General features: G+C 65.6%; 53 protein-coding genes (2 of these 53 cut by a window edge). 38 read left to right on the top strand and 15 right to left on the bottom strand.

The window, feature by feature from the left end; genetic code table 11:
• The 3 genes from HL671_RS27585 to HL671_RS27575 all read left to right on the top strand — a co-directional run.
• Positions 1-908, top strand: partial view of a hypothetical protein gene (locus tag HL671_RS27585; RefSeq protein WP_172240556.1) — the 3' portion only. It extends 1,234 nt beyond the left edge of the window; 908 of the gene's 2,142 nt are visible here — the last part of the coding sequence; its start codon lies beyond the left edge, outside the window; its stop codon occupies positions 906-908.
• 334 nt (positions 909-1,242) lie between these two features.
• A complete protein-coding gene (gene gyrB / locus HL671_RS27580; RefSeq protein WP_011942537.1) occupies positions 1,243-3,681 on the top strand; it encodes a DNA topoisomerase (ATP-hydrolyzing) subunit B in 2,439 nt (812 codons plus the stop codon).
• 40 nt (positions 3,682-3,721) lie between these two features.
• A complete protein-coding gene (locus HL671_RS27575) occupies positions 3,722-4,459 on the top strand; it encodes a lysozyme inhibitor LprI family protein (protein ID WP_172240553.1) in 738 nt (245 codons plus the stop codon).
• A gap of 17 nt (positions 4,460-4,476) precedes the next feature.
• Here the strand turns inward: HL671_RS27575 and HL671_RS27570 are convergent, their stop codons facing one another.
• A complete protein-coding gene (locus HL671_RS27570) occupies positions 4,477-4,809 on the bottom strand; it encodes a peptidoglycan recognition protein family protein (protein WP_172240550.1) in 333 nt (110 codons plus the stop codon).
• A 195-nt stretch (positions 4,810-5,004) separates the two neighbouring features.
• On the opposite strand from HL671_RS27570, the gene murA reads away from it, so the two are divergent.
• Positions 5,005-6,300, top strand: a complete 1,296-nt coding sequence (gene murA / locus HL671_RS27565; protein WP_011942540.1) for a UDP-N-acetylglucosamine 1-carboxyvinyltransferase — start codon at positions 5,005-5,007, stop codon at positions 6,298-6,300.
• A 140-nt stretch (positions 6,301-6,440) separates the two neighbouring features.
• The gene (locus HL671_RS27560; protein WP_011942541.1) at positions 6,441-6,920 is read left to right on the top strand and encodes a DUF2867 domain-containing protein; all 480 of its coding nucleotides are present in this window, start codon (positions 6,441-6,443) and stop codon (positions 6,918-6,920) included.
• 156 nt (positions 6,921-7,076) lie between these two features.
• On the opposite strand, the gene HL671_RS27555 is transcribed toward HL671_RS27560, so the two are convergent.
• Positions 7,077-7,514, bottom strand: coding sequence for a GNAT family N-acetyltransferase (locus HL671_RS27555; protein WP_011942542.1), 438 nt, complete (start codon positions 7,512-7,514; stop codon positions 7,077-7,079).
• 858 nt (positions 7,515-8,372) lie between these two features.
• Between HL671_RS27555 and HL671_RS27550 the strand changes: the two genes are divergently transcribed.
• Positions 8,373-9,755, top strand: coding sequence for an MATE family efflux transporter (locus tag HL671_RS27550; RefSeq protein WP_172240547.1), 1,383 nt, complete (start codon positions 8,373-8,375; stop codon positions 9,753-9,755).
• Positions 9,756-9,760: 5 nt separating this feature from the next.
• Here HL671_RS27550 and HL671_RS27545 read toward each other — a convergent pair whose 3' ends face one another.
• Positions 9,761-10,903 (bottom strand): FUSC family protein, encoded by a 1,143-nt coding sequence (locus tag HL671_RS27545; protein ID WP_172240544.1) that lies wholly within the window; start codon positions 10,901-10,903, stop codon positions 9,761-9,763.
• 120 nt (positions 10,904-11,023) lie between these two features.
• On the opposite strand from HL671_RS27545, the gene HL671_RS27540 reads away from it, so the two are divergent.
• The gene (locus tag HL671_RS27540) at positions 11,024-12,394 is read left to right on the top strand and encodes an MmgE/PrpD family protein (RefSeq protein ID WP_011942545.1); all 1,371 of its coding nucleotides are present in this window, start codon (positions 11,024-11,026) and stop codon (positions 12,392-12,394) included.
• 8 nt (positions 12,395-12,402) lie between these two features.
• On the opposite strand, the gene HL671_RS27535 is transcribed toward HL671_RS27540, so the two are convergent.
• Positions 12,403-13,809: a serine hydrolase domain-containing protein gene (locus HL671_RS27535; RefSeq protein WP_172240541.1), complete on the bottom strand. Its 1,407-nt coding sequence runs from the start codon at positions 13,807-13,809 to the stop codon at positions 12,403-12,405.
• 141 nt (positions 13,810-13,950) lie between these two features.
• Complete coding sequence (locus tag HL671_RS27530; protein ID WP_172240538.1) at positions 13,951-15,027, bottom strand: AraC family transcriptional regulator; 1,077 nt, start codon at positions 15,025-15,027, stop codon at positions 13,951-13,953.
• 140 nt (positions 15,028-15,167) lie between these two features.
• Between HL671_RS27530 and HL671_RS27525 the strand changes: the two genes are divergently transcribed.
• Together HL671_RS27525 and HL671_RS27520 are read left to right on the top strand one after the other, a co-directional pair.
• Positions 15,168-16,085, top strand: coding sequence for a pirin family protein (locus HL671_RS27525; RefSeq protein ID WP_172240535.1), 918 nt, complete (start codon positions 15,168-15,170; stop codon positions 16,083-16,085).
• A gap of 42 nt (positions 16,086-16,127) precedes the next feature.
• Entirely contained in the window at positions 16,128-17,042 is a 915-nt protein-coding gene (locus HL671_RS27520) for a phosphoribosylaminoimidazolesuccinocarboxamide synthase (RefSeq protein WP_011942549.1), read from the top strand.
• A gap of 356 nt (positions 17,043-17,398) precedes the next feature.
• On the opposite strand, the gene HL671_RS27515 is transcribed toward HL671_RS27520, so the two are convergent.
• Complete coding sequence (locus HL671_RS27515) at positions 17,399-17,791, bottom strand: nuclear transport factor 2 family protein (RefSeq protein WP_041750233.1); 393 nt, start codon at positions 17,789-17,791, stop codon at positions 17,399-17,401.
• A gap of 207 nt (positions 17,792-17,998) precedes the next feature.
• Between HL671_RS27515 and HL671_RS39325 the strand changes: the two genes are divergently transcribed.
• Positions 17,999-18,478, top strand: a complete 480-nt coding sequence (locus tag HL671_RS39325) for an Lrp/AsnC family transcriptional regulator (RefSeq protein ID WP_172240532.1) — start codon at positions 17,999-18,001, stop codon at positions 18,476-18,478.
• Positions 18,479-18,697: 219 nt separating this feature from the next.
• Here HL671_RS39325 and HL671_RS27505 read toward each other — a convergent pair whose 3' ends face one another.
• From HL671_RS27505 to HL671_RS27490, 4 genes are all read right to left on the bottom strand, one after another.
• Positions 18,698-19,375 carry a nitroreductase gene (locus HL671_RS27505; protein WP_011942552.1) on the bottom strand — a complete coding sequence of 226 codons (678 nt, stop codon included), beginning with the start codon at positions 19,373-19,375 and terminating at the stop codon, positions 18,698-18,700.
• 121 nt (positions 19,376-19,496) lie between these two features.
• The gene (locus tag HL671_RS27500; protein WP_172240574.1) at positions 19,497-20,162 is read right to left on the bottom strand and encodes an HAD hydrolase-like protein; all 666 of its coding nucleotides are present in this window, start codon (positions 20,160-20,162) and stop codon (positions 19,497-19,499) included.
• 62 nt (positions 20,163-20,224) lie between these two features.
• Positions 20,225-20,908, bottom strand: coding sequence for a nucleoside/nucleotide kinase family protein (locus HL671_RS27495; RefSeq protein ID WP_246579637.1), 684 nt, complete (start codon positions 20,906-20,908; stop codon positions 20,225-20,227).
• A gap of 132 nt (positions 20,909-21,040) precedes the next feature.
• Entirely contained in the window at positions 21,041-21,904 is an 864-nt protein-coding gene (locus HL671_RS27490) for an ornithine carbamoyltransferase (RefSeq protein WP_172240526.1), read from the bottom strand.
• A gap of 135 nt (positions 21,905-22,039) precedes the next feature.
• Between HL671_RS27490 and HL671_RS27485 the strand changes: the two genes are divergently transcribed.
• A complete protein-coding gene (locus HL671_RS27485; RefSeq protein WP_172240523.1) occupies positions 22,040-23,128 on the top strand; it encodes a mandelate racemase/muconate lactonizing enzyme family protein in 1,089 nt (362 codons plus the stop codon).
• Between the two features lie 18 nt (positions 23,129-23,146).
• On the opposite strand, the gene HL671_RS27480 is transcribed toward HL671_RS27485, so the two are convergent.
• Positions 23,147-23,776, bottom strand: a complete 630-nt coding sequence (locus HL671_RS27480) for a glutathione S-transferase family protein (RefSeq protein ID WP_172240521.1) — start codon at positions 23,774-23,776, stop codon at positions 23,147-23,149.
• Positions 23,777-24,044: 268 nt separating this feature from the next.
• On the opposite strand from HL671_RS27480, the gene HL671_RS27475 reads away from it, so the two are divergent.
• Positions 24,045-26,249: an SLC26A/SulP transporter family protein gene (locus HL671_RS27475; RefSeq protein WP_172240518.1), complete on the top strand. Its 2,205-nt coding sequence runs from the start codon at positions 24,045-24,047 to the stop codon at positions 26,247-26,249.
• A 207-nt stretch (positions 26,250-26,456) separates the two neighbouring features.
• Positions 26,457-27,086: a hypothetical protein gene (locus HL671_RS27470; RefSeq protein WP_041750235.1), complete on the top strand. Its 630-nt coding sequence runs from the start codon at positions 26,457-26,459 to the stop codon at positions 27,084-27,086.
• A gap of 2 nt (positions 27,087-27,088) precedes the next feature.
• Here HL671_RS27470 and HL671_RS27465 read toward each other — a convergent pair whose 3' ends face one another.
• Entirely contained in the window at positions 27,089-28,585 is a 1,497-nt protein-coding gene (locus HL671_RS27465) for an NAD-dependent succinate-semialdehyde dehydrogenase (RefSeq protein WP_011942560.1), read from the bottom strand.
• A gap of 168 nt (positions 28,586-28,753) precedes the next feature.
• Entirely contained in the window at positions 28,754-29,074 is a 321-nt protein-coding gene (locus tag HL671_RS27460) for a hypothetical protein (RefSeq protein ID WP_011942561.1), read from the bottom strand.
• A gap of 347 nt (positions 29,075-29,421) precedes the next feature.
• Here HL671_RS27460 and HL671_RS27455 point away from each other — a divergent pair, with 347 nt between their 5' ends.
• The gene (locus HL671_RS27455; RefSeq protein ID WP_172240515.1) at positions 29,422-30,615 is read left to right on the top strand and encodes a serine hydrolase domain-containing protein; all 1,194 of its coding nucleotides are present in this window, start codon (positions 29,422-29,424) and stop codon (positions 30,613-30,615) included.
• A 153-nt stretch (positions 30,616-30,768) separates the two neighbouring features.
• Here HL671_RS27455 and HL671_RS27450 read toward each other — a convergent pair whose 3' ends face one another.
• Positions 30,769-31,770 carry an adenosine kinase gene (locus tag HL671_RS27450; RefSeq protein WP_011942563.1) on the bottom strand — a complete coding sequence of 334 codons (1,002 nt, stop codon included), beginning with the start codon at positions 31,768-31,770 and terminating at the stop codon, positions 30,769-30,771.
• Positions 31,771-31,840: 70 nt separating this feature from the next.
• On the opposite strand from HL671_RS27450, the gene murJ reads away from it, so the two are divergent.
• From murJ to HL671_RS27430, 4 genes are all read left to right on the top strand, one after another.
• On the top strand, positions 31,841-33,397 hold the full coding sequence (gene murJ, locus HL671_RS27445; RefSeq protein ID WP_172240512.1) for a murein biosynthesis integral membrane protein MurJ: 1,557 nt from the start codon (positions 31,841-31,843) through the stop codon (positions 33,395-33,397).
• A 49-nt stretch (positions 33,398-33,446) separates the two neighbouring features.
• On the top strand, positions 33,447-34,499 hold the full coding sequence (gene trpS, locus HL671_RS27440; RefSeq protein ID WP_011942565.1) for a tryptophan--tRNA ligase: 1,053 nt from the start codon (positions 33,447-33,449) through the stop codon (positions 34,497-34,499).
• Between the two features lie 132 nt (positions 34,500-34,631).
• Entirely contained in the window at positions 34,632-35,126 is a 495-nt protein-coding gene (locus HL671_RS27435; protein ID WP_011942566.1) for a universal stress protein, read from the top strand.
• 108 nt (positions 35,127-35,234) lie between these two features.
• Positions 35,235-35,804: a NifU family protein gene (locus HL671_RS27430; protein ID WP_011942567.1), complete on the top strand. Its 570-nt coding sequence runs from the start codon at positions 35,235-35,237 to the stop codon at positions 35,802-35,804.
• A 66-nt stretch (positions 35,805-35,870) separates the two neighbouring features.
• On the opposite strand, the gene HL671_RS27425 is transcribed toward HL671_RS27430, so the two are convergent.
• Positions 35,871-36,299, bottom strand: coding sequence for a hypothetical protein (locus HL671_RS27425; RefSeq protein WP_041750236.1), 429 nt, complete (start codon positions 36,297-36,299; stop codon positions 35,871-35,873).
• Positions 36,300-36,441: 142 nt separating this feature from the next.
• Here HL671_RS27425 and tsaB point away from each other — a divergent pair, with 142 nt between their 5' ends.
• The 20 genes from tsaB to pnp all read left to right on the top strand — a co-directional run.
• Positions 36,442-37,143, top strand: coding sequence for a tRNA (adenosine(37)-N6)-threonylcarbamoyltransferase complex dimerization subunit type 1 TsaB (tsaB, locus tag HL671_RS27420; RefSeq protein ID WP_011942569.1), 702 nt, complete (start codon positions 36,442-36,444; stop codon positions 37,141-37,143).
• Positions 37,140-37,622, top strand: a complete 483-nt coding sequence (rimI, locus tag HL671_RS27415; RefSeq protein ID WP_011942570.1) for a ribosomal protein S18-alanine N-acetyltransferase — start codon at positions 37,140-37,142, stop codon at positions 37,620-37,622. Before tsaB ends, rimI begins: the two co-directional genes overlap by 4 nt.
• Before the next feature lie 43 nt (positions 37,623-37,665).
• Positions 37,666-38,118, top strand: a complete 453-nt coding sequence (locus tag HL671_RS27410) for a Fur family transcriptional regulator (protein ID WP_011942571.1) — start codon at positions 37,666-37,668, stop codon at positions 38,116-38,118.
• Positions 38,119-38,127: 9 nt separating this feature from the next.
• A complete protein-coding gene (locus HL671_RS27405; protein ID WP_172240509.1) occupies positions 38,128-38,826 on the top strand; it encodes an HAD family hydrolase in 699 nt (232 codons plus the stop codon).
• Positions 38,827-38,881: 55 nt separating this feature from the next.
• Positions 38,882-40,282, top strand: coding sequence for a tRNA (N6-isopentenyl adenosine(37)-C2)-methylthiotransferase MiaB (miaB, locus tag HL671_RS27400; RefSeq protein ID WP_172240506.1), 1,401 nt, complete (start codon positions 38,882-38,884; stop codon positions 40,280-40,282).
• A gap of 64 nt (positions 40,283-40,346) precedes the next feature.
• Complete coding sequence (locus HL671_RS27395) at positions 40,347-41,324, top strand: PhoH family protein (protein ID WP_049795278.1); 978 nt, start codon at positions 40,347-40,349, stop codon at positions 41,322-41,324.
• A 65-nt stretch (positions 41,325-41,389) separates the two neighbouring features.
• The gene (ybeY, locus tag HL671_RS27390) at positions 41,390-41,899 is read left to right on the top strand and encodes an rRNA maturation RNase YbeY (RefSeq protein ID WP_011942575.1); all 510 of its coding nucleotides are present in this window, start codon (positions 41,390-41,392) and stop codon (positions 41,897-41,899) included.
• Positions 41,900-41,901: 2 nt separating this feature from the next.
• Entirely contained in the window at positions 41,902-43,062 is a 1,161-nt protein-coding gene (locus tag HL671_RS27385; protein WP_011942576.1) for a hemolysin family protein, read from the top strand.
• Positions 43,059-44,669: an apolipoprotein N-acyltransferase gene (gene lnt / locus HL671_RS27380; protein ID WP_172240503.1), complete on the top strand. Its 1,611-nt coding sequence runs from the start codon at positions 43,059-43,061 to the stop codon at positions 44,667-44,669. The genes HL671_RS27385 and lnt overlap by 4 nt, the downstream gene beginning before the upstream one ends.
• A gap of 233 nt (positions 44,670-44,902) precedes the next feature.
• Positions 44,903-45,319, top strand: a complete 417-nt coding sequence (locus HL671_RS27375; RefSeq protein ID WP_011942578.1) for a helix-turn-helix domain-containing protein — start codon at positions 44,903-44,905, stop codon at positions 45,317-45,319.
• A gap of 505 nt (positions 45,320-45,824) precedes the next feature.
• The gene (locus HL671_RS27370) at positions 45,825-46,955 is read left to right on the top strand and encodes a M20 family metallopeptidase (protein ID WP_172240500.1); all 1,131 of its coding nucleotides are present in this window, start codon (positions 45,825-45,827) and stop codon (positions 46,953-46,955) included.
• A complete protein-coding gene (locus tag HL671_RS27365; protein ID WP_011942580.1) occupies positions 46,952-47,686 on the top strand; it encodes a tRNA (guanine(46)-N(7))-methyltransferase TrmB in 735 nt (244 codons plus the stop codon). The genes HL671_RS27370 and HL671_RS27365 overlap by 4 nt, the downstream gene beginning before the upstream one ends.
• 607 nt (positions 47,687-48,293) lie before the next feature.
• A complete protein-coding gene (rimP, locus tag HL671_RS27360; RefSeq protein ID WP_172240497.1) occupies positions 48,294-49,055 on the top strand; it encodes a ribosome maturation factor RimP in 762 nt (253 codons plus the stop codon).
• A gap of 14 nt (positions 49,056-49,069) precedes the next feature.
• On the top strand, positions 49,070-50,683 hold the full coding sequence (nusA, locus tag HL671_RS27355) for a transcription termination factor NusA (RefSeq protein ID WP_172240494.1): 1,614 nt from the start codon (positions 49,070-49,072) through the stop codon (positions 50,681-50,683).
• 69 nt (positions 50,684-50,752) lie between these two features.
• Positions 50,753-51,466 carry an RNA-binding protein gene (locus HL671_RS27350; protein WP_172240491.1) on the top strand — a complete coding sequence of 238 codons (714 nt, stop codon included), beginning with the start codon at positions 50,753-50,755 and terminating at the stop codon, positions 51,464-51,466.
• A gap of 76 nt (positions 51,467-51,542) precedes the next feature.
• Positions 51,543-54,308 carry a translation initiation factor IF-2 gene (gene infB, locus HL671_RS27345; RefSeq protein ID WP_011942584.1) on the top strand — a complete coding sequence of 922 codons (2,766 nt, stop codon included), beginning with the start codon at positions 51,543-51,545 and terminating at the stop codon, positions 54,306-54,308.
• A 162-nt stretch (positions 54,309-54,470) separates the two neighbouring features.
• On the top strand, positions 54,471-54,887 hold the full coding sequence (gene rbfA / locus HL671_RS27340) for a 30S ribosome-binding factor RbfA (RefSeq protein WP_172240488.1): 417 nt from the start codon (positions 54,471-54,473) through the stop codon (positions 54,885-54,887).
• A complete protein-coding gene (gene truB / locus HL671_RS27335; protein WP_011942586.1) occupies positions 54,887-55,987 on the top strand; it encodes a tRNA pseudouridine(55) synthase TruB in 1,101 nt (366 codons plus the stop codon). The genes rbfA and truB overlap by 1 nt, the downstream gene beginning before the upstream one ends.
• A gap of 2 nt (positions 55,988-55,989) precedes the next feature.
• Positions 55,990-56,259 (top strand): 30S ribosomal protein S15, encoded by a 270-nt coding sequence (gene rpsO, locus HL671_RS27330; protein WP_009025947.1) that lies wholly within the window; start codon positions 55,990-55,992, stop codon positions 56,257-56,259.
• A 362-nt stretch (positions 56,260-56,621) separates the two neighbouring features.
• A protein-coding gene (gene pnp, locus HL671_RS27325) for a polyribonucleotide nucleotidyltransferase (RefSeq protein ID WP_172240485.1) crosses the window boundary here: on the top strand, positions 56,622-57,493 show its start. It continues 1,291 nt past the right edge of the window; 872 of the gene's 2,163 nt are visible here — the first part of the coding sequence; its start codon is at positions 56,622-56,624; its stop codon lies beyond the right edge, outside the window.

Genomic DNA, 57,493 nt, shown 5'->3' with positions numbered 1-57,493 from the left:
CAGTGGAGTTCGACGGTAGCCAGGGACGGCTGGAGTTCAAGTCGACCTCATCGGTGCGGGCGCTCACCGGCTTCTACCGCGCGACCCTGAAGCCTGCCGGCTGGAAGGAGGCGCCGACCGTGATCGACAATCCGACCATGGCGCGGCTGGAGTTCTCCACGAAAGGCAAGGCGGTCGCGTTCACGATCATGCAGATGGGCCCCAAGGTGAACGTGACGGCCGACGGTCCTGGTCTCGTCGCGGCCGCCGGGCCGACGGCCGCCGCGCAGCCCGCCCCGGCTGCCGCGCCGCTCGAGGCTGATCCCAGCTCGGCCCTGCCGGTCCCGAAGGAGCGCAGCGCGACCTCGATGGGCCGCTCCAAGGCGCCGGGCATCGACACGCCGGTGCGGCTCGAGCTCGAGGCGAGCGTGCCGGCAGAGCTGAAAGCCGTCGTAGCGTTCTACCGTAGCGAGTTGGCCAAGCTCGGCTGGCAGGAGACGCCGCAGAGCGCGCAGATCAGCGTCGACAGCGCCCGGCTCGCCTTCGCCTCGCCGCAGGGGCCGGCCGTGCTGACACTGGGCCGCGCGAGAGGCGAGACCTCGGTCAACCTGGTGCAGAAGAACGCGGAGGCCGCTGCCAAGGCCGAGATCCTGCCCAAGCCGGGACAGGCCAAGCTGATGCTCGGCAATGTCGGTGACGCCGACGCCGTGCTGACGATCAACAAGCAGACGGTGAAGATCGCGGCCGGCATCGGCAGCCCGAAGACGCCCAAGGGCCCGCTGCTCGATCTGCCGCCGGGAAAATACCGCTACGAGATCAAGATCGCAGGCCGCGCGCCCGTCAGCGATACGATCGCGCTCGGCGCCGGCGATACCTGGGGCCTGATGGTCGGCCCGACCGGCCGGGCCCTCCCGCTGCCGCTGTACTGACGGTCCGCTGGCACCACGGCCCACGGCCGAACGGCGACCACCGAGACCGATCCCCTCGCAGGCCGCCCAATGGGCGGCCTGCGGTCTTTGAGAGGCCTTCGGCGAGGCCTCGCCAGGTGCTTTCAAGCAGCCGCAAAAATCGCGCCCGAATCGGCCTTTCGCGCGGCCCCAACGAGGCCTTCGGGCGACTTGAAAAAACGTTAAAAAAACCTATTTCTTCAATATCTTAGGATACGCCTTTTTGCGCTAGGCGCGTCCCCTCTTTCATGGCACAAAGAATGCTCTCAGCACCCTCGCGCGACACCGCTCCTCGGGATCCTTTCAAAGGCCTCACATGACCGAACCCGCCCGGCAAACCATCGCCGACAACGAGCCTGCAACCGCGAACGACTATGGCGCTGAATCGATCCGGGTGTTGAAGGGCCTGGATGCCGTGCGCAAGCGCCCGGGCATGTATATCGGCGACACCGATGACGGCTCCGGCCTGCACCACATGGTCTACGAGGTCGTCGACAATGCGATCGACGAAGCACTCGCCGGCTATGCGAGCCGCGTCGAGGTGGTGCTCAACGCCGACAATTCCGTCACGGTGCGCGATGACGGCCGCGGCATTCCGGTCGACATCCACAAGGGTGAAGGCGTGTCGGCAGCCGAGGTCATCATGACCCAGCTGCATGCCGGCGGTAAGTTCGACCAGAACTCATACAAGGTTTCCGGCGGTCTGCACGGCGTTGGCGTCTCCGTCGTCAACGCGCTGTCGAGCAAGCTGCAGCTGCGGATCTGGCGCGAGGACAAGGAGCACCTGATCGAGTTCGCCCATGGCGATGCCGTAGCGCCGCTCAAGGTGGTCGGCGAAGCACAGGGCCGGCGCGGCACCGAGGTGACGTTCCTCGCCTCGACCGAAACCTTCAAGATGGTCGAATACGACTACGCGACGCTCGAGCATCGCCTGCGCGAGCTCGCCTTCCTCAACTCCGGCGTCCACATCGTGCTCTCCGACATGCGCCACGCGGTCGAGAAGCGCGAGGAGATGTTCTATTCCGGCGGCGTCGAGGAGTTCGTCAGATATCTCGACCGCAACAAGAAGGCGATCGTGCCGTCCCCGATCATGGTCCGCTCGGAGGTCAACGGCATCACCGTCGAGGCGGCGCTGTGGTGGAACGACAGCTATCATGAGAACGTACTGTGCTTCACCAACAACATCCCGCAGCGTGACGGCGGCACCCATCTCGCCGGCTTCCGCGGCGCGCTGACGCGCCAGGTCAACGGCTACGCGGATGCCCACGCCAAGAAGGAAAAGATCGCGCTGACCGGCGACGACTGCCGCGAAGGCCTCACCGCGGTGCTCTCCGTGAAGGTGCCCGACCCAAAATTCTCGTCGCAGACCAAGGACAAGTTGGTGTCCTCGGAAGTGCGCCCGGTGGTCGAGAACGTCATCAACGAAGCGCTGTCGGCGTGGTTCGAGGAGCATCCGTCCGAGGCCAAGACGGTGGTCGGCAAGGTGATCCAGGCCGCCGCCGCGCGCGAGGCGGCGCGCAAGGCGCGTGAGCTGACGCGCAAGAATCCGCTCAACAACATCGCCTCCCTGCCCGGCAAGCTCGCCGACTGTCAGGAAAAGGATCCGGCCAAGTCCGAGCTGTTCATCGTCGAGGGTGACTCGGCCGGCGGAAGCGCCAAGCAGGGCCGCAACCGCGAGTTCCAGGCCGTGCTGCCGCTGCGCGGCAAGATCCTCAATGTCGAACGCGTGCGTCCGGACAAGATGTTGTCCAGCGAGCAGATCGGCACCTTGATCACGGCGCTCGGCACTGGCATCAGCGACGACTTCTCGATCGACAAGCTGCGCTATCACAAGATCATCGTGATGACCGACGCCGACGTCGACGGCGCCCACATCCGCACCTTGCTGCTGACGTTCTTCTACCGACAGATGCGCCAGATCATCGATCGCGGCCATCTCTACATCGCGCAGCCGCCGCTCTACAAAGTGACGCGCGGCAAGTCCGAGCAGTATCTGAAGGACGAGCGCGCGCTGGAGGATTATCTGATCGGCACCGGCCTCGACGACTGCGTGTTCAAGAGCGCCGAGGGCGAGGAACGCAAGGGCCGCGACCTCCTGGCGCTCGTCGAAGAGGCGCGCATCGTCCGCAACATCCTGCGCAACCTGCACAGCCGCTACGACCGCACGGTCGTCGAGCAGGCCGCGATCGCTGGCGTGCTGCGCGCGGACATCACCCGTGACATCGCCACTGCCGATGCCGCGGCGGAGTACATCGCCAAGCGGCTCGACGTGCTCGCCGACGAGGTCGAACGCGGCTGGATCGGTCACTTCGTCGAAGGCCAGGGTTTCACCTTCGAGCGCACCGTGCGCGGCGTCAAGGACGTCGCCGTGATCGACGATGCCCTGCTTGCCTCTGCCGATGCGCGCAAGCTCGACGACTACGCGGCGCGCCTGCAGGAGGCCTATGCCAAGCCCGGCTTCCTGCGCCGCGGCGACGCACCGACCGTGATCCACGGCCCGATCGACCTGTTCGAGGCCGTCACCGATGCCGGCCGCAAGGGCATCGCCATGCAGCGCTACAAAGGGCTGGGCGAGATGAATCCGCAGCAGCTCTGGGAAACCACGCTCGATACCGAGGCGCGCACGCTGCTGCAGGTGAAGGTCAAGGAGGTCGACGAGGCCGACGACATCTTCACCAAGCTGATGGGCGACGTCGTCGAGCCGCGCCGCGAGTTCATCCAGGACAATTCGCTGTCGGCGAATGTAGACGTGTAGCGTTGCCAGCCGTATCGGAGGCTCCCCGGGAATTACCGAGATGGCTATCAGCTTGAAGAAACTCTCGCCGGCGCTCTTCCCTTTGCTTCTTGGCCATGCGCCTGCGAGCGCGACCAGTCCAAGTTTCGATTGCTCGCGCGCAAAATCGTCTGACGAAAAGCTGATCTGCGAAGATGACCATCTCGCCGAACTCGATCAGGCAGTCGCGATCGCGTTCAAGCAAGCGCTTACAGCAAAGAAGGCCGATACTGCAGACGTAAAGACCAGCGCAAAGGAACGTCTCGACGACAGGCGCGCGTGTGGCGCGGAGCAAATTTGCATCCTTGATGCGCAGGTCAAAGCAATCTCGTTGTTCGGAGAAATGGGATCGAATGTACCCGTCCCACCATGGATCGGCGAATATCGTCTGAACTATGCGAAAGTGCATCCCGCGGTGATGGACGAAAAGCTGCCGCAGATGCGCGGCCATTGCACGCGAACACAAATAGCCTCCATCACCGGACGCTTTGGTGAGACGCTAAAATTTCCTCTCTCCAAAGACGACGAGGTAAGCGGAACGGCAGTCAAATACACAAACGATATCTACCAAATTTCCTACGGCTATGAGGAAGACGTCGCGCGCTCGCACATAGGCGACCAGGTGCTGCTCTGCCTTTCGTCGATTCCCAGAAATTGCCCGCCTGGCGATAATCGCGGACGAGAATATTCTGCGACCAACCTGACATCCCGGACTTCCTGGATCATGCCGGACTCACAACATATGTGTGGGGGTCCGTAACGTCTGTAGCTTGTCGCTCACGGCAGGATCACCGCATAATCCGCGACGCGCGCGAGCAGCCGCTCGTTGGCGTGAGACTTGAGTCGGATGTCGGTCGGAAGACCATGCTGGCGGCAAAGATCCTCGACGAGTTCGACGGCAGCGACCTCCTGCTCGGGCGGGATATCGACAATGACATCAAAATCGCTGTCGAATGACAGGCGCTGCTGCGCGACCGATCCAAGGACGCTGAAGTGGCCGCCGCATCGCTGCGCGAATGCCTTCAGCTCAACCATGAGGGGATCAGCTGCCCGCTGCCGCCGTGCGGTCTCCCGTTCCTTCCGCTCCGATACCGTGACAACTTCGATCATGACAGCTCCCACCGTGAATATCAGCGTTCCTGCGGCCCAGGACAATGCCTCACCGGACGAGAGTTGAACCTCTGCCCCCCTCAGCCGGAGCAGTGGCCTGCCTGTGCCTTTCGTGCTATTTCCGTCGCCGATCCAGGTTCCCCTGGGGCCGGTCGTCCTCCTGCAAAGCCCCCTCTCCAAACGGACCTTTCGCGCATGGCGCCCATTCAATACATCGTCGAGGGGGGTCACCGGCTCAAGGGCGCGATCGAGCCGTCGGGCAACAAGAACGCGGCGCTGCCGATCATCGCCGCGGCACTCTTGACCGAGCATCCGGTGACGCTCGACAACGTGCCGCGCATCCGCGACACCGAGACGCTGGTCGAGCTGGTGCGCTCGGTCGGCGCGTCCGCCGAATGGCGCGGCCGCAACCGCCTCGCGATCCACGCCAAGGAGATCCGCGCCGCCGATCTCGATCCAGACCTGTGCGCCCGCATCCGGGCCTCGATCCTGCTCGCCGGTCCCCTGCTCGCCCGCTGCGGCGAAGTGGCGCTGCCGCCGCCCGGCGGCGACGTGATCGGCCGCCGCCGCCTCGACACGCATTTCCTGGCCTTCGAGCAGCTCGGCGCCACCGTCACCGCGACCGACAAGATCGAGCTGCGCGCCTCCGGCCTGAAAGGCGCCGATGTCTTCCTCGACGAGCCCAGCGTCACCGCGACCGAGAACGCGCTGGTCGCGGCCGTCGCCGCGCACGGCACGACTTATTTGCGCAACGCGGCCTCCGAGCCGCATGTCCAGGACCTCGCGCATTTCCTGGTCGCGCTCGGCGCCAATATCGAGGGCATCGGCACCAACACCATGGTGATCCATGGCGCCAGCACGCTCGGCCAGGCGTCCTACGCGATCCAGCCCGATCACATCGAGGTCGGTTCGCTGATCGGGCTCGCCGCGGTGACGCGCTCGCCGTTGCGCATCGTGCGCGCCGGCACCGAGCATCTGCGCTCGATCCGGATGGGCTTCGAGCGGCTCGGCATCGTCTGCGAGGTCGCCGGCGACGACCTCATCGTGCCCTCAGACCAGACCATGAAGATCAAGGACGATTTCGGCGGCCATGTGCCGAAGCTGGAGGACCAGCCCTGGCCGGCCTTCCCGGCCGACCTGATGTCGATCGCGATCGTTACCGCCACGCAATGCGAGGGCGTGATCCTGATGTTCGAGAAGATGTTCGAGTCGCGGATGTTCTTCGTCGACAAGCTGATCTCGATGGGCGCGCGTATCGTGCTGTGCGACCCGCACCGCGCCATCGTGTCCGGCCCGAGCCGGCTGCGCGGCGCCCGCGTCGTCTCCCCCGACATCCGCGCCGGCATGGCCATGCTGCTGGCCGCGCTCTGCGCCGAAGGCACGTCCAAGATCGACAACGCCGACCAGATCGAGCGCGGCTACGAGCGCATCGACGAGCGGCTGAACGCGCTTGGCGCCAAGATCACCCGCGTGCCGGAGCGCGGGCGATGAAACGTTCGACGCCTCGTGTCTGCGCGGCATCATCGCGAGCGGAGAAACGAGGGGATCGACGGTAATTCGATCGCCGCAGGCGCGCGATGTACTATCGTGCGGATCGCAGCGACGACCACGGCTTGCGAGGCTCATGGCCCATGACCATCAGCGAAATCACTCCCGATGTCGACCGTGCGCGCTGGCTTGCTGACGCGGACTTCGCCGATGCCTTCCGCATCACCGTCGAAGCCCCGGCGCTCGATGCCCGCATGGCGGCCGAGCGTATGCTCGGTCAGGCACCCGCGTGGATGGCCGCGCTCGTGAAGCTGCGCAATCTGCTGGTCCGCCCGTTCGGTCTGAAGACATCTGGCGCTGACGCGCAAAATCCGCGGCCGATGATCGGCATGTTTCCGGTCGTCGATGAAACGCCGCAACGGATTGTGCTCGGCTTCGACGACATGCATCTGGATTTTCGCGTCGTGATCGATGCCGCCTCTCATGGCAAGACGTCACAGGTGACCGCGACCACCCTGGTGCAGACCCACAACGCGCTCGGCCGCATCTATCTCACCATCATCATGCCGTTTCACCGGCTGGTCGCAAAGACGATGCTCCGGCAAGTCGCAGCGTCCGCCTGATCCCGCAGCCCCCCTCGCAAGGCGCCAGCAAACCAATCGCGAGGTCCGCGGCTGCCACAGCCTGGATTGCATCTCTGCGCACTGAACGCCAACACGAGCTCGACCAACGGGCTCGTGGGTTTCTTGCGCAATTCGGCCGGGACTGACGCCGCGACATCAGGCCGATCGGAGTCGCCGCTGATGCGACCAGCCTTGCCCTGCGACAGCATCGAACCCTATCGCCTCCCAGAAGCGTGCAGCGTCATCGCTGCCCGCGTGGACGGTCACGATCTCGATCTCTCCGGCTGGCGCGCGCAGCAGATCTGCCACGATGGTCCGTGCCACGCGACGGCGCCTGAAGTCCCTGTGCACGTAAAGCCGCCGCATGCGCCAGGCCGGCTGCGTGGACGGCACCGGCTCGTCGGTGATCGCGCCTATGCCGGCGAGCACGCCATCGACATGGGCTGCGATCACGCGGTGGAACATCGACGGTGCCTCGGCGAACTCGGCCGACAGCCGGGTCATGTTGGCATGACCGCCGGCTCTCGCGTCCAGCTCGAGCTGATGAAAATCGATTGGCAACTGATCGTCGACGGGCTCAAGAACGATCGTCATGGTCAGCGAACTTCCCTATCACGCCAAGGTATCCCGCCAACATGTCGCGCCAAGGGATGTGGCAGCGAACCTTCGCGAAAGATCGATCGCATGCCGTCTTTGCGACTCACCTCGCGCTTCTGTTGACGTTTCGTGAGCAAGATCGCTTCAACGTTACGGCGGATCGGCCGAACAAGCGAGACCCAGCTCGCTGAAACACTCAATTCGATAGCCAACCCAATGACCTGCTTCAAGCCATCTGGTTTGCCGAAATTTTCCGCTTGCGTTATTTCCGAAAATCGGAAAGACTGCCGCCATCCCGTCCTCATGAGAGGGACGCTTCGCGATCGTCACGGACCGTAGAGGGCGGGGATGCGATGGATGCGGCGGCTCACAGCGCGCACGAGGGAAGCAACCCGAGACCGGCGCGTGGACGAATGAGCGACCGCATACGGCGAAATCGTATGGTCCTGGCCTCCCGACGCTGAGGTCAAGCCGGCGGGCGATCCGCTGGCGACGGTGGCCAACGAGCACGGCGCACCGGGGAGAGTACGTATAAGCCGTTCCAACCATTGCGCAGGGAAGGCCGGATGTGCGGCCGACCTGTGGTGACTGCCGCCTGCTACTTCTTTTGCAGGCGGGCCATGGGTGTGGTCAAGCACCCAGCCTTCCCTGCGCCCTCTCATCTCCGAGGGCCACTGGCCAGGCAGAGCTCGGGCGCGAAAGGCGCCGCGAGATCGCGCTGTCACGAACGCGAAGATGTTTGAGCCTATGATCGCGAATTGTTGCGCGGAACTGCGCTCACGCGCCGCACGTCTCCGAACCGGAACATACGTCCTTGATGTGCAGGACGTCACGAGGGCTGCTATAGCCGCCCTCATGACCACCGCAATTGGAACCGACCACGCGCCTCCGGCGGCGCCCGCACCGTCTTTCGCGCTCGAACTCTGGGACACGATGCGCCTCGCCGCGCCGATGGCGCTGACGCAACTGTCGCAGATCGCGATGATGTCGACCGACCTCGCCTTCATCGGCCGGCTCGGCGGCGACGCCGTCGCGGCGGCGGCCTTGGCGGGCACGGTCTATTTCGTCGGCTCGACCTTCGGCATGGGACTGATGTCGGCGGTGGCGCCGCTCGCCGCCCAGGCCTACGGCGCGGCCGACGCCGGCCTGGTGCGGCGCGCGTTGCGGGTCGGCCTGTGGGCCGGCCTGTTCATCGCACTGCCGATCATGCTGATCGCGCTGAACGGCGAGGCCATCCTGCTCGCGCTGGGACAGGCCCCGGGCGTGGCCCATCTCGCGCAGAATTATCTCGCCGGGCTCGCCTGGGGCATTGCGCCGATGCTGTGGTTCCTGGCGCTGCGCAGCTTCATGGGCGCGGTCAACCGCCCCGAGCCGGTGCTGTGGATCACGCTGGCCGCGATTCCGCTCAACGCGTTGCTGGTCTATCCGCTGCTCTACGGCCAGTGGGGCTTTCCGCAGCTCGGCCTGACCGGCGTCGGTCTGGCCACATCGACTGTCAATCTGGGAACGTTTCTCGCCGGCCTGTGGTTCGCAACGTGTCGTGCGCCGTTCCGCGACTATCACGTGCTGGCACGGTTGCAGCGGATCGACTGGCGGCTGATGCGCCAGCTCCTCGTCATCGGCGCGCCGATCTCGCTGTCGTTCCTGCTCGAATATGGCCTGTTCTCCGCGGCCGCGATCCTGATGGGACTGATCAGCACGGCCGCGCTGGCCGCGCATCAGATCGCGCTGCAGATCACGGCGATCCTGTTCATGGTGCCGTTCGGCATCAGCATGGCCGCGACCGTCCGCGTCGGCCATGCCACGGGACGCAACGACACGATCGGGGTTCGGCGCGCCGGGCTGATGGCGATGCTGCTCGGCGTTTCGCTTGCCGTGCTGTTCACCGTCGGAATCATCCTGGCGCGGTACGACATCGTGCAGCTGTTCCTCGGCTCCGGCCTCGCCGATGCAGAGGCGACCGCGGCGCTGGCGGCCACCTTGCTGCTGGTCGGCACGACCTTCTTCATCACCGATGCACTGCAGACCATCGCGGTGGGCGCCTTGCGCGGCATCAAGGACACGCGCGTGCCGCTGCTGCTCGCCGTGCTCGGCTACTGGCTGATCGGCTTTCCCGCCTCCTATGTGCTCGGTCTGCGGACCGCGCTGGGCGCGACCGGGATCTGGATCGGGTTATCGCTCGGCACCGCGATCTACGCAGCCCTGCTGGTGCTGCGCTTCCTGCGGCTGTCGCGATGACGCCGTCACGCGCCGGCCGTGTCGGACGTCTGCTCCGGCTGCGGCCGATGCGGCTTGCCCGTCGACGCGCCGGCCCATTCGGCGACGACGCGCTCGAGGTCGATCAAGTTCTGCCGCATCTGGTCCAGCGAGAAGCCGAGCGCGAAGAAGCGCTCGGCCGCGTCGCCCGGCAGGCCGCGCGTCAGGCCGTCGCTGCGCACCGCGGCGACCGCCTCGGCATAGGCCTTGAGAGCGACATGAACCGGCCAGATCGCCGGCGGGCCGGAACCATTGCGGATGGCGCCGGCGCAGCCGCGCAGATAGCTGGCAATGGCGTCGCTGACGCGCGTCACCGGACCCGACAGCCGCGCCTGCAGCTCCGAGGGCAGCGGCACCACGCTGGCGCGACCGATCATCACGACGTCATGGCGCAGCCTGAGGATCGTACGCAGCAGCGGCCCCGTATCGGCGCCCGAGGACAGCCGCGCCGCGCGCTCGCGCTCGGCCTCGGCGCCGGTCGCGTTCAGCTCGGTCAGCGCCGCGCCGATGCCGTCCTGGATCCGGTGCAACGCGTCGTTGTCACGGCCGCGCGACAGGCCGGCAAGCAATTCGGCCAGCGCCGCGGCGATCAGCTCGAGCAGCCGCCCCGCCGCGCTGCGCATCTGCACATGGGCGCGCGACGGAAGCACGATGAACGAGACGGCGAGTCCCGTGAGCGCGCCGACCGCGACCTCGAACACGCGATCGATCGCCGAGCCCAGGGGATCGAGATGGCCCATGGTCGGCACCAGCAGCACAATCACCGCCGTCACCGTCGCCGCGTTGAGGCTGGGATTGATCGCGGCGATGAAGGCGAGCGGCGTCACCGCCAGGATCAGCATGCCGAGCAGTTGCAGCTCGCCCGAATGCGGGATGAAGACCGTGATGGCGCCGCCATAGATCGCCCCGCCGATGGTGCCGAACATGTAGTCGCGCGTCGCCTTCAGCGAACGCCCGACGCTGCCTTGCGTCACGATCAGCGAGGTCAGCACCGCCCACAGCGGCAGCTTGAGCTGAAACGCGGTCGCGATCGCGAAGGCCAGCGTCGCCGCCACCGTGCCGCGCACGGCCAGCGACATCGGCGCCTTGCGGGCGCGGACCCGCCCGAACAGCTCCTTGAACGACGCCATCACTCACTCACCTCGCAAGGACCGGCGCGGTCCGGACATAGCAGCTTCCCACCCGATCCGAGCGGCTTGAAACGCAGAATCAGCTTGCCTACGCTGTTTCCAACGAACCGAGGAAACACGATGGCCCAGGAAACCGCAACGCTCGCCGCCTATGTCGCCGACCTGAAATATGACGATATCCCGCCCGAGGTACTCGACCGCGCCAAGGTGCTGACCCTGGACTTTCTCGGCAGCGCCATCCGTGCCCGGCGCGAGGCGGAATCCACCCCATCCGTGGTGAAGATGCTGGCGGCACTCAAGCTGGATTCGGCCGGCGAGGCGACCGTGTTCGGCGATTCCAGGACGTGGACGCCGGCGGTGGCGGCGCTGCTGAACGGCACGATGGGCCATTCGCTCGATTTCGACGATACCCACGCCGACTCGTCGCTGCATCCCAGCGCCCCGGTGGTGCCGGCCGCCTTCGCCGTCGGCGAAATGGTCGGCGCGTCGGGCCGCGAAGTGCTGACCGCGATCGTCGCCGGCTATGAAGTGTGCTGCCGGCTCGGCAATGCGCTCGATCCAACCTCGCATTATGCCCGCGGGTTTCACCCGACTGCGACGGCAGGCACCTATGGCGCAGCCGCGGCCGCCGGCAAGCTGTTCGGCCTGTCCGAGCAGCAGCTGATCTACGCGTTCGGCGTGTCCGGCAGCCAGGCGGCCGGCTCGCTGCAATTCCTGGTCAACGGCGCCTGGAACAAGCGCTACCAGGTCGGGGCGTCGGCGATGAACGGCGTGATCGCGGCGACCTTGGCCAAGAACGATTTCGTCGGCGCGATCGAATCCGTCGAGGGCAAGCACGGCCTGCTGGTCGGCTACACCGACACGCCGCACCGGGAGAAAGCGGTCGCCGGCCTCGGCACGACCTATGAGACGATGAAGATCGGCGTGAAGCCGTATCCGAGCTGCCGCTATACGCATGCCGCGATCGACGCCATCATCGCACTGCGCCGCGAGCACAATCTGACCCCGGACCAGGTCAAGCGCGTCGAGATCGGTCTGCACCGCAACGGCATCACCTTGACCGGCGATGCCGCGACCAAGCGCCACCCGACCTCGATCGTCGGCGGCCAGTTCTCGATGTTCTTCACCGGCGCGCTGGCGCTCGACCAGGGCCGCTTCGGCTGGGACGACTACACGCGGCTCGGCGATGCTGCGATCAACAACCTCGCGAACAAGTTCGACGTCGTGCAGGACGACAAATTGGAGATCGGCCGCAGCCATCCGTTCGGCGCGCGCGTCACCATCACCACCGAGGATGGCGTGCACGAGCGGCTGCATGACGATCCGTCGGGCGAGCCGACCTCGTTCCCCTCGGCGCAGGCCATGAGCGACAAGTTCATCACCTTGGCGCGGCCGGTGCTGAGCAGCCGGGCGCAGCATTTTGCCGACGCGATCCTGGGGCTGGAGCGGTTCGATCGTGTGGCGCAGGCCACCGCGTTGGGGAGAGCATAGCGCATGCATCATTCCCCATGTGTCGCGGCAATCACGTCGCTCACGAGCCGTGCCACGCCGTCGACCTCCGGCGGCCAGTTCACGGTGCGGCCGAAGCGCGCGATGACCAGGCGTTCGGAGGGGATGACGATGACATACTGGCCGAGCGTGCCCTTGGCGAAGAAGGCATCGCGCGGCCAGCCATGGGAGATGCGGTAATTCGCGCCGAAACTGTCGCCACGATTGGTCCAAAATCCGGCGCCGATGCCGACAAAGGCGTCCGGCGTCGGGGTGCTGACATAATCGACCCAGCCCGCGGGCAGGATGCGGCGGCCGCCGACGACGCCGTCGTCGAGATAGAGTTGGCCGAGCCGCGCCCAATCGCGCGCCGATGCCAGCATCTGGCTCGATCCCTCCGGAGTGCCGGCGGCATCGAACTCGATCGTGACGTTGCGCATACCGAGCGGATCGAACAGCTCGCGATGGGCAAAACGAAGCACATCCGCAGCACTGCCGCCAGCGGCGTCGCGGATGAGATGCGAGAGGATGACGGTGTTGCCATCGTGGTAGTTGAAGACAGCGCCCGGATTGGTTTCGAGCGGCATGGATTCGGCGAACGCCGCGCGATCCGCTTCGACGAACTTCATCCGGTTGACCGGCTCGAGCGCCGACAACAACGAGGCCTGCAGCGAGTTGCCGAGCGCGAGCCCCGCGGTATGCCGCAGCAGGTGATCGATGGTGATGGCGTGGCGCGGATCGATCTCGCTCCGCCACGCGGCGACGGGCGCTGGCGCGTGCAGCGCGAGTCTGCCCTGGCGGACGAGAATGCCGATCAGGGTGGCGGTCATCGACTTGGTCGCGGAGAAACCGAGCAAGGGCGTGTCGAGCGTGAACCCGGGGGCGTAACGTTCGGCGATCACTTTGCCGTCCTTGAGCACGATCACGGCATGCGTGCGCCGGAACGGCGGGGACTCCGGCTCGGAGAAGGCGCGATCGAGTGCGGCGGCGAGCGCAGGTGTCGCCGGCGCCACGGGATGGGGCGGAGCGATCTCCGGGAGCGCGGCCGGCTGCGCAGGAGCGGGCCGCGCCGTCGGCCAGCCTTGCGCCTCGCCATGGTCCAGATGACAGCCGAGCCCCTCGGCAAAGACCGCATGGCTGCGGCCGAGCCCGAGGAGCGTGACGGTAACGTCCTTGGCGACGCGATCCACATGGACGTCCATGGCCCAGTTCAGCAGGCCAGCACCGGGCATCGCGGCTTGGGTTTCGGACAGGATGCGGTCCGGGTCGACGCCGGAGACGAAGGTCTCCGAACACACCACGCTGGCGATGAAACCCGTCGCGACCTGGGGCACGTCGCGGGCACGGGCGGCGGCGACGGCCAAGGCGGTCAGCGCAGTGGTGGCGAGAACAACGAACAGCAGGCGGCGGCGAGTCATGGGCAGCTCCGGCGGATGGACCTGCCGGACGACAGTGCAGCGGCGGCTGCAGCGCTCGCCGATTTCGAAGGATCTCCTCGTCGAAAGCCGCAGCGACCTCGCCGATTTCGAAATTCTCCTTCGATTTCAACATCGCAACCGTCACGCCGCGGACCGCCTCATGCGGCGGTATTCTGTCGGCGTCACCCCGGTCACCGCCTTGAAGGCGCGGTTGAAGGGACCGAGCGACTGGAACCCGGCATCCATCGCGATGGTGATCACGGGCACCTCGGCCTGGGCGGGATCGGCGAGCGCCGCTTGCGCCTCCGCGATACGGTGGCTGTTCAGGAAGCTGCTGAAGTTGCGATAGCCGAGTTCACTGTTGATCAGCCGCCGCAACCGGTATTCGGGAATGCCGAGCCTGGTGGCCAGTGCGCCGATGGTGACGTTCTCCTGGCGGTAGATCCGCTCATCCGCCATCAGCCGGGTCAGCCGCTCGACCAGTCTGCGGTTCGCGACCGTCTCGCCGGCTTTGGTCGCCGCGGCAGCTGCAGCCTCGCTGACGGCCATGGCCCGAGGCGTCTCCACGGCGAACACGTCGCCGGCGCCGACCCTCAGCAGCATCAGCGCGACGGCGCCGACCACCGCCAGCAACATCGCCGCGTTGATGACATTGGCGAGCTCCGACGCACCGCCGCCGACGGTCCCAATCTGCAGCAGCGCATTGACGCCGCCATAGCCGAGCGCCGCGATGACCACGACAGCGCGGACGCGCCTGCGTCGCTCGACCAGATCCACCGACCACGAGCGGACCGTCTGCGCCAAGGCGAGCCCGACGAAGCCAAGCGCCAGCAGATTGTTGGCGACGATCACGAGCCGCACATGGCCGGACGGTCCCAGCACGAGGCAGCTGATCATGCTGAAGCCGAAAACCGCGAGCCAGATCAGGCCGTGCAGCCAACGCGGCGCAAAACCATCGTCGAACAGCGCGCGGCAGAACAGCCAGAGGACGACGATGGCGGCGGTTGCGACCGCGATCAGCGGCGCCACCGCCAGCGAGGGAGCTGCGGCGCCGCCGATGTTGAACGTCAAAGCATGCGCCGCCGCGCCCAGCGCCAGGGCGATCGCGAGCCGGCCGCTCCATTGCCTGCCGAGGTCGCGTCCCAGGGATACCGCGAGCACCGCAAGCAAGGCGATGGCGGCAGCACGCAACGCGAGATCAAGGCTTTCCAGCGGCATCAAGGCGGGTCCATTGTCGGCGCCGGAACTCTAGGCCGGAGCGGCCTGCCGTTCAAATCGCGGCCCCGCTGCGGCCTCATGCCCTGCCGTAGCCTCGGCAAAGCTGCTAAGCTCGCGCGATCACATCTCTGGAGGATCCCATGAGCTGGCAGCCATCGATCGATCCCGAATTCGGCGATCCCGCCTCCTGCGATGCGCTGGAGCACGTCATCGTGCCGCGCACCCGCGATCTCGGCGACGGCTTCGCCGTGCGCCGCGCGCTGCCGCATGGGCGGCGACAAATGGTCGGTCCGTTCATCTTCTTCGATCATTTCGGCCCGGTGCAGTTCGTCTCCGGCAAGGGCATGGACGTGCGGCCGCATCCGCATATTGGGCTCGCCACCGTCACCTATCTGTTCGACGGCGCCATCATGCATCGCGACAGCGAGGGCAATGTCCAGGAGATCCAGCCCGGCGCGATGAACCTGATGACCGCCGGGCGCGGCATCGCGCATTCGGAGCGGACGCCGGATCTGCAGCGGCAGAATGGCCAGAGCATGCTGGGCCTGCAGAGCTGGATCGCGCTCCCGGTCGAATCCGAAGAGATCGCGCCGAGCTTCCAGCACTACGCGGCCGACGCGCTGCCGACGGTCAGCGACACCGGCTTCACCGCGCGCGTGATCGCCGGCAAAGCCTTCGGCGCGGCCTCGCCGGTGACGATGGTCTCGCCCTGGTTCTATGTCGAGGTCACCGCGCAGGCCGGAACGGTCGTCCCGCTCGATCCCGACCACGAGGAGCGCGCGATCTATATCGTCGATGGCGAAATCGAGATCGCGCGCGAGCGCCATACCGGGCCGCGGCTGCTGATCTTCCGTCCCGGCGACGCCATCTGCGTGCGCATCGTGAAGCCGACCCGGATGATGTTCCTCGGCGGCGACGCGCTGGAAGGGCCGCGCCATGTCTGGTGGAATTTCGTCTCGTCCAGCAAGGAGCGCATCGAGCAGGCCAAGCAGGACTGGAAAACCGGCCGCTTCGCCGCCGTTCCGCAGGAGCACGAGTTCATTCCGCTGCCGGAATAGGCTATTGGGAGCGCAACGCTCCCGTTTCGAAAGCCCGCCCCGATGACCACGCTTCTCGCCAGCAATCTGCCGCTCCCGAAAATCGGCCGCGGCAAGGTCCGCGACATCTATGCCGTCGGCGACGACCGCGTGCTGCTGCTGACCACCGACCGCATCTCCGCCTTCGACGTCGTGATGAACGAGACCATCCCGATGAAGGGCGCGGTGCTGACGCAGATCTCGGCCTACTGGTTCAATGCGCTGGAAGGCGTCGTGCATCACCACATGATCTCGGCCGATACCGACGCGATCATCGCCGAGGTCCCGGAGCTCGCGCCGCATCGCCAGGAGATCCTGGGCCGCGCGATGCTGTGCAAGCGCACCAACGTGTTCCCGATCGAATGCGTGATCCGCGGCTATCTCTCCGGCTCGGCCTGGAAGGAATACGCGGCGAGCGGCACGCTGGCCGGCGAGCAGCTGCCTGCAGGCCTGGTCGAGAGCCAGAAGCTGGAGCCTGCGATCTTCAGCCCGGCGACCAAGGCCGAGACCGGTCATGACGAGAACATCACGATCGCACGGATGCGCGAGGTGGTCGGCGACGAGACGGCCTACACGCTAGAGAGCATGACGCGCGCCGTCTATACGCTCGGCGAGACGCTCGCCCGCGAGCAGGGCATCATCATCGCCGACACCAAGTTCGAGTTTGGCCGCGACAAGGATGGCCACATCATCCTGATCGACGAGGTGATGACGCCTGACAGCTCGCGCTTCTGGGCGGTCGACGCCTACAAGCCGGGCCAGCCGCAGCCGAGCTTCGACAAGCAGCCGCTGCGCGACTATCTCGACGCCGAGCGTAAGGCCGGCCGCTGGAACGGCGAGGCCCCGCCGCCGCCGCTGCCGCAGAGCGTGGTCGACGCCACCAGCCAGCGCTATCTCGAAGCGTTCCGGCGGGTGACGGGACGTGAGCTGAACATCTGAGCGATGCTGCGTGCGCCCCCTGGCTGGGAGGCTTGTGGAGGCGCTCATCTTCTCCTTGCGTGGCAACCGAGGTCACGCGTCACCGACGGTGCGCTCTCTTTCGTGTGCCGGACCTCGCAGAGCGGCGGCAACGCGGGACGGTTGCATGTGACGACATGGGGCAATCGCGACACAGACGCCTGCCAACGAGGTCCTCCGTCATGCCCGGGCTTGTCCCGGCCATGACGACGTGGAAACAGACGAGCGCAATATGTAAAGCTCCATATGCGGTCGCCCTGCCGCGAGCGGAGCGAGCTGATCAGCAAGCGACGGGCAGTTTTCGCTTAGCTGACATGGCGCAGCACACGACCGCGCAATCACCCGTTGGCCAAAAAGCGGCTCTCGATATGAAACGACTTGGCCGTCACCAGCCACTCGCCATCAATCAGGTGGAAGCAAAGATAATCGAGATAGAGCGTCTGATCGATCCGCACGCGGACCTTCGCCAGCGCCTGGGATGGCGAGGCGAGGTCGATCAGCAAGATCTCCTGGTGACGTGGCGCCGCCTTCGACTGAGGCGAGGGCGTGGTCGCCAACAGCTCGCGATACTCGGCCGCGGTGAGAACGCGCAGGCCACTCTCACGCAGGCCATGCAGTCGCGCAGTGGGCGCAAACACACGATCGAATTGCTCGACATTGGAATCGAACATCAGATCGAAATATCTCTCGACGGCAGCGATCACGGATGGGTGCACAGCAATGTCGGCCATAGTCGGCGTCTCCCGGGCTGGTGAAGGCAAGATCATGCGACGGAGACCGGCCGAGACGCGCGCAGGGCTCATCGGCCGCTCCTCGCAATCGCTGCCGGTCGACAGAGATATTGATCCCGAACTGGAGCGCATGTCCTTGCGAACTGTGCTATCTTGCCGACAGACGATGCAATGAATGGTCCGTTCCCTGCCGCGATTGTCAGAGATATGCCAAAAGCCAGACTCGACGCGATCGACCAACGCATCATCGGAGAGCTGCAGGCCGATGCGCGGCTGAGCAATGTCGACCTTGCTGACCGGGTCGGATTGTCGCCTTCGCCCTGTCTTCGCCGCGTCAAACGGCTGGAGCAGCAGGGTGTCATCCAGGGCTATCGCGCGGTCCTGAACCGCGACAGCGTCGGTCTCGGATTTTCCGCATTTCTCGCGGTCAAGATCGAGGGGCACGCGAACGAACATGCCATGGCCTTCGAGGACACGGTGTGTGCGATGCCGGAAGTCCTTGCCTGCCATCTCGTCTCCGGCGACTCGGACTACCTGCTCGAGGTCGTCACAGCCGATCTGGAGCATTACCGGCACTTCCTGGTGGAACGGCTGCTGAGCCTGTCGATCGTACGCGAGGTCAGGAGCAACATCGCCATCCAGACCCGCAAGGCCGCAGCCCCGCTGCCGTTGGAGCAGCCGCGCTGATTCTGCCGGCAGACGCCTGAATTGCTGCGGCATATGCGCCATTGGGTGTGCGCAGCCGCGCTGTTCCCCGGAGCGAGATGGCGGTCTCGCCGTTCCCACCATCTCGCTGATTCATACGCGGATCGACGATGGGTGGACGCACCTCACATGCTGCTCGCCACCGATATCGAAAGCGCCGCAAGCCATCTTTGAGGATTTCTGCAAGCTCTCGGCGCGCAGCTAATCGTCAAACCCCACAAACACGGTCGCCTCTTTCACCGACTTCCGCTCCGACACCACGGCATTGGCGGGGAAATCGTGATCCGGCCAGCCGAGCGCGATGCTCTTCATGATGACCTGGTCGTCGGCGATGCCGGCGTGCTCGCGCACGACCGGCGACTGCATGATGCCCTGGCTGTTGATGACCGCGCCGAGGCCGCGGGACCAGGCGGCATTGACCAGCGCCGTGGTGACGGCACCGCAATCAAACGGCGTGTCGTCGCTGCCGGCGAGCACGCGGTCGTAGGTGACGATGATGCAGACCGGCGCATCGAATTGGCGGAAGCCACGCAGCACCCAGTCCTGACGCTTCTCCTTGTCGTCGCGTGCGATGCCCATGGCGGAAAACAATTGCTTGGCGACGCCAATCTGACGCTCGCGGTGCTGACCGGCAAACGGCTCGCCGATGCGAAACTCGCGCGACTGGGGCACGCCCGCCAGCATGCGCTCGGTGTTGCCGGCACGGATGCGGTTGAGCGGCTCGCCGGTGATGACGTAGAAATTCCACGGCTGGGTGTTCATCGACGACGGCGCGCGCATCGCCAGCGTGAGGATCTCCTCGATCAGCGCCCGTGGCACGGGATCGGGCTTGTAGCCACGAATACTGCGGCGGCCGAGGATGACGTCGTCGAATTCCATGTGCGTGGTATTCCTGCCCTGGGATTGTTTGTTCGCGATCTTCGCGGCTTTTGGGTTCGGGCGCAAGGTTGCGACCCGGCAGGACGCCATCGTGCATCCAGCAGACGCGGCTCGCACCGGACTATCGGCGCAGCATCGCCAGCACGGTGCCCGCGAGATCGGCGGGATTTTCCACGAGGCGGTCTGCGCCGGCGGCTTCGAGCTCGTCGCGGCTGCCATAGCCCCAGAGCACACCGAGGCTCCTCATGCGAACAGCATGGGCGCCGGCGACGTCATGGCGGCGGTCGCCGACCATGAGGCTGTCGGGCGCCGCGATATTCCGCTCGGCGAGGATATGTGCGAGCAGCTCGGGCTTGTGGTCGAGCGCCCCTGACGGCACCGAGCCGTGAATGGCCCGGAAATACGATGCCAGGCCGAGATGCTCCAGGATGCGCCGCGCGAACATTTCGCGCTTCGACGTCGCGAGATAGATCCGCAGGCCGGCGTCGTGCATCGCCTGCAGCGCGTCGCGGATGCCGGGATAGAGCGCACAGTCGAACAGGCCGGTGTCACCATAATGCTGGCGATAGGCGGCGACGGCGTCGTCGACACGGTCGTCGCCATGGGCCTGCAGTAGGACACGCAGCATGTCCTGCAATGGCGGGCCGATGAAGGCTGTGACGTCGAGCGTGTCGTCGGGCGTGTGTCCCAGCGACCGCAAGGCCGCCAGCGTGCTCGCGGCGATGCCGGGACGCGAGTCGATGAGCGTGCCGTCGAGATCGAGCAATACAGAATGGATCGGGGACATGGCCGAGCATAGCGTGTCACCGTCCACCAGCAAACCTCCGGCCGCATGGCCGCTGCCAGGGTTCAGCACTGCTGATCCGGCGAGAGCCGGCCTCCCCGTCTGATGCGAAGGATCGGATCATCTACATCCTCGTTATTGAAAACGACATCGGCTGTTCTGGCGGGATCACAGGTCTCCTCATAGATGTCAAAAGCAGGCCCATAGCGTTCTGCATAGACCTTCATGGCAATCTGCTCGCCGAGGCGGTCACGGTCGCGCCTCAGACCTCTTGCATCAGAGAGGCCTCTCGACGTCTCTACGAAGATCACGATGTCCCAAAGATCCCGCAGCTCAGGTCGTTGAAGGAAGGTCCCGTCGACGACCAGCACTGCATCAACCGGCGCCAGCGCGGAAGGCTGCGCGATCGCCACATCACGCTCGAGATCGAAGGACGCCGTCCTGTAGAGGCGATCGCCACCGGGCGCCAGCGGCTCCAGCAACAGGGATCTGACGGCGGACAGATCGCGGGCATCATTGTAGTAGCCGAGAGCGGAGAACCGTCCGCGCGCATAGCGCTGAGCTTTCGGACGGTGAAACCCGTCTATCGATGTCCTGATGACCGGCCGGCCGCTTCGTTCGATCAGCTCTGCCAACTCGTCCGACAGGGTCGTCTTGCCCGATGCCGTTCGGCCATCGACGGCTACTCTCATCGGATGACCGATCTCAAGACGCGAGATCTGACGTGCCAGATCCAGCAACTTCGCCATGCGATTTGAGCTCATCGACACCTCTATTGCCGCTCACGGCCGTCCCTGGCTCAGGATCAAGTCGGCCGGACCGCGCCAGACTCAACCTTTTCATCCCAAGCGCAACGCGCATGGAAAAGCCAAGACCGGAGATCACAGCGCACCGAACACCCATTCGAGCGCGGCATTCTGCGCGTGCAGCAGGAACGCCTTGGCCTGCACCACCCGACAGGCGCGGTGCAGCATGGCATCGCCAGAGACCTCCATTCCCCGTGTCACCGGTGGACAAGGCAGGAAGTCCAGATCAGGCCGAAGGCCATCCAGCAGCGCTGCGGTGATCTGATAGTCCTGCAGGTCGCCGGCGTCGTCATCTCTCGGCCAGCAATCGGTGATGATCACGTCGGCATCCTGCAATTCGCCGAGATCGGTCGCGACGCGAAAGCGCGGCGATTCTCCCGGCGCGTGCCACCGCGCCGGATAGACCTGGACGACCTCGATCGGAAGCACCTGCGCGGCCTCGATCCACGAGCCCAGGATGTTCGCGGCGGGCGCCACCACGGCGATCTTCAGGCCGTCGATCGCGCCGTGGCGATGCCACAGGAAGGCGAGGTCGCCGAGCGTCTCGCAGGGATGATTCTGCCGCGTGCGCGCGTTGACCACTGGCGCCTGCGCCCAGTGGGACAACGCATACAGCATCTCCAGTTCGGGGGTCCGGCAGACCACCGCATCGAACCAGTTGTCAAGATAGGCGGCGAGATCCTCCGCCGCCTCCGTTGCGTTGAGACGTATCGGCGCGTGCACGCACAGCCCGCCCATCGATCGCGCGCCGAGATCGAAAGCGGTGGTATTGCGCCAGCCGCCATCGTCGACGACGAGGGCGATGCGCCGGCCTGCAAGCGTCTGCGGCATCTCGCGCGCCTGCCAGCAGGCGGCAAGCTCCTGCGCTCGCGTCAGCATACCCAAGATATCGGCGCCATCGAGGTCACCCAGAGCCAGGATGTCGCGATCGCTCGTCATTCAGACTCACCACATCCAGGTAGCATGCTGATCCATATCGAGGCCCGGCCCGGGTCGGCCATGTGGCATTCGCATTTGCCCCTGCCGCATCACGAGCATAACCTTCGCCAAAAATCCAGGGAAGGAACCGCGCCGATGGCACTGATCGCATCGATCGAGACCGGGCTCTACCGCATTCCGCTCAGCGTGACGCTGTCCGATAGCACGCATGGTGCGATGACGGCATTCGAGCTGATCACCTGCCGGGTGCGCGATGCCGACGGCGCCGAAGGCGTCGGCTACACCTATACGGTCGGGCGCAATGGCGGCGCGGTTGCCGACATCGTCAGGCGCGAGATTCCCGATCTGATCGCGGTCCATGATGCCGACGACACCGAGGCAATCTGGCACCGGGTGTGGTGGGGCCTGCATTATGGCGGGCGCGGCGGACCGGTCGTGCTGGCGCTGTCGGCGCTCGATATCGCGCTATGGGATCTGAAGGCGCGGCGCGCGACGCTGCCGCTGTTCAAGCTGCTCGGCGGCTTCGATGCCGGCGTGCCCTGCTATGCCGGCGGCATCGACCTCGATCTGTCGAACGAGGCCTTGCTGAAGCAGACCGACGACAATCTCGCCAAGGGTTTTCGCGCCATCAAGATGAAGGTCGGCCGGCCTGATCTCGGCGCCGACGTCGCGCGGGTGGCCGCGATGCGCGAGCATCTCGGCGACGGCTTTCCGCTGATGGCCGATGCCAACATGAAGTGGACGGTCGAGGAGGCGATCCGCGCCGCACGCGCGCTGCAGCCGTTCGATCTGACCTGGCTGGAGGAACCGACCATTCCCGACGACATCGCCGGCCATGCCCGCATCCTGGCTGCCGGCGGCGTGCCGATCGCGGCGGGCGAGAATTTGCGCTCGCTATGGGACTTCAAGACCTACATCGCCTCTGGCGCCCTGTCCTATCCCGAGCCCGACGTCACCAATTGCGGCGGCGTCACGTCCTTCATGAAGATCGCGCGGCTCGCCGAAGCCTTCAACCTGCCGGTGACCAGCCATGGCGCGCATGACGTCACCGTGCACCTGCTCGCCGCCTGCCCGAACCGCTCGTTCCTCGAGGCGCACGGCTTCGGCCTCGACCGCTTCATCGAACACCCGCTGCTGCTGGAGAATGGCCTCGCGCTGGCGCCGGCACGACCCGGCCACGGCATCACATTCGACTGGGAGGGACTGGCCAAGCTTGCGGCTTAGGCAAGCCCGTCGGCCACGTCACGCCTTCGCGCTCGGGCGGCTCGACACGTCCTGGTGCCATCGCCTGAGATGGCGAAGGTGCTCGGGGGGATCGAGCTTCGCGCGCGCGGCAAAATCGACGGCCACCATGGCGCTGATGTCGGCGATCGTGAAGGCGGCTCCGCCGACGAAGGCGTGATCGGCGAGCCGCGTATCGAGCCATGCCAGGAAATGCCGCGCCCGCAGGCGGCCGCGCTCCGCCAGCGCCGGAATCTGCTCGAGCGGCAGCGGGCCCGGCAGCGCGCGGTGCTCCAGGCCCGGCATGCTGTTCCGGAACGCTTCCTGGATGGCGTAGATGCCATCCCACTCGATCCGCCGCACCCAGCATTCGATCAGCGCCCGTTCTTCCGCGTCTCGTCCCATCAGGGCGGGCTCAGGATGCAGCTCCTCGATATAGCGGCAGATGGCAATGATGTCGCTAATGGCCGCGCCGCTGTCGAGCGCGAGCACCGGCACGGTGCAACCGGGATTCATGGCGCGAAACGCCGGAGTGAACTGCTCGCCGCCGCGCAGATCGACCTGCACGGTGGGAAGCGTGAGACCTTTCTCGGCGAGAAAGATGCGCACGCGGCGCGGACTGGGCGCCGTTGAGCAATCGTACAGCATCATGAGGGCTCTCCCAGCCAGTCTCGGCGCGATCGACGGCATGTCGCTGGCCTATGGCCTGGGCCTGCCGGCGTCCTGCTCCAGGCTGCGCGCCACATCCTCTACGCGTGACCGGTCCCGCGCCGCATCCTCGACGAACCGTCTTCTCGTTGCAAGCCTTGGCGACGTCGCCACAGGCCGACTCTGCTGTCCTGGTCTTGTCATAAAATTGTCACTTGCGCCGGGCGGCCGTCAGCCTACCACTGGCCGCATTGAATTGAGGCATATTGGCGTGAGCAACACGGTTTCGGCCACGATCGGCCATTCGGCCGCGCGACGCGGTTTCGAGGACATTCTTGGCGGCGCCGCCGCCAGCGTTCTGACCATCACTTACGGGCTGTCCTATACGCTGCTGATCTTCGCAGGCCCGCTCGCGCCCTCTCTCAGCCACGGCCTCGGCATCACCTTCACCGTCTCGGCGCTGATGGCGCTGGTGCTGGCGCTCGGCAGCTCGCTGCCGTTTGCGATCGGGGCGCCGGACAGTTCGGTCGCGGCGACGACCGCGATCCTGGCCGGCACGATCGCGGACCGGCTCGCCGGAGCCGCCCCCGCCGCGGCCCTGTTGCCGGTGGTACTCATCACCTTCGGGTTCGCCAGCCTCGCCACCGGATTGATCCTGGGCGGCCTCGGCACGACGCAGCTCGGCCGCGCCATCCGCTACGTGCCCTATCCGGTTGTCGCCGGCTTTCTCGGCGCCACCGGCGCGCTCATCCTGCTCGGCGCCATCAGCGTCGTCACCGGCCAGCAGCTGGAGCTGGCGACGCTCGGCGCCTTCGCCTCGCGGCAGGTGCTGTACGAGCTCGGCGCAGCGGCGGTGATGGCGCTGGTGCTGTACCTGACCTGGCACCGGTCGCGCTGGCCATTCAGCCTGCCGCTGATTCTGATCGTCGCGACCCTGGCCGCCCATGCGGGCTTCTGGCTGGCCGGCATTTCGCCCAAGGCGGCGCAGACGCTGGGATGGACGTTCCTGCCGCCACAGCACGTGGCGCTGGCCTGGCCTTGGACGATCGATGCGCTGAGTCATTATCCCTGGCATGCGCTGCCGGCGTTGGCCGGCGACATCATCGCCGTCATCTTCGTCACCGCCTGCAGCACGCTGTTCAACACGACGGGCATCGAGGTCGCGACCCATAGCGAGGCCAATATCGAGCGCGAGCTCACCGTCACCGGCCTCGGCAACATCCTCGCCGCCAGCATCGGCGGCTACCCCGGCTGCATCTCGGTGAGCCGCACCATCCTGAATTTCAGCGCCGGCGGCAGCGGCCGGCTGTCGGGACTGACATCGGCGACGATCGCGCTGTCGATGCTGGTGCTGGCGCCGTCCCTGCTCGGCTACATGCCGAAATTCGTGCTCGGCGGGCTGCTGCTCTATCTCGGCGCCGACACGCTGTACAAATGGGCGGTGCAGTCGCGGCGGCGGCTGTCGCTGATCGAATATGCCTCGCTGCTCGCGATCATCATCATCATCCTGAAATGGGGCTTCATCGCCGGGATCGTGCTAGGCATCGTGATCGGCTGCACCGCCTTCGCGTTCAGCGCGGCGCGCATCAACCCGATCAAATACAGCTTCGACGGCACCGAATATCGCAGCTCGCTCGACCGCTCGCGCGAGCAGCAGGAGATCCTCGCGCTGCATGGCGGCGAGATCCATGGCCTCAACCTGCAGAGCTATCTGTTCTTCGGATCGGCCAACCGGCTGTACCGCCACGTCAAGGCGCGGCTGCAGCGCCGTTCCGAATGCCGCTTTTTGGTGCTCGATTTCCGGCTCGTGACCGGCATGGATTCCTCGGCCGCCTACAGCTTCAGCCAGATCAAGCGGCTGGCGCGCGACCGCCACGTCCAGATCGCGATGGCGCATCTGACGCCCGCGATCGAGCGGACGCTGCGCGCTGGCGAGTTCATCACCAAGGATGTGGTGATCACACCCGAGCTCGATCATGCGCTCGAACGCTGCGAGAACGCGATCATCGCGCGCCATCAGGGCCATGCCCAGGACGAGGCCTCGCTACGCGACTGGTTCACTGCCATCCTCGGCAGCGACGCCGATGCCAGCGAGCTGATGCGCCGCTGCGAACGGCTCGACGTGCCCGCCGGCACCACCATCGTGCGCGCGGGCGACGAGGCGGCCTCGATGCATTTCATCCTCGACGGACGGGTCGGCATCATGGTCCCGGCCGAGCGCGGCGGCACGACGCGGGTGCGCAGCCTCGGGCGCTACACGACGATCGGCGAGATGGGGCTGGTGGCGCATACGCCGCGCAGCGCGACGATCCAGGCCGAGACCGACAGCGTGCTCTATGAGCTCAGCATCCCGCAATTCGACGCGATCACGCGCGAGCACCCGGCGCTGGCGCAGAAGCTGCTGACCTATTTCGTGACGATCATGGCGGAGCGGCTGAGCTTCGCCAATCGCACCATCGCGGTGCTGAGGCGGTAGTCCCTGCCGTCAGCAGGCGCAGGGCAGATCACGCGGCGAGCGGGCTTACGACATCGGCGCGCGAGCCCGAGACGATCGGTCGCAGCGCGCAGCGGAGCACCGCCGCCGCCATTAACCCATCGTTTACCCTGCGGGGCTACGCCTCGATACAGTTTGTAATGTTTAGAAATATATCGACAAGAGCACATCAGCTCGTTGCGGGCGCCCATGGCGATCGTCCAAAGCACGAACCAGATTTCTCCCGCCATGGAGCGGGTCTATCACCAGAGCAACCTGCTCGGTGAGTGGAAGGGCAGCTGGACGGCCAACAACCAGGCCGTGAGCTTCAAGGTCGTGAACATTCGCGGCGCCCAGGCGACGGTGGAATACACCCATCATGGACGCACCGAGCGCGGCATCGGCAAGGTCAACGGTTCCACCATCGACTTCGGCCCCGTGACGCTCGGAACCAAGAACGGCAAGAATGCCGTGCTGCTGTTCTCGGCCGGCGGCGGCAAGGCCACCGCGATGCTCGAAAAGCAGGCCCCTCCCGCCAATGAGAGCAACCTGACGGGCAGCTGGGCCGGCTATTCGGCCGACAACGGCAAGAGCGCGAGCTTTCGCGTCCTGGCCGTCAAGGGCAATGAGGCACAGGTCAGCGTCACCACCGACGGCATTACCCGCCAAGGCATCGGGATCGTCTACAAGAACGTCATCATGTTCGGTCAGTCGCAGATCTCGACCAATGACGGCAAGAGCGGGACGGTGATCTATCAGGTCGGCAACAAATCCTTCATGGTGCCGGTGAACAAGCTTCCCGCGGTCTCGACGTCATCTTCGGTCGACAGGTCGGCGTGATCTCACACGCCGGCCATCATCACATATTTGATCTCGAGATATTCCTCGATGCCGTGATGCGAACCCTCGCGCCCCAGGCCGCTCTCCTTGACGCCGCCGAACGGCGCCACTTCGGTGGTGATCAGGCCGGTGTTGACGCCGACCATGCCCGACTCCAGCGCCTCCGCCACGCGCCAGACGCGGCCGAGATCGCGGGCGTAGAAGTAGGAGGCAAGACCGAACGGCGAGGCGTTGCACATCGCGATGACGTCGGCCTCGCTCTGGAAGCGGATGACCGGCGCGAGCGGGCCGAACGTCTCCTCATGCGCGACCAGCGCATCGGCCTTCACGTTGGATAGAACCGTCGGCTCGAAGAAGGTGCGGCCGAGCGCATGGCGCTTGCCGCCGGTGACGATCGTCGCGCCGCCCTTCACCGCATCGGCGATGTGGCGCTCGACCTTCTCCACCGCCTCCTCGTTGATGAGTGGTCCCTGCACAACGCCAGCCTCGGTGCCGTCGCCGATCTTCATCGCCGCGACCCGCGCCGCCAGCTTCTCGACGAAGGCGTCGTAGATGCCGTCCTGTGCATAGAGGCGGTTGGCGCAGACGCAGGTCTGGCCCATGTTGCGATACTTCGAGACGATGGCGCCTTCGACCGCCGCATCGACATCGGCATCGTCGAACACCACGAACGGCGCGTTACCGCCGAGCTCGAGGCCGAGCTTCTTCACCGTGCCGGCGGACTGGCGGTACAGGATCTTGCCGACCTCGGTCGAGCCGGTGAAGCCGACGAAGCGAACGGCCGGATGCTCGCACAGCACCTTGCCGATCGGCGGCGCGTCGCCGGTGATGATGTTGAGCACGCCCTTCGGAATGCCGGCGCGCTCAGCCAGCACGGCGAGCGCCAGCGCCGACAGCGGCGTTTCATTGGCCGGCTTCAGCACCACGGTGCAGCCGGCAGCGAGGGCCGGGGACACTTTGCGGGTGATCATCGAGTTCGGAAAATTCCACGGCGTGATCGCACCGCAGACGCCGATCGGCTGCTTGAGCGCGAGCAGCCGTGCATCCGGCTTCTGCGTCGGGATCGTCTCGCCATAGACGCGGCGCGCCTCCTCGGCGAAGAACTCGATATAGGCGGCGCCGATATCGACCTCGCCGAGCGCCTCGTTGAGCGGCTTGCCCTGCTCGGAGGTGAGGATCAGCGCGAGGTCCTCGCGGTTCGCCACGATCAGCTCGAACCATTTGCGCAGGAGATTGGAGCGCTGCTTGGCGGTCAGCTTGGCCCAGGCCGGGAAGGCCCGCGCGGCGGCCTCGACCGCCTGCGTCGTCTCCGCGGCGCCAAGCTGAGCCACCTTGGCGAGTTCGGCGCCGGTGGCCGGATTGTTGACCGGGAAGACGGGAACGCCGACCCAGCTGCCGTCGATATAGCACTGCTCACGCAGCAGCGAGCCGTCCTTCAGACGTTCCCGCAAGCTGGCAGTCGCGGACGGCGTGGTGCGGGTGGCTGCGGTCGGTGTCATCGGGCAACTCCTCGAAAGCGAGCAACATGTCGCCTCGAATATAGCCACCGTCGGGCGCAGGCGCACGGCGTGTGCGCCGCCTGAACGGTACATTCGATCTGGCCAACCGTGCCTTTCCAGCACCAAATGCGTACTGACGGCGCGTGCTGACCGCCCGATGCCAGCGGCTCAGGCCGCGCCGCTCATATAGGTCTCGCGACGTCCGATCATGCGTTCGGCTGCCGCCTTGGCGTCGGCCTTGGTCGACGTTGCGCAGGTGCGGTATTCGAGGTCGGGCAACGCCGCAGGGTCGCGGCGTCCAAACCAGGACTTCTGCCCGACAGGCAGCAGCGCCAGCGCCTGCGCGACATTGTCGACGGCGCCGAACGCGTACAACGCACCGGTTGCGGCGATGCGCACCTCGTAGATTCCGGGCGTGATCGGCGCCTCGATATTGTCACCGCGGCCGGGCCGCGGATACCGCTTCCACTCGCTCCATGTCGAAATCATATCGCCCCCATTTGGCGGTCGTTGCCGCCAAAAATGTCTCGCGTGGCCTGAAAAGGCCGGTGTCTTCAACCCTTTAATGCAGAAATGGTTGCAACTCACAACAGGACCAGGCCCGTGATGGGAACATGGCCCCCATGTGGCAGGCTCGCGGCTGGACGGAACTAACCATGATTCTCTGAGGAATTTGAAGGGATGTGGCCTTCCGGACGGCCTTCTCCCGTGCCGCGATCATTCGCGCCGCATCATCACGAGATCGCGACCAGTCCCACGGCGGACGGTTCTTGCTGGCCGGAACGGCGCAGGAAACAATCATCCGCCGTCACACAAGAACGGAACGGGAGGACATCATGCAGAACAAGACCGATATTGATCGCGGGTTGCGGCAGAGGGCCGAGGCCGGCGAGATTCCCGGCGTCGTCGCCGTCGCCGCGGACAGCAACGGCGTGATCTACGAAGGCGCCTTCGGCAAGCGCGACCTCGGCCGCGACGACCCGATGACGACGGACAGCGTGTTCTGGATCGCGTCGATGACCAAGGCGATCACCTGCGCCGCCGGAATGCAGCTGGTCGAACAGGGACGGCTGTCGCTGGACGCGCCGATCGGCGAGGTTCTCCCCGATCTTGCCGCGCCGAAGGTGCTGGACGGCTTCGACGCCCATGGCGAGCCGATCCTGCGGCCGGCCAGGACCGCGATCACCTTGCGCCATCTGATGACCCATACCGCCGGGTTCTGCTACGACATGTGGAACGGCGACATGGCGAGCTATGTGCAGAAGGCCGGCACGCCCGGCATCATCACCTGCAAGAACGACGCGCTGACGCTGCCGCTCGCCTCCGACCCGGGCACGCGCTGGGAATATGGCATCAACATCGACTTCGTCGGCAAGGCGGTGGAGGCCGTCAGCGGCGTGACGCTCGATCGCTACCTGCGCGACAATCTGTTCGCTCCGCTCGGCATGGATGATACCGGCTTCAAGCTCGGCGCGTCGCAGCGCGCACGGCTGGTCGGCATGCATGCCCGCGGCGAGGACGGCGCGCTGGCGCCGATTCCGTTCGAGATCGAGCAGGAGCCGGAATTCCACATGGGTGGCGGCGGACTCTACGGCACCGCCGGCGACTACATCCGCTTCACCCGGATGATCCTCAACAACGGCCGCGGCAATGGCAACCAGGTGCTGAAGCCGGAGACGGTCGCAGCGATGCGCGACAACCATATCGGCGAGTTGGAGATGACCAAGATGGCGGCGGCCGTGCCCGGGGTCACCAATGACGTCGATCTCTATCCGGACATCGTCAAGAAATGGGGCCTGAGCTTCATGATCACGACGGCGCCGACACCGGAGGGCCGCAGCGCCGGCAGCCTCGCCTGGGCCGGCCTCGCCAACACGTATTACTGGATCGATCCCGCGCGGGACGTCACCGGCGTAATCCTGATGCAGCTGTTGCCGTTCGCAGACCGGCTGTGCCTGGAGACCTTTGCCGGCTTCGAGCGCGCGGTCTATGCCGGCCTGGATGCCGCCGGCGGACGGAAGGCCGCGTGATGCATTGAGACAGCGCGGAGGCGCGCGATCGATGAGATCGCGCGCCTCCGACGTTTGGCGTGGCCTAAACTAATAGAGTTCTCTGCCGTTGCAGCCGGCGCGAGCCCAGACCAGCATGGATCGCCGTCTCTCAGGAAACGCTCGTCTGGTCAGTTACGCCTTTAGCCCGTTCTGCGCGGCCAGCTCCTTCAGCGACACCTGCGGACGGGCGCCGATGTGCTGGATCACCTCGGCGGCGGCGAGGCCGCCGAGCCGTCCAGCCATCTCGTAGCCGGTCTTGCGCACCAGCCCGAACAGGAAGCCCGCGGCGAACAGGTCGCCGGCGCCGGTCGTGTCCACCAGCGTCTCGATCGGATGCGCCGGCACCGCGATGACGCCGTCATTCGACACCACGACGCAGCCCTTGTCGCTGCGGGTGACAATGCCGAGTGTCGCATCCTCCCGCAGCTGCTTCAGCGCGCCGTCGAAATCGGAGGTCTGATACAGGGAGTGCAGTTCGGCCTCGTTGGCGAAGACGATATCGACGGTGCCGCCCCGCATCAGGTCCAGGAACTCCTCGCGATAGCGGTCGACGCAGAACGAGTCCGACAATGTCAGCGCCACCTCGCGTCCCGCATCATGCGCGACCGTCGCTGCCTTCACGAAGGCCTCCTTGGCCTCCTTGGGGTCCCACAGATAGCCTTCGAGATAGACGATGCGGGCCGCGGCAATCTGGGCGGGATCGATGTCGGCGGCGGTCAGGTTCTGCGCGGCGCCGAGATAGGTGTTCATGGTGCGCTCACCGTCGGGCGTCACCAGGATGTAGCAGCAGCCGGTCGCCGGACCGTCCGTGGCCGGCGCAGTGTCGAAGGTCACGCCGGCAGCGCGGATATCGTGAGAATACATCCGGCCGATCTGATCGTCCCGGACCTTGCCCACATAAGCGGCACGCGCGCCGAGGCTTGCGAGGCCGACGATGGTGTTGGCCCCAGACCCTCCCGACATCTCCGTGGCCGGGCCCATGTCGCGGTAGATCGCGGCGGCACGCGCCTCGTCGATCAGCGCCATGCTGCCCTTCGTCATGGCATGCTTGGCGAGAAAGGCTTCGTCGGCGTGCACCAACACGTCGAAAATCGCGTTGCCGATACCGAGAACATCGTATTTCGCGTCAGTCATTCACGGGCCCCGTTTACGGCGTTTTGCAAACGCTGCGGCCTATCACAAGCCGCGCTGCTATAGAAGCCTCATGATCCGTTCATTCGTCACCGTGTTGTCAGGAACACTGGCCTCGCGCCTGCTCGGCTTCGGCAGGGACGCGCTGATCGCCGCGCTGCTGGGCGCAGGCCCGGTCGCGGACGCATTTCTCGCAGCATTCCAGCTCGTCAATGTCGTGAGGCGATTGCTGACAGAGGGCGCGCTGAATGCAGCGCTGGTGCCGGCGTGGCTTCGAATATACCAGCAGGCTGGCACAATGCAGGCAGCGGCCTTCGCCGGCCGCGTGCTCGGCACCGTCAGCGCCGGTCTTTTTGCAGCAACGGTCGGGCTCGCACTGCTGATGCCGCTCGTGATGGCGATCCTCGCACCGGGATTCAGCGGTGAAGAGACGCTCACCTTGGCCGTGGATGACTCCAGGCTGATGCTGCCCTATCTCGCTTTCGCCGGCCCCTCCACCGTGCTGCTCGCGCTCTCCAGCGCACAAAGACGGTTCGCGCTGGCGGCGTTTGCACCGCTGCTCTTCAACGTCGCGCTGATCGGCGTGACGATCGTGCTGCTGACGCAACATCCGGATCCCGCGCGGGCCGCGCTGCTGCTCGCCGCCACGATCGGCGTCGCCGGCCTGCTGCAGCTCGCGATGCTGGCGCGGCGCGGCCGCGGCGTGCGCATCGCCTCGCCCGTGCGGCTCGCATTCGACGCGGAGATGCGCGGCTTCTTCGCCAACGCGTTGCCGGGCATGGTTGCCAGCGCCGGCCCGCAGTTGCTCGCCGTCGCCGGTGCGATCATCGCATCGAGCCAACCCTCGGCGGTGTCGTGGCTGTATTTTGCCAACCGCCTGATCGAGCTGCCGCTCGGGCTCGTCGGCGTCGCCATGGGCACCGTGCTGGTGCCGGAACTGACACGGGCGCTGCATGGCGGCAACAAGCAGGCGCTGGCCGAGGTGCAGTCGCACGGCCTCGAGCTGACCATCGGGCTCGCGCTGCCGGCCACGCTGGGGCTGATGATCCTGAACGATCCGATCATTCGTTTGCTGTTCGAACACGGCGCATTCACCTCGGATGACGCGACCGCGACCGCGCATGTTCTGGGCTGGCTGGCGGCCGCCCTTCCCGCCCAGGTGCTGACGAAGGCACTGCAGCCCGCTTTCTTCGCCCGCGAGGACACGCAGACCCCGCTGCGCGCGACCTTGATCGGATGCGGCGTCGCGATCGCGCTGGCGTTCCTGCTCGGCCAGCGATTCGGGGTGGACGGCATCGCGGCGGGATTGGCGCTCGGCGCCTGGGCCAATGCCGCGGTGCTGATCCGGCGCGGGACCGCAAGCTTCGGGTTTGCGATCTCCCAGGCATCACGGCGCCGGCTGCCGCGCATGGTGCTGGCGGCGGCGATCATGGGGGCGGCGCTCGCGGCAGCGGTGCAACTGACCAGCCCGGAGACCACGGGCCATCTCGGCCTCGCCGCGTTGCTCGCCGTGCTGATCGGCGGAGCCGTCATGCTCTATGTCGGACTGCTGTCGGCCCTGCGCGTCGTGAGCTGGGGCGAAACCGTCCGGGCACTACGGCAGCGGCCCGCCGGCGACTTGCACCTTTGAGGCGCCCGTGCCAAACGACGCACCAAATCCATCATCTGGAACAGTCACCATGGCCTTCGTGGAACGGGTTTTCTCGGGCGTCCAGCCGACCGGCAACCTGCATCTCGGCAATTATCTCGGCGCGATCGTCAACTTCGTGAAGATGCAGGAAACCCACAACTGCATCTATTGCGTGGTCGACATGCACGCGATCACCATGCCCGTCGATGTCTGGGGTGGCCCCGCCGAGCTCGCACGTAACACCCGCGAGGTCACCGCGGCGTTCATCGCCGCCGGCATCGATCCGAAGAAGCACATCGTGTTCAATCAGAGCCAGGTCTCGGGTCATGCCGAGCTCGCCTGGATCTTCAACTGTGTCGCGCGCATCGGCTGGCTGAACCGGATGACGCAGTTCAAGGAGAAAGCCGGCAAGGACCGCGAAAATGCGTCGGTGGGTCTGTACGATTATCCGGTGCTGATGGCGGCCGACATCCTGCTCTACCGCGCCACCCATGTTCCGGTCGGCGAGGACCAGAAGCAGCATCTCGAGCTGTCACGCGACATCGCGCAGAAGTTCAACAATGATTTCGGCGACTCGATCCGCAGCCACGGCTTTGGCGATGGCCTGTTCTTTCCGCTTCCCGAGCCCTTCATCACCGGTCCTGCGACCCGCGTGATGTCGCTGCGCGACGGCACCAAGAAGATGTCGAAGTCGGATGCGTCGGACTATTCCCGCATCAACCTGACGGACGACGCCGATACGATCGCGCAGAAGGTACGCAAGGCCAAGACCGATCCGGAGCCGCTGCCGACCGAGGAAAAGGGACTGGAGGCACGTCCCGAGGCCGACAACCTCGTCGGCATCTATGCGGCCTTGTCGGACCGCAGCAAGGCCGAGGTGCTCAGGGATTTTGGCGGCGGTCAGTTCTCCAGCTTCAAGAATGCGCTGGTCGAACTGTGCGTGACCAAGCTTGGTCCGATCGCCGCGGAGATGAAGCGCCTCACAGCCGATCCCGGTTATGTCGACTCCGTGTTGATCGATGGCGGCGAGCGTGCCCAGGCCATTGCAGCAGAGACCATGAAGGCGGCGAAGGATATCGTCGGCTTCATCCGCAAGAGCTGAGCGCGACGGCGCCCTGGCGTTCGGGGTGCGCGGCCGTTGTCGACGGCAAGGAACCTGCGGCCCCTCTCCCCAACGCAACCGGGGTGTGGCAGCATCGCGATGTCCATCTCGCAGCAGCAGGCGGGGATAGCAATGGCGGTGCAGCGGCAGAGCTACGATATCGGGCACACGCCGAAATGCCTGGTCGTGGTCGATGACAGTGCGGAATGCGACCGCGCGATTCGCTATGCGGGGCGTTGGGCTGCGCGCGCGGGCGGCGGCATCGTGATGCTGCATGTCATCGAGACGGAGGACCAGAACCAGCAATGGCTCGGGGTCGCCGATCTCATGCGCGCGGAAGCCCAGGACGAGGCCAATGCGGCGCTCGATCAGGCCGCGACGCTGCTGTCGTCCATCGGCATCCAGGCACCGGACCGGGTGATCCGGGAAGGCGATCCCACCACGCAGATCCTGGCGACGGTGGAGGCCGATCGCGATATTGCGCTGCTCGTGCTGGCGGCCAATGCCGGCGCCGAAGGGCCGGGGCCGTTGGTGAGCCACGTCACCAAGACCATCGGCGCCTTCCCGGTGCCGTTGGTGATCGTGCCGGGCGACCTCGCCGACGCCGATATCGACGCGCTGTCATAGGGTTAGGTCCGAAACCGGGACGCGCCCCTCTTGATCGTGCGCGGCCGCGCGCCATCTGCTATGAGGACGCACCAGGCCGGCCTTGAACCGGCGCTGCCGGAGAAGATCATGTTCATCCAGACCGAAGCCACCCCCAATCCTGCCACCCTGAAGTTCATCCCGGGCCGCGTCGTGCTGCCCTCCGGAACGATGGAATTTTCGAGCCGCGAGGCGGCTGCGCGTTCGCCCTTGGCCGAGCGCCTGTTCGCCATTGGCGGCGTCACCGGCGTGTTCTACGGCGCCGACTTCATCACCGTGACCAAGAACGACGGCGAATGGCAGCATCTCAAGCCGGCCATCCTTGGCGCGATCATGGAGCACTATATGTCGGGCGCACCGCTGCTCGCCGATGGCAGCGCCGCCAATGACGACGCCACCGATGAGGACGACGAGTTCTATGACGAGGCGGACACCGAGACGGTCGGGATGATCAAGGATTTGATCGAAAGCCGCGTCCGCCCGGCGGTCGCCAATGATGGCGGCGACATCACCTTCCGCGGCTTCAAGGACGGCATCGTCTACCTCAACATGAAGGGCGCCTGCTCGGGCTGCCCGTCATCGACCGCGACGCTGCAGCATGGCATCCAGAATCTGCTGAAGCACTTCGTACCCGAGGTGGTCGAAGTCCGCCCGATGTGAGAGCGAAGGCTGATAGAGAGGTCGCGAACAGCTTTCCTGTTCGCGACATCATCATTGTCCCGCTGCTTACGCCGTCGTTCCGGTCGCGGGCCGGGTTGCCGATGATACGTCATCGTTGACGTTCCGGTTTGCGTTTCCGACGGAATCCGGAGTCGACTCGCCCGCGCGGGCCATCCCGATCTTGCGGCTCGACGCCGGCAGGTTGATCTGCCCGTGATGCTGCTGATCAGCTCGATCGCACCCACAGCTGATGACAGGCCCCGGGCCAGCTTGAAGCCGTCCGGGCGCGCTGAGCGTGCCGTCGAGATCGAACGCAATCATCACCAGCGCGCGGCTGATGGCGTCGACCACTGTCAGCGGATCGCGCGGCGCCCTTTGAATCACAACGAACTTGCTTTCGGCGGCCGGACAACGACCACTGCGACCGGCGCCGTCGCCCGGCGTCGCCGGGCCTCCGGCCTTTGGGCACGGAAAGATTTGCTTAAACGGCAGCATATCCAGTAATTTAACTAAATCCTGCCTCGCGCCGTGATGCGCTCCGCGCGGCGACCGTGTAAGAACGTAGCAACTCACTTTATCGCGTTACCGCAAAGGTATTCCGCGCATCGCGCGCCTCCAACAATGCGACCCTGACAGGATGCTGATACTGGCCATCGATACGGCTCTCGACCATTGCGCAGCCGCCGTTCTGGACACGGATTCCGCCGTGATGCGGGCGCAGGAAACGCTGCCGATGAAGCGTGGCCATGCTGAGGCACTGATGCCCCTGGTCGCACGCGTGAGGCAGCAATCCGGCATCGCCTTCCAGGAACTCGACCGCATCGTCGTCACCACCGGCCCCGGTAGTTTCACGGGGCTGCGCGTCGGCCTCTCCGCTGCCCGTGGCATTGCGTTGGCAGCGCACAAGCCGGTGGTGGGGGTGACGACGCTGTCGGCCTACGCTGCGCCGGTGGTCAGCGCCGACGGCGATGCTCCGGTGATCTCGGCGATCGATGCCCGGCATGATCACGTCTACTACCAGATCGTGAGCGGCAATGGCGACGAGCTGGTCGCGCCGAAAGTGGCGCCGATCGACGATCTGCTTGCCGACGCGCGCTTTGCCGCGCCGCATCTCGTCGGCAATGCCGCATCGATGCTGGCGGAGCGATGGCCCGCCGGCGCCACGGCGCCGGTGGCGGTCGACAACCAGCCGGGACCCGACATCGCGTGGGTGGCGTGGCTGGGTGCGGCGGCCGATCCGGCGCATGCGCCGGCGCGTCCCTTCTATCTGCGTGCGCCAGATGTGAAGCCACCGGCGGGCGCGGCGCCCGAGCTGGCGCACACGGCTGCCTCGTCATGAACATGCTGTTCCGCTGGTTTGGACGCTCCAAACCGTCGATCCAGGCCGCCTCCCCGGGCGACGCCGCTCGGCTGGCCCAGATCCATGCCGCATCGTTTCACCGTGGCTGGGGTGAGGGCGAGTTCGAGTCGATGCTCGCCGAGCGCAACACGATGGTCCACCGGCTGCGCCTCGGGCGTCGCGTCATCGGCTTCATCGTCTCGCGGATCGGCGCCGACGAGGCGGAAATTTTATCGATTGCACTTGACCCAAATCAGCGCGGCCGTGGATTTTCTCGTGATCTGTTGCTGCAACATCTGGGGCATCTGGCGGGCCGCGGCGTGCGCACAGTTTTCCTCGAAGTCGAGGAGAACAACCAGCCCGCGCGCAGACTCTATGAACGCGCCGGATTTGCGACCGTCGGCCGACGGGAACGCTATTACCTGCAGCCCGGCGGGGAACAGTTGAATGCGCTTCTGATGCGCCGGGACTTGTCGTAAACTGCGCTTGGTGGCAGAAAGCGCATCCTTGAGGCGAAACACGATGACCTCCTTGAAACCAACTCCAGCGCTCAATTCCACCGGGATCGAGGCCCGCTGCGCCGCGACCGGCATGCGGATGACCGAGCAGCGCCGGGTGATCGCCCGCGTGCTCGCGGATTCCAGCGACCATCCCGATGTCGAAGAGCTCTACCGCCGCTGCGTCGCCGTCGACGACAAGATTTCGATCTCGACGGTGTATCGCACGGTCAAGCTGTTCGAGGACGCCGGCATCATCGAGCGTCACGATTTCCGCGAGGGCCGCGCCCGCTACGAGCAGATGCGCGACAGCCATCATGATCACCTGATCAATCTGCGCGACGGCAAGGTGATCGAATTCACGTCGGAAGAGATCGAGAAGCTGCAGGCGGAGATCGCCCGTAAGCTCGGCTACAAGCTCGTCGACCACCGGCTCGAGCTGTATTGCGTGCCGCTCGACGAAGAGACGAATGGCTGATCCGGCGCGGTGAGCTTCGATCTCGTCATTTTCGATTGCGACGGCGTGCTGGTCGACAGCGAGGTGATCTCCTGCCAGACGCACGCCGACGTGCTCAGCCGCTGCGGCTATCCGATCACGACCGATCAGGTGTTCCGTCGTTTCCTCGGCCGATCGCTGAAGCAGGCCTGCGTCGAGATCGAAGCCGAACTCGGGCACGGTCTGCCCGACGATTTCAGCGCCAAGCTGCAGGCCGAGATGTACAGCGCGTTTGAGCGGGACCTGCAGGCGATCAACGGCATCGCCGACGCGCTCGATGCCCTCACGATTCCGGCTTGCGTGGCGTCCTCGGGCTCGCATCAGCGGATGCGTGTCAGCCTCGGCGCGACCGGCCTGTACGACCGGTTGGCCCCCCATATCTTCTCCTCGTCCCAGGTCGAGAATGGCAAGCCCGCTCCGGACCTGTTCCTGTTCGCCGCGGCGCAGATGAACGCCAAACCCAGCGCCTGCGTGGTGGTGGAGGACAGTTCGGCCGGCATCCGGGGAGGCGTCGCCGCCGGCATGACGGTGCTCGGGTTTCATGGCGGCAGCCACTGCCGCGACGGGCATGCAGACGACCTGCGGGCTGCCGGCGCCACCCTGGTTTTCGACGATATGCGGCAACTTCCGGCCATTTTGGGCCGGCTGAGCCAGAAAACGAGCCCGCTCGCTGGATTTTCGGCCCTATAGCCTATATCTGAGCCCTGCGCCGAAGGGGCGCGCTCCCGATCGCATGCAAGGGTTCATGACGCCGCCGCGGAAGCTGCACATCAAGTCCTATGGCTGCCAGATGAATGTCTACGATGCCCAGCGCATGGTGGACACGCTGGGCGCTGAGGGCTTCGTCGAGACCGCCGAGGCGGGCGACGCCGATCTGGTGATCCTCAACACCTGCCATATCCGGGAGAAGGCCTCCGAAAAGGTCTATTCGGAGCTCGGGCGGCTGCGGGTGGCGAAGGAGGAGGCGGCGCGCCAAGGCCGCGCGATGCAGATTGCGGTCGCCGGTTGTGTGGCCCAGGCCGAGGGCGCCGAGATCGTCACCCGTGCCCCGACCGTCGACGTCGTGGTCGGACCGCAGAGCTATCACCATCTGCCCGAACTGCTTGCCCGCGCCGGCCGTGGCGAGCCGGCGATCGAGACTGAGTTTCCGGCCGAGGACAAGTTCGGCTTCCTGGCCAGGCCGAGCCGCGAGGCCATTCGCGCCCGCGGCGTCTCCGCCTTCGTGACCGTGCAGGAGGGATGCGACAAGTTCTGCACCTTCTGCGTGGTGCCCTATACGCGCGGCAGCGAGATGTCGCGTCCGGTGGCGCGCATCCTCGACGAGGTGACGCGGCTGACCGAGAACGGCGTCCGCGAGATCACGCTGATCGGCCAGAACGTCAACGCCTATCACGGTGAAGCGCCGGACGGCAGCACCTGGACGCTCGGCCGCCTGCTCTACGGCATTGCCGAGATCCCCGGCGTGGCGCGGATCCGCTATTCGACCAGCCACCCCAATGACGTCGATGACAGCCTGATCGCCGCCCATCGCGATCTCGCATCGGTGATGCCGTTCGTACATCTGCCGGTGCAGTCCGGTTCTGACCGGATCCTCGGCCTGATGAACCGTAAACATGGTGCGTCCGATTATCGGAAAGTTGTCGACCGTTTTCGCGCGGCGCGGCCGGATATTGCATTCTCTTCGGACTTCATCGTCGGGTTCCCGGGCGAAACCGAGGAAGATTTTCGCGCCACCCTCGCGCTCATCGCGCAAATCGGCTACGCTGCAGCCTATTCTTTCAAATATTCGCCGCGCCCGGGCACTCCGGCGGCGGACATGCAGGAGATGGTGTCAGCGACCGAGATGGACGAGCGATTGGAGCGCCTCCAGAGCTTGATCGACAGCCAGCAAGCGGCCTTCAACAAGGCTGCGATCGGCACGGTCGTGGACGTGTTGTTCGAGCGGGCCGCGCGCAAGCCCGGTCAATTGGTGGGACGGACGGCCTATCTGCAGCCGGCCCATGTGATGGCGCCCGACAACATCATCGGCCAGGTCCTGCCGGTTCGAATCGACAGTCTTGAACGCTACAGCCTGCTTGGCGAGCTTGTAGCAACAGCGGCTCCGGTTGCGGGCGCCGCCACTCCCCTTGTGTTCATCGGAGGCTGAGCACTTGCCCAAGAGCGCATCGGATTCATCTTCCCTCGCTCCCAGCCGCAAGTTCGACCGCGACATGTCCATGCCCCCCGAGACCCAGGTCGTCATCGACTTCGACGACAACCGCGCCGCGTCCGCCCTGGTCGGCCCCTACGGCCAGAATCTGGCGCTGGTCGAACGCCGGCTCGGCGTCGTTGTCGACTCCCGCGGCAATCACATCACCATCGGCGGCTCACGCGACGGCTGCGACGCAGCGCGGCGGGTGCTGGAATCGCTGTATACGCAGGCGGTGCAGGGCCAGGATCTGTCTCAGGGCGACGTCGAGGGCGCGATCCGCGCCGTCGTCGCCCAGGGCTCGCTGTTCGAGTTTGACGCCAAGGGCGCCAAGAACGCCTTCGAGAGCATCAACCTGCGCAAGCGGCCGGTCCGCGCCCGCACCGCCGCGCAGGATTCCTACATTCGCGCGCTCAAGCGCCACGAACTGGTGTTCGGCATCGGCCCGGCCGGCACGGGCAAGACCTGGCTCGCGGTCGCCCATGCCGCGCAGCTGTTCGAGCGCAAGGAAGTCGATCGCATCATCCTGTCGCGTCCCGCCGTCGAGGCCGGCGAGCGGCTCGGCTTCCTGCCGGGCGATCTGCGCGAGAAGGTCGATCCGTATCTGCGTCCGATCTACGACGCGCTGTATGACCTGATGGATGCGCGAATCGTGGAGCGCGCGCTGCAGGCCGGCGAGATCGAGATCGCGCCGCTCGCCTTCATGCGCGGACGCACGCTGACCAATGCCGCGATCATCCTCGACGAAGCCCAGAACACCACATCGATGCAGATGAAGATGTTCCTGACCCGGCTCGGCGAGAACAGCCGCATGATCATCACCGGCGACCCGTCACAGGTCGACCTGCCCAACGGCCAGACGTCGGGCCTCGCCGAGGCTGCGCGCCTGCTGGAGGGGGTCGAGGGAATCGCCCAGGTCAGGTTCACCGGCGAGGACGTCATTCGTCACGAATTGGTGGCCCGCATCGTCGCCGCCTATGAGGGGCCGAAAGCCCGCTGACGCGAGAGCAAGCACGCCGATCGGCGCATGACATGAGCGCGCCATCCGCACAGATATCGACCAGGATGCCACAAAGTCCCATTCCAACCACCGAGGTGATCATCGCGGCCGACTGCTGGCAGGACCAGCCCGACGCCGAGGACGTCATACATCGCGCGATCCTCGCCGCCGCGGAAAGGGTCGACGCCGAGGTCGGCGACGCCGAGATCGCGGTGATGCTGACGGACGATGCCGGCATCCGCACCTTGAACAGCAATTGGCGCGGCATCGACAAGCCGACCAACGTGCTGTCATTTCCGGCGCTGCAGCCGACCGGGCCCCGCGGCGACGATGACGCGCCGCGAATGCTCGGCGACATCGCGATCGCCTATGAGACGATGCGCCGCGAGGCCGACGAGGAGCAGAAGCCGTTCGACCACCATCTCAGCCACCTCACTGTGCACGGCTTCCTGCACCTGATCGGCTACGATCATGAGAGCGATGCCGAGGCTGAGGAGATGGAGGCGCTGGAGACCGAGATCCTGGCGCATCTCGGCGTCCCCGATCCCTATGCCGACCGCGAGCGGTTGGACTGACCATGGCCGATTCCGAGCCCATTCACGACAATCCGCGCCAGACGCGCAACCTGCCGGCCGTGGTCCCGCCGGCCGAGCTCGGCCGTTCGCCGAGCGAGAACTGGCTGTTGCGGGCGCTGCGCAATTTGTTCGGCTGGAAGGGCGGCGGGTCGGTACGCGATGACCTGCAGGTCGTGCTCGACGCCTCGACGCCGGATGACATCGGCTTCTCTGCGGTCGAGCGCACGCTCCTGCGCAACATCCTCGACCTGCACGAGCGGCGCATCGCCGACGTGATGGTGCATCGCGCCGACATCGTCGCGGTCAGGCGTGATATCCCGCTTGGCGAGCTGATGAGCCTGTTCGAAAGCGCGTCGCACTCGCGGCTCGTCGTCTACAACGACACGCTGGACGATCCCGAGGGCATGGTCCACATCCGCGACCTGCTGGCCTTCATGACGGCGCAGGCCCGCGTCTCCGACGAGGCGAAGGCCAGACGCAAGAAGCCGCTGCCCGCGGGCCTCGATCTCAAGACCGTCGATCTCGCGATGCCGCTGTTCGAGGCCAACATCATCCGCAAGCTGCTCTACGTGCCGCCCTCGATGCGCGCGATCGACCTGCTGGCGCAGATGCAGGCCTCGCGCATCCATCTCGCACTCGTCGTGGACGAATATGGCGGCACCGACGGGCTGGTTTCGATCGAGGACATCGTCGAGCAGATCGTCGGCGAGATCGATGACGAGCATGACAGCGACGAGCCGCCGGCGATCATGCGACAGGCCGACAACGCCTTCATCGCCGATGCCCGCGCCAGCCTCGACGATGTGCGCCGGGTGATCGGCGAGGAGTTCGTAACCGGCGAGGCCGGCGAAGGCGTTGAGACGCTCGGTGGCTACCTGGTGAACCATGTCGGCCGCTTGCCGGTGCGTGGCGAGCTGATTTCCGGCCCCGGCAATTTCGAGGTCGAGGTGCTGGATGCCGATCCGCGCCGGGTCAAGCGGCTGCGCATCGCGCCGCGCAAGGAGCGACCCGTCCCGCGTCCACCGCGCGAGAGCCGGCGTCGCGGCGAAGCCTCCGGCGAGAGCAATGAGGTGATCGAGCCGCCGCGGGCCGCCGAGGGCGGCAAGCCGCCGGGCGCCGACGACGACAATCCGCCCGCAACCGACGGAGCCAGCCCGCAGTGATCCGCCCTTCGTCGATTCGGGGCATCGCGCTCGGCGTCGTGCTGGCCTGGGGCTGGAAACGCGCAGCGATCGCCGTCGCGGCCGGTGCGCTGTCGGCGCTGGCCATGGCGCCGTTCAACGCCTGGCCGGTGCTGGCGATCAGCTTTCCTGTGGTGGTCTGGCTGATCGACGGCGCCGCGGCAGGCGCGCGCCGTGGCATACCAGCCGCTGCGTTGACGGGCTTCTGCTTCGGCATGGGCTATTTCGTGCCCGGCCTGTACTGGATCGGCAACGCGTTCCTGGTCGATGCCGAGACCTTCGCCTGGCTGATGCCGTTCGCCGTCCTCGGCCTGCCGGCCTATCTCGCCCTCTTCCACGCCCTTGGCTTCGCCCTGGCGCGGTCGATATGGACCCGCGGGCCGACACGGATCCTGGCGCTGGCCGTCTGCTTGACAGCGAGCGAATGGCTGCGCGGCCACGCGCTTACCGGCTTTCCCTGGAATACGTTCGGCTACGCGCTGTCTCAGCCGCTCGCCTTGGCGCAATCGGCATCGCTGATCGGGCTGTGGGGGATGACCTTCCTGGCCGTTGCGATCTTCGCAAGCCCCGCGGTGCTGATCGACGGCAAGAGATGGCGCGACGGCTGGCATCTGCCAGCGGCGGCGGCGGCCGTGCTCGTCCTGATGGGCGGATTCGGCGCGATCCGGCTCGCCCAGCACCCGACGTCCCTGGTCCGCGATCTCAAACTCCGGATCATGCAGCCGAACCTGCAGCAGGACGTGAAATTCAACTATGGCGCCAAGGCCGACGTGATGCGGCGCTATCTGGCTCTGTCGGATCGCGCCTCCGGGCCGAACTCCACCGGTGTGCGCGACACCAACATCTTGATCTGGCCCGAATCGGCGTTTCCGTTCTTCCTTACGCGCGAGGCGGACGCGATGGCCCAGATCGCTGATCTGCTGGCCCCGGACACAGTACTGATCACCGGTTCGGTGCGCGCCCCCGACGGCCCGCGCAATGGCCCGATCACCCGCGCCTACAATTCGATCTACGTCATCGATCACGACGGCAGCGTGTTGTCATACTACGATAAGCTTCATCTCGTCCCCTTCGGCGAGTACTTGCCGTTCCAGGACCTGATGGAGCGGATCGGTCTTGAGCAACTGACAAGGGTGCAGGGCGGCTTCATCGCCGGGACAGCTAGGCGCAACCTCGAGGTGCCACACGCACCGCGTGTTCTTCCTTTGATCTGCTATGAGGCCATTTTCCCGGGCGATATCAGCGGATCGGACGAGCGACCGGGCTGGATCGTCAACCTGACGAACGATGGCTGGTTCGGTATTTCGACCGGTCCTCATCAGCATCTACAACAAGCGCAATGGCGCGCAATCGAGCAAGGCCTTCCATTAGTTCGATCCGCGAACACTGGCATATCTGCTGTGATCGATCCCGTCGGCCGCATTATCGCGCAGTTGCCGCTCGGCGCAGAGGGCATACTCGACGCGGCGCTGCCAGCGGCCTTGCGGCCGACGATCTACGCCAAGGCCGGCGATATCCCGGCGATCATCCTGTTAGTGATCGCTCTGGGCACCGTTGTGCGCCGGCGTGTTGCTGAAAAGCGTCCCTGACAGCGCCTAATCCCGATTCTTTCCGACATCGTAAGATTTTTTTCGACAAGTAAAACTCCAAGTGTTGACAGAGGCGTGCTGCAATTCGCATTCTCGCGCGGCAGCATGATCCGCTCAATTTGCTGCTCGACCGTCCTAGTTAGTAGGACATGCGAGCATAAATTGACGGCGTGAGTGCCTGAGGCATACTGCAAGCGCCTCGTTCCGGGACCTGATTTCTAGGGAGTTGAGAGATGTCGACGAAAGCGCCCAACCCTGTTGACAAGCATGTTGGCAGCCGGGTGCGGATGCGCCGTATCATGTTGGGTATGAGCCAAGAAAAGCTTGGTGAGGCTCTCGGGCTTACTTTCCAACAGATCCAGAAGTACGAAAAAGGCACCAATCGTGTCGGCGCTAGCCGTATTCAGCAAATTTCTGAGGTTCTGCAGATTCCGGTCTCCTTCCTGTTTGAAGGCGTCCCGAGCGGCAGCACCAATGGCGAGCCCTTCGACGGCGCCTCTCCGGCCTATGTGTCAGATTTTCTGGCAACTTCCGAAGGGCTGGCATTGACCCGCGCGTTCACGCGGATTCACGACTCCAAGCTTCGTCGCAGCATCGTCGACCTTGTCGAGCAGATTGCTGATCGCGAAGCGCCGGAAGATGACGCCTGAACCCCACCGAGATTGAAGTTCCGATCGGGCGGCAACATCCTCCTCATCGGAACTTCGGAACGAAATCGCGACAAATCAGACATTTGGCTTCATGCCGGACTGACGACACGTCCGGCGCCCCGCTCCGGCAGGGTCTCGATTTCAGAACATGTGACTGGCTCCGGTGAGTTCGACGTACGGTCCTGGCGAACAGCGAGGTCGTTCGATCTACTAACCGACCATCACGAGCCGAATGTCAGTCTTCCGAGCACGGCCGCTGTCAGCGAAGCCCGTGCCGCCTCTTCGCAATCTTCATTCTGAAAATCAAAACGGTCGATAGGAAAATCCGATCGTCGCGCTCGCAGCTGGAGCCGAACGGGCGGAAATCAGGGTCGCGCGTCCGGCCGTTTTGTGCGCATGTGGACCAAGAGGTTGACCGCTGGCGCATGCATTGGCAGCTCGCAGCGGTCAGCCTCTTTCCAGCGATCGGATCCCCTAAAGTTAGACACCCGACAAGCCGACACACATGACCGTCCCGACCAATCCGTTCGATAGCCGAACAATCCTCGATGGCATCCGCCAATGGGTGGAGATTGAAACACCCACCGAAGCCCCCGATCAGATCAATCAATTGGTCTCTTTGGTTGCCGAGGGCTATCGCGGGCTGGACGCAGTGGTCGAGCGCGTAGCCGGCCGGGACGGCTGCGGCGACCACCTGATCGCCCGGTCGGGCTGGGGCCAGCAGGAGCCGGGAATCCTGATCCTCAGCCATCTCGATACGGTGCATCCCATCGGCTTTCTTCGGCGCCTGCCGTTTTCGATCGACGGCGACGTCGCTTTCGGGCCGGGCATCTACGACATGAAGGGCGGCGCCTACCTTGCTTATCATGCGTTTCGTCATCTCTGTTTGACCGGAGAGCGATCGCCCCTCGGCATTACTCATTTGTTCGTCTCCGACGAGGAGATCGGCAGCCCGACCTCGCGCGTACTGATCGAAGAGGAGGGCCGCAAGGCCAAATACGTGCTGGTAACCGAGCCGGCGCGCGACGGCGGCAGGATCGTCACCGGCCGCAAAGGCGTGGCGCGTTTCGATGTCACCATCCGCGGCGTTCCGGCCCATGCCGGTGCGCGGCCGCAGGATGGACGCAGTGCGATCCGCGAACTCGCCAACGTGATTCACGCGCTTGAAGCTCTCAATGATCTTGAGCGCGGCATCACGGTGAATGTCGGCGTCGTCCGCGGCGGCACGCGTCCAAATGTGATCGCCGAGGAAGCCTATGCAGAGGTCGATGCGCGCCTGCCGACGCCAGCAGACGCCGAGGAGATCGTGCCGAAGATCCTCGGCCTGATGTCGCGCAGCGAGGGCGTCAGCGTCGAAGTGACCGGCGGCGTCAACCGCCCGCCTTACGTCAAGGGCAACGCCGGTGCTGCGCTGTTCGAACATGCGCGCTCGCTCGCCGAAGAGATCGGCTTCGAGCTTGTCGACACCATCACCGGCGGCGGCTCCGACGGCAACTTCACCGCGCCGTTCACGGCGACCTTGGACGGGCTCGGCGTCGACGGCAAGGGCGCACATACGCATTACGAGCAGATGTACATCTCCTCGATCGAGCCGCGGACGCGCCTCCTCCACCGTCTCTATCAAACCCTGCGATGAGTACTGCGACCATCATGCCCGTCGATCACGATCACGCCGACACCGAGGCTTCGCACCGTCAGGGCTCCTTCTTTGGACGGCGCAAAGGCCACAAGCTTCGTGCGCATCAGGCCGATCTGATGGGAAACCTGCTTCCCCATCTCGCCCTTGATCTTGCTTCGCCTGCTGATGCCGTGCTGCCGGCGTTGTTCGATCCGCCGATCGATGACCTGCGGATCGAGATCGGATTCGGCGGCGGCGAGCATCTCGCGGCCGAAGCAAAGGCCTATCCACGAACCGGGTTCATCGGCTGCGAACCCTATATCAACGGCATGGCCAAGATCCTTGCGACGATCGAGGCCGACAATATCGGCAATGTCAGGCTGCTCGCGGGCGATGCAGCCGAACTGCTTGCCTGGCTGCCGCCGAGCTCGGTTCAGCGGATCGATCTGATCCATCCAGATCCCTGGCCGAAGCGGCGCCATTGGAAACGACGCTTCGTGCAAGAAGCGACGATCGCCGCGATGGCGCGAGCCCTGAAACCTGGTGGCGAATTCCGCTTCGTCAGCGACATCGCCGATTATTGCGCATGGACCTTGTGGCATCTGCTGCGCTCACCCGACTTCGCCTGGACTGCGGAGCGCGCTGACGATTGGCGCCTGCCATGGAACGGCTACACAATGACGCGCTATGGCCGCAAGGCGATGCGCGAGGGCCGGGTCGCGAACTATCTCATTTTCAGGCGACGCTGATCAGCCATTGTCCGCGCGCCGACCGGCGTCGCCGCGCCGAGAACGCGGCCACTTGCTCGTCGATGACCGCAGGCGCGCATAGGCCCGCAGACGACCGGACTGCCGTTGCACAGCGTTCGGCCGTCGGCGAAGCGGGATCGGAGCCTCGGAGCGCACTCCGGTCGTCCCCGCCGCCCCAGTGCCGAACTCAGCCCATGACGGCCACAGCAAGACGAGGCGACCCGCCTCATTTCAGCCCGCTCGCTTTTGGCCTGAGCCGGGCAAATCCTCTCCTTCAATTTTATTCAATCTTGGTGAACGGCCAGTTATTTGTCGGGAATGTCCGCAGCACCCTGGTTGAGGCGATGGGCCGAAGGACGGCCGCGGCGGGCCGGCAATTTCGCAGTTCCACCCTTCCTGGGCCGATACGACCCTTGCCGTCAGCCCGCAAAGCGGCTATATGAGCCGCATCAAACATCATCTCATATACGATCGCGTAGTGAGGGTGGGCCCTTCCGGACCCGCTCTTTTTTGTTACCTGGATCGCTCCGCCGCGAGGCGATTTGGTCCGGTGAACGCGATCGAGCCGGCAGAATGGCCGCAAGCAAGACACGCGATCGACCCCTTGATGACTGAACCCACGTTCGCAGCCGCTGACACCGATCTTCTGACCGAGCCCCGTCTCGTGGTCGAGCCGGGTGTCGCCGCGCGCGTGGCCGCGGTGGCCGAGCCGGTGCTGCAGGGAATGGGTTACCGCCTGGTCCGGATCCGCATCTCCGGCGAGGCCGGCTGCACCGTCCAGGTCATGGCCGAACGTCCCGACGGCACGATGCAGATCGAGGATTGCGAGGCGGTGTCGCGGGCGCTGTCGCCGGTGCTGGACATCGCCGACCCGATCGATCGCGCCTATCGGCTTGAGATCTCCTCGCCGGGCATCGACCGACCGCTGGTCCGCCGCACCGATTTCGAGCGCCACATCGGCCATCTCGTCAAGATCGAGATGGCGGTGGCGCATCAGAACCGCAAACGCTTCCGCGGCATCATCACCGGGCTCGACGGCGACGGCGTGTGCATCACCCGCGACGACGTGGCGAAAGACCAAGACCCGAGCGTCGTGCTACCGATGACCGACATCGGCGACGCCAAGCTGGTGCTGACCGACGAGTTGATCGCCGAGTCGATGCGCCGCGGCAAGGCGGCCGAGCGCGAGAAGAAGCGCGACCTCGGGCTTGCCCCGCCGCTGGCGCCGCACGCCAAGCCTGCGGCCCAGGCCAAGCCGAAACCGAAATTGAAAGACGGCCAGGCGGCGAAGAAGCCGCAGCCGACCAACACCAAGAAACATCGCCTCGCCGCCGATCGCGCGCGCAGAGGCGAGATCGATCCTGATTAGAGGAGATTTGAGCCATGGCCGTCAGCGCCAACCGGTTGGAACTGCTGCAGATCGCCGACGCCGTCGCGCGCGAGAAGTCGATCGACCGCGGCATCGTGATCGCCGCCATGGAAGACGCGATCGCCAAGGCCGCCCGCGCCCGCTATGGCAGCGAGACTGACGTTCACGCCGAGATCGACCCGCGCAAAGGCGAGCTCCGGCTGTCGCGCCATATGCTGGTCGTCGAAAAGGTCGAGAACCCCTCCAACCAGATCTCGCTGGATGACGCGCGCCGCGCCAATCCGGGCGCGCAGATCGGCGACACCATCGCCGACACGCTGCCGCCGCTGGAATATGGCCGCATCGCCGCGCAGTCGGCCAAGCAGGTGATCGTGCAGAAGGTGCGCGAGGCCGAGCGCGACCGGCAGTACCAGGAGTTCAAGGACCGCATCGGCGACATCGTCAACGGCGTCGTCAAGCGTGTCGAATATGGCAGCGTGATCCTCGACCTCGGCCGCGGCGAGGCGATCATCCGCCGCGACGAGATGCTGCCGCGCGAGGTGTTCCGCAACGGCGATCGCGTCCGCGCCTATGTGTTCGACGTCCGCCGCGAGACCCGCGGGCCGCAGATCTTCCTGTCGCGCACCCATCCGCAGTTCATGGCCAAGCTGTTCGCGCAGGAAGTGCCGGAGATCTATGACGGCATCGTCGAGATCAAGGCCGTCGCCCGCGATCCCGGCTCGCGCGCCAAGATCGGCGTCGTCTCCCGCGACTCCTCGGTCGACCCGGTCGGCGCCTGCGTCGGTATGCGCGGCTCGCGCGTGCAGGCCGTGGTGAACGAGCTGCAGGGCGAGAAGATCGACATCATCCCGTGGTCGCCCGACATCGCGACCTTCGTGGTCAACGCGCTGGCGCCGGCCGAAGTGGCCAAGGTCGTCATCGACGAGGACCGCGAGCGCATCGAAGTCGTCGTGCCCGACACCAACAACCAGCTGTCGCTGGCGATCGGCCGGCGCGGCCAGAACGTCCGCCTCGCGTCGCAGCTGACCGGCTGGGACATCGACATTCTGACCGAGCAGGAGGAATCGGAGCGTCGCCAGGCCGATTTCGAGAACTCGACCCGCGTCTTCATGGAATCGCTCAATGTCGACGAGGTCGTCGGCCAGCTGCTGGCGTCCGAAGGCTTCACCTCGGTCGAGGAATTGGCGCTGGTCGATCTCAAGGATCTCGCCGGCATCGAGGGCTTCGACGAGGAGACCGCGACCGAGCTGCAGACCCGCGCCCGCGAGTTCCTGGAGCAGCAGGAGGCCGAGCTCGAGGCCAAGCGCAAGGAGCTCGGCGTCGAGGACGCGGTGAAGACCGTGCCCGGCGTCACCTCCAAGATGCTGGTCAAGTTCGGCGAGAACGACATCAAGACCGTCGACGACCTCGCCGGCTGCGCCACCGACGATCTGGTCGGCTGGACCGAGCGCAAGGATAGCGGCGAGCAGACCAAGCACGCCGGCATTCTCGACGGCCTCGAGGTTTCGCGCGACGATGCCGAAGCCATGGTCATGCAGGCCCGCGTCAAGGCCGGCTGGATCAGCGAAGCCGACATTGCCAAGCCGGAAGCCGAGGACGAGGACGCCTCCGAAGGACAGCCTGCCTGACCCATGCTGGACGCCGCCATGAGACCCGCCACGATACTGCTGGCTTGAGATGAGGAGCCGCACCACCACATGCTCGCTTTGGCTGACCCCGAGCTCGACAATGGACCGCGGACCGAGAAGTCCGCGACCATGCGCATGTGCGCGGTCAGCCGCGAGGTGCGGCCGATCGAGGAGCTGATCCGCTTCGTGGTCGGCCCGTCGGGCGAGGTCGTGCCCGACATCAAGCGCAAGCTGCCGGGACGGGGATTGTGGATCACGGCGTCAAAGCCGGTGGTTGCGGAAGCGGTGCGGCGTCACCATTTCAGCCGGGGCTTCAAGGCGAACGTCCACGTCCAGCCGACACTGGCCGACGATCTGGAGGCCCTGCTGGCCCGCAGCGCCATCGAGGCCCTGGGGATCGCTGCCAAGGCCGGCCAGGTCGTGTCCGGATTCTCCAAGGTGGAAGCGGCGCTGTCGCAGCGGCAATCCCGGACAGCATTGGCCGCCCTGCTTCATGCCTCGGACGGCGCAGCCGATGGGATTCGCAAGCTCGACGCCCTGGTGCGGTCGAATGACGAGGACCTGGGGCAAGCCCCGCCATTTCCGATCATCTGCTGCCTCACTTCGGCAGAATTGGATTTGGCACTTGGGCGCTCAAATGTGATACATGCTGCCGTGCTCGCAGGCCCGGCGAGCAGGACATTCCTGTCGCGCAGCCAGACTCTGGTCCGATACCGGTCGGCCGACGCTGACAAGATTGCCGGAACCGCGGCCACGAAATCTGCTTCGACTTCGAAGACATAGCGACGAATACGCGACGATTGCACGAATGGGACGGTGCGGCAGACCCGCACGCTGGTAACGAGATTAGGACGACTGAATGGCCGACAACAACACTCCGGGCGACAAGAAACTGAGTGTCCCGACCAAGACCTTGACGCTGAAGCCGCGCGTCGAGACTGGCACGGTACGCCAGAGCTTCCCACATGGCCGGAGCAAGCAGGTAGTGGTCGAGAAGCGCGGCACCAAGCGCCGCGTCGGCGATGGGGCGCCCGATGCGCCGCATGCGCCGGAGCCGGTCGTCGCCAAGGCGCCGCCGCCACCACCGCCAAGCAACCGTCCGTCAGGGCCCCGTCCCGGCTCTTCGCAGCGCGGCGGATCCGGCGTGGTGCTGCGCACCCTGACCGAGGATGAGCGTTCGGCCCGCGCCAGCGCGCTCGCCGACGCGCGCGTCCGCGACATGGAAGAGCGCCGTCAGGCCGAAGAGGAAGCCCGCCGCCGCGCCGAGCGCGAAGCCGCCGAACGCGCCGAGCGCGAGGCTGCCGAGGCGCGCCGCAAGGCCGAGGAAGAGCGCCACCGTCAGGAAGAGGAAGCCAAGCGCAAGGCCGAGCTCGAGGCCAAGAAGCGGTTCGGTGAAGGCGAGGCGCCCCGTCCGGCGACCGCCGCGCCGCAGCAGCAGCCCGCCGCGGTCACAGCTCCCGCTCGTCCGGCGCAAGCCCCAGGTCGCCCGCAGGGCGCACCGGGCAGCCGGCCACAGCAGATCGGCACCAGCGCGCGCCCCGGCGGGGCACAGCCCGCCGGCGCACGCCCTGCAGCCGCCCGTCCCGCGGGCGCAGGTCCGCTCGGCCGCGCGCCCGGCGTTGCCGCAGGTCCCGAGGATGATGAGGGTCCGCGCCAGATCCGCCGTGGTCCCGGCGGCGCTGCGCGTCCTGCGCCGCCGCCGAAGACCACGCACAAGCCGGGTCCGCAGAAGCAGCGCGGCCGCCTGACCGTCGTCACCGCGCTCACCGCCGACGACGTGCGCGAGCGCTCGATCGCCTCGTTCCGCCGCCGCACCCAGCGCCTCAAGGGCCATGCGGCCAATGAGCAGAAGGAGAAGCTGGTCCGCGAGGTGACGATTCCGGAAGCGATCACCATTCAGGAACTCGCCAACCGCATGTCGGAGCGCGCGGTCGACGTCATCCGTCTGCTGATGCGCCAGGGCGCGATGCACAAGATCACCGACGTGATCGACGCCGACACCGCACAGCTGATCGCCGAGGAACTCGGCCACAGCGTGAAGCGCGTCGCCGCCTCGGACGTGGAAGAGGGCCTGTTCGACGTCGTCGACGATTCGACCGACACCGAGCCGCGCTCGCCGGTCGTGACCGTGATGGGCCATGTCGACCACGGCAAGACCTCGCTGCTCGACGCGCTGCGCCATGCCAACGTGGTGTCCGGCGAAGCCGGCGGCATCACCCAGCACATCGGCGCCTATCAGGTGACGGCGCCGGATTCCGGCAAGAAGATCACCTTCATCGACACGCCGGGCCACGCCGCGTTCACCGCGATGCGCGCCCGCGGCGCCAAGGTCACCGACATCGTCGTGCTGGTGGTCGCGGCCGATGACGGCGTCATGCCGCAGACGATCGAGGCCATCAACCACGCCAAGGCGGCGAAGGTGCCGATGATCGTGGCGATCAACAAGATCGACAAGCCGGATGCACGGCCCGATCGCGTCCGCACCGAGCTGCTGCAGCACGAGGTGCAGGTCGAGTCCCTGGGCGGCGAAGTCGTCGACGTCGAGGTCTCGGCCAAGAACAAGACCAACCTCGATCGTCTGCTCGAGATGATCGCGCTGCAGGCCGACATCCTCGACCTCAAGACCAATTCGGATCGTCCGGCCGAGGGCACCGTGATCGAAGCCAAGCTCGATCGCGGCCGCGGTCCGGTCGCCACCGTGCTGGTCCAGCGCGGCACGTTGCGGGTCGGCGACATCATCGTCGCCGGCGCGGAGATGGGCCGCGTCCGCGCGCTGATCTCGGATCAGGGCGAGACGTTGCAGGAGGCAGGTCCGTCGGTGCCGGTCGAGGTGCTCGGCTTCAACGGTCCGCCGGAAGCCGGCGACCGTCTTGCCGTGGTCGAGAACGAAGCCCGTGCCCGTCAGGTCACCAGCTATCGCGCACACCAGAAGCGCGAGAACGCGGCAGCCTCGATCTCCGGCATGCGCGGTTCGCTCGAGCAGATGATGTCGCAATTGAAGACCGCGGGCCGCAAGGAATTCCCGCTGGTCATCAAGGCCGACGTGCAGGGCTCGCTGGAAGCCATTCTCGGCTCGCTGGAGAAGCTCGGCACCGACGAGGTCGCCGCGCGCATCCTGCATGCCGGCGTCGGCGGCATCAGCGAGTCGGACGTGACGCTCGCGGAAGGCTTCAACGCCGCGATCATCGGCTTCTCGGTGCGAGCCAACAAGGAAGCGGCCGCACTCGCCAAGCGCAACGGCATCGAGATCCGCTACTACAACATCATCTACGACCTCGTGGATGACGTGAAGAAGGCGATGAGCGGCCTGCTTGCGCCGACGCTGCGCGAAACCATGCTCGGCAATGCGCAGATCCTGGAGGTGTTCAACATCTCCAAGGTCGGCAAGGTCGCCGGCTGCCGCGTCACCGATGGCACTGTCGAGCGCGGCGCCAATGTCCGCCTGATCCGCGACAACGTCGTGGTTCACGAGGGCAAGCTGTCGACCTTGAAGCGCTTCAAGGACGAAGTGAAGGAAGTGCAGGCCGGCCAGGAATGCGGCATGGCCTTCGAGAGCTACGGCGACATGCGTGTCGGCGACGTCATCGAGTGTTATCGCGTGGAGACCATCCAGCGCTCGCTGTAAGTCCGAATCCTACAGAGCGCTGTGTTTTGACTGAGCTGCGACCCCCTCCCCGGAGGGGAGTCGCAAGTCTCATTTGAACGAATCGAAGCGTCGTCGAACTCAATCAGAATGGCCTTCATCGCCCGTGCCACGCCGGGTGATGATCTATTGGATTTTTAAACAATGCCTCGCCATCACCAGAGAGGAAGCACGGCTTCCGGAGGCTCGCAGCGCCAGCTGCGGGTGGCCGAGACGGTGCGCCACGCTGTCGCCGACATCCTCAGCCAAGGTAGTGCGCACGACCCGGACCTGGAGGGACACATCATCACGGTGCCCGAAGTCCGCATGTCGCCGGACCTCAAGCTCGCCACGATCTACATCATGCCGCTCGGCGGCCGGGACACCGAAATCGTGCTTGCGGCGCTGGAGCGCAACAAGAAGTTTCTGCGCGGCGAGATTGCGCACCGCATTAACCTGAAATTTGCACCTGACATCCGCTTCCGCGCCGATGAGCGATTCGACGAAGCGGAACGGATCGAGAAATTATTGCGAACACCCGCGGTGCAAAGAGACCTCAATTCGGATTCGGAAGAGAGCTGATGACCATTCCCCCCGAAACCGGCACTGTCGATACGACCCACGCCGATACGACCGCCGTCAACGTCAAAAAACATCACGCGGCTGACGCACGTCCGCGCGACAATAATGACCCGCGCAACAAGCCGCGCCAGCACGGCAACCAGCCGCGCCGTGACCGGCGCGACATCCATGGCTGGGTCGTTCTCGACAAGCCCATCGGCATGACCTCGACCCAGGCCGTTGCGGTCGCCAAGCGGCTGTTTCAGGCCAAGCGCGCCGGCCATGCCGGCACGCTCGATCCGCTCGCCTCGGGAGGCCTGCCGATCGCGCTGGGCGAAGCCACCAAGACCGTCCCCTTCGTGATGGATGGCCGCAAGCGCTATCGCTTCACCGTGACCTGGGGTGAGGAACGCGATACCGACGACACCGAGGGCCGCGTCGTCCAGACCAGCACAAGCCGGCCGGATGTCGCGGCGATTCGGGCGCTGCTGCCGCAATTCACCGGCCGGATCGAGCAGACCCCGCCGCGCTATTCCGCGATCAAGATCCAGGGCGAGCGCGCCTACGATCTCGCCCGCGACGGCGAGGTCGTCGAACTCCAGCCCCGTCCGGTCGAAATCCACGAACTGACCCTCGTCGACCAGCCCGATGCCGACCATTCGGTATTCGAGGCGGAATGCGGCAAGGGAACCTATGTCCGGGCGCTGGCCCGCGACATGGGCCGGCTGCTCGGCTGTTACGGCCATATCAGCGCGCTCCGGCGCACCCTGGTCGGTCCGTTTACCGAGAACGACATGATTCCGCTGGAACAGCTGGAGGCTTTGTGCAATAGAGCCGCGTCCGGTGAGGGAAGCCTCGCCGACGCACTGCTGCCCGTTGAGACCGCGCTGGACGACATCCCGGCACTGGCCGTCACTCGGGCTGATGCGGCAAGGCTCCACAGGGGTCAAGCCGTTTTGTTGCGCGGACGGGATGCGCCCCAGAGTAGCGGCACAGTCTATGTCACGGTCGCAGGCCGCCTTTTGGCGCTTGCCGAAATTGGCAATGGCGAACTCATCCCCAAGCGCGTGTTCAACCTGACCGGACTGACTGCCAGCTCCGGTCGCAACGAAAGAGACTGACGATGTCGGTGACCGCAGAGCGCAAGGCGGAAATCATCAAGGCGAATGCCACCAAGGCCGGTGACACCGGTTCTCCCGAGGTGCAGGTTGCGATCCTGTCGGAACGCATCAACAACCTGACCAGCCATTTCAAGACCCACGGCAAGGATAATCACTCCCGCCGCGGCCTCCTGAAGCTGGTCTCGACCCGCCGTTCGCTGCTCGACTATCTGAAGAAGAACGACGAGGCGCGCTACAAGGCGCTGCTCGAGAAGCACAACATCCGTCGTTGAGCTTCGACCTGGAATGAACGCGCGCGATCCTGCGCGCGTTGATGGCATGATCCTGAGAACGCCGCACCTGTCGCGGCGTTCGCGAATCCGGGATCATGCGGTCTGGCCGGACCTGGAAAGAAGCGGATACGCTCTTCAACTGGTCCCACCCAGACCGTGCAGTACGCCTCAGCAGCAATCCGGCCGCTGGGCGTGACGGGCAAGGTGCCCGTTACCTACGAGAAGGATGGCCGCCATCCGAAATAAGAAAACCATGGCAGGATCGCAGGGTGCTGATCGCTTTCCAGCGCCCTGCAATCTTGCGCATGGTTTTTTTGTTTCTGGGCGGCCTGCCTTCGATCATCTCATGAAAGAAGACACGCATGTTTACCAAGCATTCCGTCGAGATCGACTGGGGTGGACGTCCGCTCAAGCTTGAAACCGGCAAGATCGCCCGCCAGGCCGACGGCGCCGTCGTCGCCACCTATGGCGAGACCGTCGTGCTCGCCACCGTCGTGGCCGCCAAGTCGCCGCGCGAAGGCGTCGACTTCCTGCCGCTGACCGTCGACTATCAGGAAAAGGCCTATGCGGCCGGTCGCATCCCCGGCGGCTATTTCAAGCGTGAAGGCCGTCCGACCGAGAAGGAGACGCTGGTCTCCCGCCTGATCGACCGCCCGATCCGTCCGCTGTTCGTCGACGCCTGGCGCAACGAGACCCAGGTGATCGTGACCACCCTGTCGCACGACATGGAGAACGATCCGGACATCCTGGCGATGGTCGCAGCCTCCGCAGCGCTGACCCTGTCGGGCGTGCCGTTCAAGGGCCCGATCGGCGCCGCGCGCGTCGGCTTCGCCAATGACGAATACATCCTCAATCCGACCCTCGACGAGATGACCGACACCCAGCTCGATCTGGTCGTCGCCGGCACCTCGGACGCGGTGCTGATGGTGGAATCGGAGGCCAAGGAGCTCAACGAGGACATCATGCTCGGCGCGGTGATGTTCGGTCACCGTCACTTCCAGCCGGTGATCAACGCGATCATCGAGCTCGCCGAGAAGGCCGCCAAGGAGCCGCGCGACGTCGCGATCATCGACAACAGCGCGATCGAGAAGGAAATGCTGGGCATCGCCGAGCAGGACCTGCGCAAGGCCTATGCGATCCCGGTCAAGCAGGAGCGCTACGCCGCCGTCGCCGCGGTCAAAGAAAAGGTGATGTCCTACTTCTTCCCGGAAGGGCAGGAGCCGAAATACGAGAA

The sequence above is a fragment of the Bradyrhizobium denitrificans genome (assembly GCF_013179005.1).
GTDB lineage: Bacteria > Pseudomonadota > Alphaproteobacteria > Rhizobiales > Xanthobacteraceae > Bradyrhizobium > Bradyrhizobium denitrificans.
Note: the sequence above shows the minus strand (reverse complement) of the source record. Positions and strands in the feature narration are given on the sequence as shown.

Bases quoted from the DNA above. Each gene is read 5' to 3' on its own strand.
- HL671_RS27530 (WP_172240538.1), bottom strand. From the start codon at position 15,027: ATGCCGCTGGAAAGCCTTGATCTCGCGTTGCGTGCTGCCGCCATCGCC.
- HL671_RS27465 (WP_011942560.1), bottom strand. From the start codon at position 28,585: ATGACACCGACCGCAGCCACCCGCACCACGCCGTCCGCGACTGCCAGC.
- HL671_RS27375 (WP_011942578.1), top strand. From the start codon at position 44,903: ATGTCGACGAAAGCGCCCAACCCTGTTGACAAGCATGTTGGCAGCCGG.
- HL671_RS27525 (WP_172240535.1), top strand. From the start codon at position 15,168: ATGAGCTGGCAGCCATCGATCGATCCCGAATTCGGCGATCCCGCCTCC.
- rimP (WP_172240497.1), top strand. From the start codon at position 48,294: ATGACTGAACCCACGTTCGCAGCCGCTGACACCGATCTTCTGACCGAG.
- HL671_RS27470 (WP_041750235.1), top strand. From the start codon at position 26,457: ATGGCGATCGTCCAAAGCACGAACCAGATTTCTCCCGCCATGGAGCGG.
- rbfA (WP_172240488.1), top strand. From the start codon at position 54,471: ATGCCTCGCCATCACCAGAGAGGAAGCACGGCTTCCGGAGGCTCGCAG.
- HL671_RS27495 (WP_246579637.1), bottom strand. From the start codon at position 20,908: ATGGCGAAGTTGCTGGATCTGGCACGTCAGATCTCGCGTCTTGAGATC.
- HL671_RS27410 (WP_011942571.1), top strand. From the start codon at position 37,666: ATGACCTCCTTGAAACCAACTCCAGCGCTCAATTCCACCGGGATCGAG.
- trpS (WP_011942565.1), top strand. From the start codon at position 33,447: ATGGCCTTCGTGGAACGGGTTTTCTCGGGCGTCCAGCCGACCGGCAAC.
- tsaB (WP_011942569.1), top strand. From the start codon at position 36,442: ATGCTGATACTGGCCATCGATACGGCTCTCGACCATTGCGCAGCCGCC.
- HL671_RS27370 (WP_172240500.1), top strand. From the start codon at position 45,825: ATGACCGTCCCGACCAATCCGTTCGATAGCCGAACAATCCTCGATGGC.
- HL671_RS27460 (WP_011942561.1), bottom strand. From the start codon at position 29,074: ATGATTTCGACATGGAGCGAGTGGAAGCGGTATCCGCGGCCCGGCCGC.
- infB (WP_011942584.1), top strand. From the start codon at position 51,543: ATGGCCGACAACAACACTCCGGGCGACAAGAAACTGAGTGTCCCGACC.
- HL671_RS27395 (WP_049795278.1), top strand. From the start codon at position 40,347: ATGTCCATGCCCCCCGAGACCCAGGTCGTCATCGACTTCGACGACAAC.
- HL671_RS27520 (WP_011942549.1), top strand. From the start codon at position 16,128: ATGACCACGCTTCTCGCCAGCAATCTGCCGCTCCCGAAAATCGGCCGC.
- HL671_RS27550 (WP_172240547.1), top strand. From the start codon at position 8,373: ATGACCACCGCAATTGGAACCGACCACGCGCCTCCGGCGGCGCCCGCA.
- HL671_RS27385 (WP_011942576.1), top strand. From the start codon at position 41,902: ATGGCCGATTCCGAGCCCATTCACGACAATCCGCGCCAGACGCGCAAC.
- miaB (WP_172240506.1), top strand. From the start codon at position 38,882: ATGACGCCGCCGCGGAAGCTGCACATCAAGTCCTATGGCTGCCAGATG.
- HL671_RS27425 (WP_041750236.1), bottom strand. From the start codon at position 36,299: ATGCTGCCGTTTAAGCAAATCTTTCCGTGCCCAAAGGCCGGAGGCCCG.
- HL671_RS27545 (WP_172240544.1), bottom strand. From the start codon at position 10,903: ATGGCGTCGTTCAAGGAGCTGTTCGGGCGGGTCCGCGCCCGCAAGGCG.
- HL671_RS27490 (WP_172240526.1), bottom strand. From the start codon at position 21,904: ATGACGAGCGATCGCGACATCCTGGCTCTGGGTGACCTCGATGGCGCC.
- gyrB (WP_011942537.1), top strand. From the start codon at position 1,243: ATGACCGAACCCGCCCGGCAAACCATCGCCGACAACGAGCCTGCAACC.
- HL671_RS27430 (WP_011942567.1), top strand. From the start codon at position 35,235: ATGTTCATCCAGACCGAAGCCACCCCCAATCCTGCCACCCTGAAGTTC.
- HL671_RS27435 (WP_011942566.1), top strand. From the start codon at position 34,632: ATGGCGGTGCAGCGGCAGAGCTACGATATCGGGCACACGCCGAAATGC.
- HL671_RS27570 (WP_172240550.1), bottom strand. From the start codon at position 4,809: ATGATCGAAGTTGTCACGGTATCGGAGCGGAAGGAACGGGAGACCGCA.
- truB (WP_011942586.1), top strand. From the start codon at position 54,887: ATGACCATTCCCCCCGAAACCGGCACTGTCGATACGACCCACGCCGAT.
- rimI (WP_011942570.1), top strand. From the start codon at position 37,140: ATGAACATGCTGTTCCGCTGGTTTGGACGCTCCAAACCGTCGATCCAG.
- HL671_RS39325 (WP_172240532.1), top strand. From the start codon at position 17,999: ATGCCAAAAGCCAGACTCGACGCGATCGACCAACGCATCATCGGAGAG.
- HL671_RS27575 (WP_172240553.1), top strand. From the start codon at position 3,722: ATGGCTATCAGCTTGAAGAAACTCTCGCCGGCGCTCTTCCCTTTGCTT.
- HL671_RS27450 (WP_011942563.1), bottom strand. From the start codon at position 31,770: ATGACTGACGCGAAATACGATGTTCTCGGTATCGGCAACGCGATTTTC.
- HL671_RS27485 (WP_172240523.1), top strand. From the start codon at position 22,040: ATGGCACTGATCGCATCGATCGAGACCGGGCTCTACCGCATTCCGCTC.
- HL671_RS27515 (WP_041750233.1), bottom strand. From the start codon at position 17,791: ATGGCCGACATTGCTGTGCACCCATCCGTGATCGCTGCCGTCGAGAGA.
- HL671_RS27555 (WP_011942542.1), bottom strand. From the start codon at position 7,514: ATGACGATCGTTCTTGAGCCCGTCGACGATCAGTTGCCAATCGATTTT.
- nusA (WP_172240494.1), top strand. From the start codon at position 49,070: ATGGCCGTCAGCGCCAACCGGTTGGAACTGCTGCAGATCGCCGACGCC.
- HL671_RS27480 (WP_172240521.1), bottom strand. From the start codon at position 23,776: ATGATGCTGTACGATTGCTCAACGGCGCCCAGTCCGCGCCGCGTGCGC.
- ybeY (WP_011942575.1), top strand. From the start codon at position 41,390: ATGCCACAAAGTCCCATTCCAACCACCGAGGTGATCATCGCGGCCGAC.
- HL671_RS27560 (WP_011942541.1), top strand. From the start codon at position 6,441: ATGACCATCAGCGAAATCACTCCCGATGTCGACCGTGCGCGCTGGCTT.
- HL671_RS27350 (WP_172240491.1), top strand. From the start codon at position 50,753: ATGCTCGCTTTGGCTGACCCCGAGCTCGACAATGGACCGCGGACCGAG.
- HL671_RS27535 (WP_172240541.1), bottom strand. From the start codon at position 13,809: ATGACTCGCCGCCGCCTGCTGTTCGTTGTTCTCGCCACCACTGCGCTG.
- HL671_RS27505 (WP_011942552.1), bottom strand. From the start codon at position 19,375: ATGGAATTCGACGACGTCATCCTCGGCCGCCGCAGTATTCGTGGCTAC.
- HL671_RS27365 (WP_011942580.1), top strand. From the start codon at position 46,952: ATGAGTACTGCGACCATCATGCCCGTCGATCACGATCACGCCGACACC.
- HL671_RS27540 (WP_011942545.1), top strand. From the start codon at position 11,024: ATGGCCCAGGAAACCGCAACGCTCGCCGCCTATGTCGCCGACCTGAAA.
- rpsO (WP_009025947.1), top strand. From the start codon at position 55,990: ATGTCGGTGACCGCAGAGCGCAAGGCGGAAATCATCAAGGCGAATGCC.
- HL671_RS27500 (WP_172240574.1), bottom strand. From the start codon at position 20,162: ATGTCCCCGATCCATTCTGTATTGCTCGATCTCGACGGCACGCTCATC.
- HL671_RS27455 (WP_172240515.1), top strand. From the start codon at position 29,422: ATGCAGAACAAGACCGATATTGATCGCGGGTTGCGGCAGAGGGCCGAG.
- murA (WP_011942540.1), top strand. From the start codon at position 5,005: ATGGCGCCCATTCAATACATCGTCGAGGGGGGTCACCGGCTCAAGGGC.
- murJ (WP_172240512.1), top strand. From the start codon at position 31,841: ATGATCCGTTCATTCGTCACCGTGTTGTCAGGAACACTGGCCTCGCGC.